Annotated in this window: 53 protein-coding genes (2 of these 53 only partly in view); 27 read left to right on the forward strand and 26 right to left on the reverse strand. The window is 68.2% G+C overall.

The features are described from left to right. The 3 genes in view from BM060_RS22685 to BM060_RS22695 are tightly spaced (at most 18 nt apart) and all read right to left on the reverse strand, a layout consistent with a single transcriptional unit that may run on beyond the window. Positions 1 to 284: the 5' portion of a YdbL family probable chaperone protein gene (locus BM060_RS22685; RefSeq protein WP_074983213.1), read on the reverse strand. 61 nt of this gene lie to the left of the window's left edge; 284 of the gene's 345 nt are visible here — the first part of the coding sequence; it begins with the start codon at positions 282 to 284; its stop codon lies beyond the left edge, outside the window. 11 nt (positions 285 to 295) lie between these two features. Next, positions 296 to 487, reverse strand: a complete 192-nt coding sequence (locus BM060_RS22690) for a YnbE family lipoprotein (RefSeq protein WP_009614103.1) — start codon at positions 485 to 487, stop codon at positions 296 to 298. Positions 488 to 505: 18 nt separating this feature from the next. Next, a complete protein-coding gene (locus tag BM060_RS22695) occupies positions 506 to 3064 on the reverse strand; it encodes an intermembrane phospholipid transport YdbH family protein (RefSeq protein ID WP_074983215.1) in 2559 nt (852 codons plus the stop codon). A gap of 163 nt (positions 3065 to 3227) precedes the next feature. Here BM060_RS22695 and dadR point away from each other — a divergent pair, with 163 nt between their 5' ends. The 3 genes from dadR to BM060_RS22710 all read left to right on the forward strand — a co-directional run bounded on the left by dadR (position 3228) and on the right by BM060_RS22710 (position 6740). Then, positions 3228 to 3716 (forward strand): transcriptional regulator DadR, encoded by a 489-nt coding sequence (dadR, locus tag BM060_RS22700; protein ID WP_009614106.1) that lies wholly within the window; start codon positions 3228 to 3230, stop codon positions 3714 to 3716. A gap of 105 nt (positions 3717 to 3821) precedes the next feature. Beyond that, complete coding sequence (locus BM060_RS22705; protein ID WP_074983217.1) at positions 3822 to 5141, forward strand: NAD(P)/FAD-dependent oxidoreductase; 1320 nt, start codon at positions 3822 to 3824, stop codon at positions 5139 to 5141. 45 nt (positions 5142 to 5186) lie between these two features. After that, entirely contained in the window at positions 5187 to 6740 is a 1554-nt protein-coding gene (locus BM060_RS22710) for a phospholipase D family protein (protein WP_074983220.1), read from the forward strand. 686 nt (positions 6741 to 7426) lie between these two features. Here the strand turns inward: BM060_RS22710 and BM060_RS22715 are convergent. After that, entirely contained in the window at positions 7427 to 8596 is a 1170-nt protein-coding gene (locus tag BM060_RS22715) for an MFS transporter (protein ID WP_074983223.1), read from the reverse strand. Positions 8597 to 8895: 299 nt separating this feature from the next. After that, the gene (locus BM060_RS22720; RefSeq protein ID WP_074983226.1) at positions 8896 to 10389 is read right to left on the reverse strand and encodes an aldehyde dehydrogenase; all 1494 of its coding nucleotides are present in this window, start codon (positions 10387 to 10389) and stop codon (positions 8896 to 8898) included. Between the two features lie 270 nt (positions 10390 to 10659). On the opposite strand from BM060_RS22720, the gene BM060_RS22725 reads away from it, so the two are divergent. After that, complete coding sequence (locus tag BM060_RS22725; protein ID WP_074983228.1) at positions 10660 to 11022, forward strand: cupin domain-containing protein; 363 nt, start codon at positions 10660 to 10662, stop codon at positions 11020 to 11022. 895 nt (positions 11023 to 11917) lie between these two features. Here the strand turns inward: BM060_RS22725 and rpmG are convergent. Further along, positions 11918 to 12073 (reverse strand): 50S ribosomal protein L33, encoded by a 156-nt coding sequence (gene rpmG / locus BM060_RS22730; RefSeq protein ID WP_009614117.1) that lies wholly within the window; start codon positions 12071 to 12073, stop codon positions 11918 to 11920. Between the two features lie 12 nt (positions 12074 to 12085). Then, positions 12086 to 12322, reverse strand: coding sequence for a 50S ribosomal protein L28 (rpmB, locus tag BM060_RS22735; RefSeq protein WP_009614118.1), 237 nt, complete (start codon positions 12320 to 12322; stop codon positions 12086 to 12088). Between the two features lie 366 nt (positions 12323 to 12688). On the opposite strand from rpmB, the gene BM060_RS22740 reads away from it, so the two are divergent. Further along, positions 12689 to 14260: an ABC transporter substrate-binding protein gene (locus BM060_RS22740; protein ID WP_074983230.1), complete on the forward strand. Its 1572-nt coding sequence runs from the start codon at positions 12689 to 12691 to the stop codon at positions 14258 to 14260. Positions 14261 to 14308: 48 nt separating this feature from the next. On the opposite strand, the gene radC is transcribed toward BM060_RS22740, so the two are convergent. Then, positions 14309 to 14983, reverse strand: coding sequence for a RadC family protein (gene radC / locus BM060_RS22745; RefSeq protein ID WP_074983232.1), 675 nt, complete (start codon positions 14981 to 14983; stop codon positions 14309 to 14311). Positions 14984 to 15123: 140 nt separating this feature from the next. Here radC and coaBC point away from each other — a divergent pair, with 140 nt between their 5' ends. The 5 genes from coaBC to BM060_RS22770 are packed head-to-tail and all read left to right on the forward strand — an operon-like array spanning position 15124 to position 20874. Continuing rightward, positions 15124 to 16332 carry a bifunctional phosphopantothenoylcysteine decarboxylase/phosphopantothenate--cysteine ligase CoaBC gene (coaBC, locus tag BM060_RS22750; RefSeq protein ID WP_074983234.1) on the forward strand — a complete coding sequence of 403 codons (1209 nt, stop codon included), beginning with the start codon at positions 15124 to 15126 and terminating at the stop codon, positions 16330 to 16332. A 7-nt stretch (positions 16333 to 16339) separates the two neighbouring features. Continuing rightward, positions 16340 to 16795 (forward strand): dUTP diphosphatase, encoded by a 456-nt coding sequence (gene dut / locus BM060_RS22755; protein WP_009614122.1) that lies wholly within the window; start codon positions 16340 to 16342, stop codon positions 16793 to 16795. Positions 16796 to 16832: 37 nt separating this feature from the next. Continuing rightward, positions 16833 to 19439 carry a phosphomannomutase/phosphoglucomutase gene (locus tag BM060_RS22760; protein ID WP_074983236.1) on the forward strand — a complete coding sequence of 869 codons (2607 nt, stop codon included), beginning with the start codon at positions 16833 to 16835 and terminating at the stop codon, positions 19437 to 19439. Positions 19440 to 19464: 25 nt separating this feature from the next. Next, complete coding sequence (gene argB, locus BM060_RS22765; protein ID WP_043315009.1) at positions 19465 to 20373, forward strand: acetylglutamate kinase; 909 nt, start codon at positions 19465 to 19467, stop codon at positions 20371 to 20373. 57 nt (positions 20374 to 20430) lie between these two features. Then, a complete protein-coding gene (locus BM060_RS22770) occupies positions 20431 to 20874 on the forward strand; it encodes an acyl-CoA thioesterase (RefSeq protein ID WP_074983239.1) in 444 nt (147 codons plus the stop codon). Positions 20875 to 20878: 4 nt separating this feature from the next. On the opposite strand, the gene BM060_RS22775 is transcribed toward BM060_RS22770, so the two are convergent. Both BM060_RS22775 and pyrE read right to left on the reverse strand, forming a co-directional pair. Next, the gene (locus tag BM060_RS22775; protein ID WP_135499849.1) at positions 20879 to 21517 is read right to left on the reverse strand and encodes a DUF4124 domain-containing protein; all 639 of its coding nucleotides are present in this window, start codon (positions 21515 to 21517) and stop codon (positions 20879 to 20881) included. A gap of 19 nt (positions 21518 to 21536) precedes the next feature. Beyond that, the gene (pyrE, locus tag BM060_RS22780; RefSeq protein WP_074983242.1) at positions 21537 to 22178 is read right to left on the reverse strand and encodes an orotate phosphoribosyltransferase; all 642 of its coding nucleotides are present in this window, start codon (positions 22176 to 22178) and stop codon (positions 21537 to 21539) included. An 82-nt stretch (positions 22179 to 22260) separates the two neighbouring features. Here pyrE and crc point away from each other — a divergent pair, with 82 nt between their 5' ends. Beyond that, positions 22261 to 23040 carry a catabolite repression control protein Crc gene (gene crc / locus BM060_RS22785; RefSeq protein WP_009614136.1) on the forward strand — a complete coding sequence of 260 codons (780 nt, stop codon included), beginning with the start codon at positions 22261 to 22263 and terminating at the stop codon, positions 23038 to 23040. A 324-nt stretch (positions 23041 to 23364) separates the two neighbouring features. Here the strand turns inward: crc and BM060_RS22790 are convergent, their stop codons facing one another. After that, positions 23365 to 23727: a DUF4870 domain-containing protein gene (locus BM060_RS22790; RefSeq protein ID WP_043268113.1), complete on the reverse strand. Its 363-nt coding sequence runs from the start codon at positions 23725 to 23727 to the stop codon at positions 23365 to 23367. Positions 23728 to 23743: 16 nt separating this feature from the next. Continuing rightward, entirely contained in the window at positions 23744 to 24463 is a 720-nt protein-coding gene (gene rph / locus BM060_RS22795) for a ribonuclease PH (RefSeq protein ID WP_009614139.1), read from the reverse strand. A 164-nt stretch (positions 24464 to 24627) separates the two neighbouring features. Here rph and BM060_RS22800 point away from each other — a divergent pair, with 164 nt between their 5' ends. The 6 genes from BM060_RS22800 to BM060_RS22825 all read left to right on the forward strand — a co-directional run bounded on the left by BM060_RS22800 (position 24628) and on the right by BM060_RS22825 (position 29884). Continuing rightward, entirely contained in the window at positions 24628 to 25491 is an 864-nt protein-coding gene (locus BM060_RS22800) for a YicC/YloC family endoribonuclease (RefSeq protein WP_043315007.1), read from the forward strand. Positions 25492 to 25532: 41 nt separating this feature from the next. After that, positions 25533 to 26153: a guanylate kinase gene (gene gmk / locus BM060_RS22805; RefSeq protein WP_074983244.1), complete on the forward strand. Its 621-nt coding sequence runs from the start codon at positions 25533 to 25535 to the stop codon at positions 26151 to 26153. Positions 26154 to 26243: 90 nt separating this feature from the next. Further along, positions 26244 to 26510 (forward strand): DNA-directed RNA polymerase subunit omega, encoded by a 267-nt coding sequence (rpoZ, locus tag BM060_RS22810; protein WP_009614145.1) that lies wholly within the window; start codon positions 26244 to 26246, stop codon positions 26508 to 26510. 54 nt (positions 26511 to 26564) lie between these two features. Beyond that, positions 26565 to 28676 carry a bifunctional GTP diphosphokinase/guanosine-3',5'-bis pyrophosphate 3'-pyrophosphohydrolase gene (gene spoT / locus BM060_RS22815; protein ID WP_043268111.1) on the forward strand — a complete coding sequence of 704 codons (2112 nt, stop codon included), beginning with the start codon at positions 26565 to 26567 and terminating at the stop codon, positions 28674 to 28676. A gap of 24 nt (positions 28677 to 28700) precedes the next feature. Then, entirely contained in the window at positions 28701 to 29081 is a 381-nt protein-coding gene (gene ridA / locus BM060_RS22820; RefSeq protein ID WP_009614149.1) for a RidA family protein, read from the forward strand. A gap of 71 nt (positions 29082 to 29152) precedes the next feature. Next, on the forward strand, positions 29153 to 29884 hold the full coding sequence (locus BM060_RS22825; RefSeq protein WP_074983246.1) for a hypothetical protein: 732 nt from the start codon (positions 29153 to 29155) through the stop codon (positions 29882 to 29884). A 28-nt stretch (positions 29885 to 29912) separates the two neighbouring features. Here BM060_RS22825 and BM060_RS22830 read toward each other — a convergent pair whose 3' ends face one another. From BM060_RS22830 to BM060_RS22840, 3 genes are all read right to left on the reverse strand, one after another. Then, positions 29913 to 30536 (reverse strand): LysE family translocator, encoded by a 624-nt coding sequence (locus tag BM060_RS22830; RefSeq protein ID WP_074983248.1) that lies wholly within the window; start codon positions 30534 to 30536, stop codon positions 29913 to 29915. 67 nt (positions 30537 to 30603) lie between these two features. Next, positions 30604 to 31404 carry a helix-turn-helix transcriptional regulator gene (locus BM060_RS22835; protein WP_074983251.1) on the reverse strand — a complete coding sequence of 267 codons (801 nt, stop codon included), beginning with the start codon at positions 31402 to 31404 and terminating at the stop codon, positions 30604 to 30606. Position 31405: 1 nt separating this feature from the next. After that, entirely contained in the window at positions 31406 to 32263 is an 858-nt protein-coding gene (locus tag BM060_RS22840) for an NAD-dependent epimerase/dehydratase family protein (protein WP_074983253.1), read from the reverse strand. Positions 32264 to 32357: 94 nt separating this feature from the next. On the opposite strand from BM060_RS22840, the gene BM060_RS22845 reads away from it, so the two are divergent. The 3 genes from BM060_RS22845 (at position 32358) to BM060_RS22855 (ending at position 36856) form a co-directional block, all read left to right on the forward strand. Then, on the forward strand, positions 32358 to 33290 hold the full coding sequence (locus tag BM060_RS22845; protein WP_074983255.1) for a hydrogen peroxide-inducible genes activator: 933 nt from the start codon (positions 32358 to 32360) through the stop codon (positions 33288 to 33290). Then, the gene (gene recG, locus BM060_RS22850; RefSeq protein ID WP_074983258.1) at positions 33287 to 35362 is read left to right on the forward strand and encodes an ATP-dependent DNA helicase RecG; all 2076 of its coding nucleotides are present in this window, start codon (positions 33287 to 33289) and stop codon (positions 35360 to 35362) included. Before BM060_RS22845 ends, recG begins: the two co-directional genes overlap by 4 nt. A gap of 93 nt (positions 35363 to 35455) precedes the next feature. Beyond that, a complete protein-coding gene (locus tag BM060_RS22855; RefSeq protein WP_058072114.1) occupies positions 35456 to 36856 on the forward strand; it encodes an aminoacyl-tRNA deacylase and HDOD domain-containing protein in 1401 nt (466 codons plus the stop codon). A 585-nt stretch (positions 36857 to 37441) separates the two neighbouring features. Here BM060_RS22855 and BM060_RS22860 read toward each other — a convergent pair. From BM060_RS22860 to glcD, 10 genes are all read right to left on the reverse strand, one after another. Then, positions 37442 to 37846 carry a helicase gene (locus BM060_RS22860; RefSeq protein ID WP_074983260.1) on the reverse strand — a complete coding sequence of 135 codons (405 nt, stop codon included), beginning with the start codon at positions 37844 to 37846 and terminating at the stop codon, positions 37442 to 37444. 136 nt (positions 37847 to 37982) lie between these two features. Then, the gene (locus BM060_RS22865; RefSeq protein ID WP_009614168.1) at positions 37983 to 38255 is read right to left on the reverse strand and encodes an HU family DNA-binding protein; all 273 of its coding nucleotides are present in this window, start codon (positions 38253 to 38255) and stop codon (positions 37983 to 37985) included. A 197-nt stretch (positions 38256 to 38452) separates the two neighbouring features. Further along, positions 38453 to 39607, reverse strand: coding sequence for an NAD(P)/FAD-dependent oxidoreductase (locus BM060_RS22870; RefSeq protein WP_074983262.1), 1155 nt, complete (start codon positions 39605 to 39607; stop codon positions 38453 to 38455). 71 nt (positions 39608 to 39678) lie between these two features. Further along, positions 39679 to 39846, reverse strand: coding sequence for a rubredoxin (locus BM060_RS22875; RefSeq protein ID WP_009614171.1), 168 nt, complete (start codon positions 39844 to 39846; stop codon positions 39679 to 39681). A gap of 174 nt (positions 39847 to 40020) precedes the next feature. Further along, complete coding sequence (locus BM060_RS22880) at positions 40021 to 40188, reverse strand: rubredoxin (protein ID WP_009614173.1); 168 nt, start codon at positions 40186 to 40188, stop codon at positions 40021 to 40023. 459 nt (positions 40189 to 40647) lie between these two features. Next, a complete protein-coding gene (locus tag BM060_RS22885; protein WP_074983264.1) occupies positions 40648 to 42825 on the reverse strand; it encodes a malate synthase G in 2178 nt (725 codons plus the stop codon). A 30-nt stretch (positions 42826 to 42855) separates the two neighbouring features. Continuing rightward, complete coding sequence (locus tag BM060_RS22890; protein WP_009614175.1) at positions 42856 to 43257, reverse strand: heme-binding protein; 402 nt, start codon at positions 43255 to 43257, stop codon at positions 42856 to 42858. Positions 43258 to 43261: 4 nt separating this feature from the next. Beyond that, positions 43262 to 44488 (reverse strand): glycolate oxidase subunit GlcF, encoded by a 1227-nt coding sequence (glcF, locus tag BM060_RS22895; RefSeq protein WP_074983266.1) that lies wholly within the window; start codon positions 44486 to 44488, stop codon positions 43262 to 43264. A gap of 13 nt (positions 44489 to 44501) precedes the next feature. After that, a complete protein-coding gene (gene glcE, locus BM060_RS22900) occupies positions 44502 to 45581 on the reverse strand; it encodes a glycolate oxidase subunit GlcE (protein WP_074983268.1) in 1080 nt (359 codons plus the stop codon). Beyond that, on the reverse strand, positions 45581 to 47080 hold the full coding sequence (gene glcD / locus BM060_RS22905) for a glycolate oxidase subunit GlcD (protein ID WP_074983271.1): 1500 nt from the start codon (positions 47078 to 47080) through the stop codon (positions 45581 to 45583). The genes glcE and glcD overlap by 1 nt, the downstream gene beginning before the upstream one ends. Before the next feature lie 251 nt (positions 47081 to 47331). On the opposite strand from glcD, the gene glcC reads away from it, so the two are divergent. From glcC to ubiA, 3 genes are all read left to right on the forward strand, one after another. Next, entirely contained in the window at positions 47332 to 48105 is a 774-nt protein-coding gene (gene glcC, locus BM060_RS22910) for a transcriptional regulator GlcC (RefSeq protein ID WP_074983273.1), read from the forward strand. Positions 48106 to 48217: 112 nt separating this feature from the next. Beyond that, a complete protein-coding gene (locus BM060_RS22915; RefSeq protein WP_083426820.1) occupies positions 48218 to 48748 on the forward strand; it encodes a chorismate lyase in 531 nt (176 codons plus the stop codon). A 28-nt stretch (positions 48749 to 48776) separates the two neighbouring features. After that, positions 48777 to 49667 carry a 4-hydroxybenzoate octaprenyltransferase gene (gene ubiA / locus BM060_RS22920; RefSeq protein ID WP_074983279.1) on the forward strand — a complete coding sequence of 297 codons (891 nt, stop codon included), beginning with the start codon at positions 48777 to 48779 and terminating at the stop codon, positions 49665 to 49667. Positions 49668 to 49871: 204 nt separating this feature from the next. Here the strand turns inward: ubiA and BM060_RS22925 are convergent, their stop codons facing one another. Then, on the reverse strand, positions 49872 to 50237 hold the full coding sequence (locus BM060_RS22925; RefSeq protein ID WP_074983281.1) for a COG4315 family predicted lipoprotein: 366 nt from the start codon (positions 50235 to 50237) through the stop codon (positions 49872 to 49874). 246 nt (positions 50238 to 50483) lie between these two features. Here BM060_RS22925 and phoB point away from each other — a divergent pair, with 246 nt between their 5' ends. From phoB to BM060_RS22945, 4 genes are all read left to right on the forward strand, one after another. Further along, on the forward strand, positions 50484 to 51173 hold the full coding sequence (phoB, locus tag BM060_RS22930; RefSeq protein ID WP_009614187.1) for a phosphate regulon transcriptional regulator PhoB: 690 nt from the start codon (positions 50484 to 50486) through the stop codon (positions 51171 to 51173). Between the two features lie 39 nt (positions 51174 to 51212). Then, positions 51213 to 52505: a phosphate regulon sensor histidine kinase PhoR gene (gene phoR, locus BM060_RS22935; RefSeq protein WP_074983284.1), complete on the forward strand. Its 1293-nt coding sequence runs from the start codon at positions 51213 to 51215 to the stop codon at positions 52503 to 52505. 70 nt (positions 52506 to 52575) lie between these two features. After that, a complete protein-coding gene (locus tag BM060_RS22940) occupies positions 52576 to 53916 on the forward strand; it encodes a hemolysin family protein (RefSeq protein WP_074983286.1) in 1341 nt (446 codons plus the stop codon). A gap of 599 nt (positions 53917 to 54515) precedes the next feature. Further along, positions 54516 to 55084, forward strand: partial view of a C4-dicarboxylate transporter DctA gene (locus BM060_RS22945; protein ID WP_074983289.1) — the 5' end (the start) only. 745 nt of this gene lie beyond the right edge of the window; 569 of the gene's 1314 nt are visible here — the first part of the coding sequence; its start codon is at positions 54516 to 54518; the stop codon falls past the right edge of the window.

A 55084-nucleotide genomic window follows, 5' to 3' on the forward strand; every position in this document is an offset into this window, starting at 1 on the left:
GCCTTCTTGCCGGCCAGGGCTTCCACGTCGCCGAGCTTGGCGCCGCTCTGGCCGGCCACCTTCTGGTACTCGGCGCGGCGCGCGGCGTTGATCTGGGCGGCGATGTCCGCCGCTTGGCCGCTGTTGCTGACCACCCCGAGGTAGCCGTCGGGCTGCTCGCCGACCAGGCCCTGGGCCTTGGCCCCGCCCAGGGCCGACATGGCCTGCTCCAGGCTCATGGCCAGGACCGGCAGGCTGACGCAAAGGGCCAGCAGGGCGACGCCGAGTTTGCTGCGCAGTGTCATGTAGAAGCTCCTCAGAACAGACCGCTGTTCTCATTGATGATGCCATCCAGGGCCTTGTCGACCTTGATGTAGATCTCGTGCTCGATCTTCACGTTGAGGTTGATGTTGATCGGCTCCTTGGGCGCCGCCAGCTGTACCGTTGGCGTACAGCCCTGGCTGAGCCCGAGCAGGGCCAGGACGGCGATGAGTGCGCATGGGCGCATGCGGTGTTCTCCTTGCGATCAGGGCGCGGCGGGTGACTGGTTGCGCAGGCGTTCCTGCACGCGCTTGCGGATGGTGTCGCTGACCCGGTCGCTCAGCTGCAGGCTGGTCAGCAGGTCAGGAATGTTCTCCTCCAGGTTGACGTTGAGGTTCACCGGCCGCCCCTGCTCCAGCGCCGGGTTATGGCCGCTGATGGCCAGGGCCAGGAGCAGGCGGCCGCCTTCAGCATAATCCACGCGGCTGGCCAGGCGCTCGTAGCGGAAGTCGTCGAGCATGGTCGCCACCAGTTGCATGGCCGGGTTGCTCTGGCCGAGGGCGCGGATCTTCTCCGAGCGGAACTGCAGGGTGCCCGGCTGCCGCGCGGCGACCTGGCCGCCCTGGATGCGCAGCCCGCCCGGGCCGAGCAGCAGCGGCAGCTCGCCGTCGAGGATGCCGTTGCCGGCCAGGCCCTCGGCGGGATAGGCCTTGAGGATTTCCTCCAGCAGCACGCCTTGCAGATGCAGGCTCTGCGCGGGGTTTTCGCGGGCCAGTTGCAGCGTGCCGCCGTCCAGCCAGGCGCGGCCGCCGAACAGCTTCAGCTCGGCCTGGCGCCAGTCCAGGCGGCCGGCCAGCGGCTTGTCCAGGCTGGCGCTGTAGCCGCCCTGGAACTGCAGGGGCCCGAGCAGCACGCCGGGGTTGAGCTGTTCCACGCGCAGGCCGGGCAACTGCAGCGTCAGCTGCGAGCCGCGCAGTTGCAGCTTCGCCTCGCCGTCCAGGCCGTGGATCTCGCTGCGGTCGTAGACGCCTTCCAGGCCCCGGCCGTTCAACGTCAGGTCCAGCTGCTGGGCGCCCTGCCCCGGCGGCAGGCGCCACTGCGCGCGTGCCTGCAGGCGGCCGTTGTTCAGGCTAAGCAGCGCCGGCCAGTCGGCCAGGCTGGCCGCCAGCGGGTTGCCGCCGCGCAGGAAGAATTCCGGCAGTTGCGCCGTCAGCTCCAGGCTGCCATCGGCCTGGTGGCGCAGTTCGACGTCGGCGGCCAGGCCCCCGCTGTTCTGCAGCCGGCCCTTGAGCTGTTGCTGCGCCAGGCCAGCGCCGAGCTGGCCCTGGTAGCTCCAGGCGAGCGGCTTGAGGTGCGCCTGGCGCAGCTCGCCAGCCGACAGTTGCACCGCGCCGTCGAAGCCCAGGCTGAAGGGCTGGCCGGCGGCGTAGCCCAGCGCCAGGCTGGCCTTGTCCGTCGTCGCGCCGAGCTTGGCGGCCTTCAGCCCCTGGGGCCCGGTCAGGCTGCCCAGGCTCAGCTTGGCGCCCTTGCCCAGGCGCAGGCTGGCCGCGGCCTGGCCAATCTCGCCGTCCAGCGGCAGGTCGAGCGCCGCCTTGCCCAGGCGCAGGCCGGGCAGTTGCAGGTCCGGCACCTGGGCCTGCAGGCGGGCCTGGCTCAGGGCCAGGGACAAGGCTTCGCCCTCCACCAGCGCCAGCACGCCTTGCAGGCGCAGGTCGCTGGCGCCCTTGCCGCGCAGGTCCAGGCGTACCGCGCCGGGGGTACTGTCGTCGGGTTGCAGGCCCAGGCGCAGGCTGGCCGGGCGCAGGCCCACCGGCAGCGCCTGCAGCCAGTCGCCGTAGAGGTCGGCCAGGTAGAGGTCGCCGTCCAGCACCCGCGGCCGCCATTGCCCCGGCGCGGTCGCGGCCGCCTGCAGCTGCAGGTCGCCCTGCAAGGTGCCCAGGCCCGGCAGCGGCCAGGGCTGCGGCAATTGCATGGCCAGTTCCAGTTCGCCCTGGCTGTCGCGCAGTGCGGGCCAGTCCGGCCAGGGGCCATCGCCGCCCAGGGCGCTGTCCCAGCTCAGGCGCAGGCGCCCGGCCTCGGGCAGGGAAACCGGCAGGGTCGGCGTCGGCAACCAGGGCGCCAGCCAGGCGCGCACGGCGTCCAGCGGCGGCACTCCGGGGCTGGCCAGGCTGCCGCGCCAATGGCGCTCGGTCGGCGCCCAGTTGGCGTCGAGGTCGGCCAGGCGTTCGCCATCCAGATCGGCCTTCAGTGCCAGCCGCCAGGCGTCCTGTTCCGGGTGCAGGGTGCCGTCGACGGCCAGGCGCTGAGCGCCCTGCTGCAGTTCGGCGGCCAGGGATGCGGCATTGCCGGGCAACTGCTGCCAGTGCAGGCTGCCAACCAGGGCGCAGCGCTGCTGCCCGGCGCAAGGCAGTTCGAACTCGGCGCGCTGCAGGACGGCCCGCTGCGGCAGCAGGCCGAGCCACAGGCCCACCTGGTCGGGCGTCGGCCATTCCCCCGCCTCTTCCGTCGCCGCGGCAGCGGGCCAGGAACCCACATGCAACCGCTGCAGCTCCAGGCCACCCAGGCGCCAGCGTCCATCGATGCGCCGCGGCCAGCCCAGGCGCAGCTGATCGGCCTGGATTTCCAGGCGCGAAGCGGATTTTTCCCGCGTTACGGCCAGCCGTTGCAGCGTCAGACCGTCCAATGAAATGCCCGGCCCCTGCCAGTCCAGGCCGGTGATGCCCTGCTCCGCGAGCAGCCGCTGCCAGGCCTGCCCCGCCCAGACGGCGAGCAGCGCGATGAGCAGCGCCAGCAACAGCAGGATTCGGGTACGGGTCGAGCGCATGCCAGGCTCCGGCGGCGAAGTGGAAGGCCCGCGCATCCGGCGCGGACCTGGGAACAGGCTGGCGGCGTGCCCGCAGAAGATCAAGGGGCAGTGATATCCACTGGCTTAACGTCTATATTTGGCGACAATCACCAACCATAAGCACTACCCCCGAGCAGCCTCCATGAGAACCCAGCACCAAAGCCGCCGCGAACTGGACAAGATCGACCGCAACATCCTGCGCATCCTCCAGGAAGAAGGGCGCATTTCCTTCACCGAGCTGGGCGAGCGCGTCGGCCTCTCCACCACCCCCTGCACCGAGCGGGTGCGGCGCCTGGAGCGCGAAGGGATCATCATGGGCTACAACGCCCGGCTGAACCCGCAGTACCTCAAGGCCAGCCTGCTGGTGTTCGTCGAGATCAGCCTGGACTACAAGTCCGGCGACACCTTCGAGGACTTCCGCCGCGCCGTGCTCAAGCTGCCCCACGTGCTGGAATGCCACCTGGTGTCCGGCCACTTCGACTACCTGGTGAAGGCGCGCATCTCGGAGATGGCCTCCTACCGCAAGCTGCTCGGCGACATCCTGCTGAAGCTGCCCCACGTGCGCGAGTCGAAGAGCTACATCGTGATGGAAGAGGTCAAGGAGAGCCTGACCCTGCCGATTCCCGACTGATCGCAACAGCTTGTCGAGTTTTTACGGCTTCCCCCCTTGGCGTGGCGGGAAGCCGGCGTTTATCCTGCGTAAAATTTTAACAACACAATAATCAGGATATCGCACATGAACGCCCGCGTTCGCCTCCCGGTGCACACCGACCAGCACGCCCCTTCCTACTACGCCGCGACCCTCAACCGTCGCATCCAGTGCCCTCCCCTGGCCGGCGAGGAAGTGGCCGACGTGTGCATCATCGGCGGCGGCTTCTCCGGGCTGAACACCGCCATCGAGCTGGCCGAGCGCGGCTTCTCGGTGGTCCTGCTGGAGGCCCGCAAGATCGGCTGGGGCGCCAGCGGGCGCAACGGCGGCCAACTGATCCGCGGCGTCGGCCATGGCGTCGAGCAGTTCGAGCCGGTGGTCGGCAAGGACGGCGTGCGCCAGCTCAAGCTGATGGGCCTTGAGGCGGTGCAGATCGTGCGCCAGCGCGTGGAGAAGTACGGCATCGACTGCGACCTGACCTGGGGCTACTGCGACCTGGCCAACAAGGCCGCGGACCTCGAGGGCTTCCGTGAGGACTACGAAGAGCTCAAGAGCCTGGGCTACACCCACGAGCTGCGCCTGATCCCGCAGGAGGAAATGCGCAGCATCGTCGGTGCCGACTGCTACGTCGGCGGCATGGTGGACATGGGTTCCGGCCACCTGCACCCGCTCAACCTGGCCCTGGGCGAGGCGGCCGCCGCGCAGTCCCTGGGCGTGCGCCTGTTCGAGGACTCGCAGGTCACCCACATCGACTACGGAGCCGAAGTGCGGGTGAGCACCGCCAAGGGCAGCGTGCGCGCCAAGACCCTGGTGATCGGCTGCAACGCCTACCAGAACGGCCTGAACAACTACCTCGACGGCAAGGTGCTGCCCGCCGGCAGCTACGTCATCGCCACCGAACCGTTGCCGGCGGACCTCGCCCACGAGCTGCTGCCGCAGAACATGGCGGTGTGCGACCAGCGCGTGGCCCTGGACTACTACCGCCTTTCCGCCGACAACCGCCTGCTGTTCGGCGGCGCCTGCCACTATTCCGGGCGCGACCCGGCGGACATCGCCGCCTACATGCAGCCGAAGATGCTCAAGGTGTTCCCGCACCTGGCCGACGTGCGCATCGACTACCAGTGGGGCGGCATGATCGGCATCGGCGCCAACCGCCTGCCGCAGATCGGCCGCCTGCCCGGCCAGCCCAACGTGTACTTCGCCCAGGCCTATTCCGGCCACGGGGTGAATGCCACCCACCTGGCCGGCAAGCTGCTCGCCGAGGCCATCGCCGGGCAGCAGGGCGGCGGTTTCGAGCTGTTCGCCAAGGTCCCGCACATCACCTTCCCCGGCGGCAAGCTGCTGCGTTCGCCGCTACTGGCGCTGGGCATGGCCTGGTATCGCTTCAAGGAGGCGCTGAGCGGCTAGAATCTCCGGCAGTTCCGCTGCGGCGGACGGCCTGGAGACTCCCGCTTGCTACAACGCTTCCTGTTGCTGGCGCTGCTGCTGCTCGGCGGCTGCGCCAGCGTTCCCCTGCCCACGCCCTCGCACGCCCTGTCGCCGGGCGGCACGGCCCTCGGCGACGCCGTGCAGCAACGCGCGGCGGCGCACCCCGGCGCCTCCGGCTTCCGCCTGCTGGCCTCCAGCAGCGACGCCTTCCTCGCCCGCGCCGAGCTGATCCGCGCCGCCCAGCGCAGCCTGGACATCCAGTACTACATCGTCCACGACGGCCTCACCACCCGCGCGCTCATCCACGAGCTGCTCAAGGCCGCCGACCGCGGCGTGCGCGTGCGCGTGCTGATCGACGACACCAGCAGCGACGGCTGGGATTACGAGATCGGCGTGCTGGCCGCCCACCCGAACATCCAGGTGCGCCTGTTCAACCCGCTGCACCTGGGCCGCAGCACCGGCATCACGCGCAACCTCGGGCGCCTGTTCAACCTCGCCGAGCAGCACCGGCGCATGCACAACAAGCTGTGGCTGGCCGACAACAGCGTGGCCATCGTCGGCGGGCGCAACCTGGGCGACGAGTACTTCGGCGCCAAGGCGGAGATGAACTTCAGCGACCTCGACCTGCTCGGCGTCGGTCCGGTGGCCACGGAACTGGGGCAGAGCTTCGACCAGTACTGGAACAGCGCCATCAGCCGCCCCATCGAGGACTACCTGTGGGGCCGGCCAGAGCGCGCCGACCTCGAACGCGCCCGGCGGCGCCTGGACAGCTACCTGGAAAAGAGCCGGGTGCGCCACTCCGCCTACCTGCAGCGCCTGCACCTGCGCGAGGCCTCATCGAACCTGGACACCTGGCTCGACGACCTGGTCTGGGCCCCGGGCCGCGCCATCTGGGACGACCCGCTGAAGGTCCTGGACCGCGGCCAGAGCCGCCCGCTGCAGCAGCTGAGCACTCAGCTCGAACCGCTGTTCCGCCAGGTGTCGAAGGAACTGATCCTGGTCTCGGCCTACTTCGTGCCCACCGACAGCGGCGTCACCTACCTCACCGGCCGCGCCGACAACGGCGTCAGCGTGCGCCTGCTGACCAATTCCCTGGAGGCCACCGACGTGCCCGCCGTGCACGCCGGCTACGCGCCCTACCGCATGGCCCTGCTGGAGCACGGCGTGCAGCTCCACGAACTGCGCGCCCAGCCGGACCAGCGCCTGGCCGGCGCGCCCTGGACGGTGCGCGGTTCCAGCAGCGCCAGCTTGCACAGCAAAGCCATCGTCTTCGACCGGCGCCAGGTGTTCATCGGCTCCTTCAACTTCGACCCGCGCTCGATCATCTGGAACACCGAGGTCGGCGTCATCGTCGACAGCCCGGAGCTGGCGGAGCAGACGCGCAAGCTGGCGCTGGCCGGGATGTCGCCCAGTGTCAGCTATCAGGTGCGCATCGACCGCAGCGGCAGCCGACCGAGGCTGACCTGGGTCGACGAGCGCGGCGGCCATCCGCACGTGCTGCACCACGAGCCGGGCAGCCTGTGGCGCCGCTTCAACGCCTGGATTGCCGGGGCCATCGGGCTGGAAAGAATGCTGTAGCAGCGCGCCCTGCGAGCGAAATCTCGGGCAGGGTCCGCTGCCCAGCTTTTCGTAGGAGCGAGCTTGCTCGCGAACCTTTATTCTGCGCGCCGGTCCTCCCCCCCCGTCATTCCCGCGAACGCGGGAACCCAGTTGCCTCAGCTTGGGTGTTTCTGCGCCGCACCGAGTCTGCCCGACCGTCTTGTTTCGCCCCCTCGGGCGAGTCCCTTTTGTCAAACGCCACAAAAGGAACCAAAAAGGCTTGCCCCAACATACGGGCCCGATAAAGCCGGGCTACCCTCACGAACTCCCCCGCCACGGAGGCCCGCCCCGAGGGTACGTCCCTGTAGCCCACGAGGCTCTCGCGACATCCATGTCGCATGACCTCCTGAGCGCGGGTTTCGCTCGGCCTTCTGAAGGGGCGTTTCGGTGCGCTCGGATGTTTCCCTGGAAATCCTGCTTTTCGTAGGAGCGAGCTTGCTCGCGAACCCTGGGTTCCCGCGTTCGCGGGAATGACGAGGTGGGGTTAGGCGTTTCAGGATGACTCAGGATTCTCCCTTCGCTCAGGACAGCCCCCTCTCCCTTCAGGGCGGGGCGCGCAGCCGAGGGTTGGGGAGAGGGCGCTCTTAAACCCAGCACCTAAAGCTCCATTCGCGAGCAAGAACCAGGCATCCCCCCGCTCCTCCGAAGAGCAATGAGCCCTGAACCTAACGCCCGCTAGCCTCCGGCAGTTCATCACCCTGCAACTCCGCCGGCGGCAAGCCCTTGCGCCATACCAGCACGACGAAACCAAAGGCACCCAAGGCCATCATCAGCGGCAGCGCATGGCCGCTCACCCACTGGCTCACCGCGCCGGTGGTCAGCGGCCCGATCAGGCAGCCGATGCCCCACAGCTGGGCGATGTGCGCGTTGGCGCGGACCAGCGCATCGTCGCGGTAGCGCTCGCCGATGAGGATCAGCGACAGGGTGAACAACCCGCCGGCGCTCGCGCCGAACAGCACCAGCACCGGCCAGATCGCCGGCCCGTGCAGCAGCAGCGGGATGCCCAGGCTGCTCAGCAGCAGGACGATGCCGCAGCCCTTGAACAGCGTCTGCCGCGACACCCGGTCGGCCAGCCAGCCGATGGGAAGCTGCAGCAGCGCGTCGCCCACCACCACCACCGTGACCATGGTCAGCGCCACCGCCTGGGTGAAGCCCTGGCGCACGCCGTAGACCGGCAGCAGGGTGAGGATCATCGCCTCGAAACCGGCGAACAGCACCACCGCCCAGGCGATGGCCGGCAGCTTGGCGCAGAAGGCGAACAGGCCGCGCCCCGAGGCGCTGTGCGGGTCCACCCTGGGCGCGCCACCGCGACCGACGAGCAGCAGCGAACCGCACACCAGCAGGCCGACGCCCAGCCAGAAGCCGCGGTCGTCGGCGGTGCCGATGAAGGTCAGCAGCACCGGGCCGGACAGCTGGCTCAGCGCATAGCCGGTGCCGTACAGGGCCACCAGGCGGCCGCGCCATTTCTCCACGGCCAGTTGGTTGATCCAGCTTTCGCCGAGGATGAACACCACGGTCAGTTGCACGCCGATCAGCAGGCGCAGCACCAGCCACACCGGGTAGTTCTGCAGCAGCGCCAGCAGGCCGACGGAAAAGGCTCCGCTGAGCAGGCACCAGCGCATCAGCCGAGGCGTGCCGAGGCGGGCGGCCAGGCGCCCGGAGATCAGCGCGCCGAGCAGCACGCCGGCGGCCGGTGTGGCAGCCATCACGCCGATGGCGAAGCTGCCGTAGCCCCAGCCTTCCAGGCGCAAGGACACCAGCGGCATGGTCAGGCCGAGGGCCAGGCCGATGCTGATGACCGACAGGCAGACAGCAGAATAGGCACCCCAACGCATTGTCGTTCTCCCGTTCCATCCGGAGCGCACTCCGGGCCAGAGGCCGAGCCCGGCGCGCAATGCAAAGCGGCCGGGCTCCCCAAGGGAAACCCGGCCGCGGGTATGGCTCTTTGTCAGAGCCGGCCCCGGCGAGGGGGCCGACCTTGTAAGCCTTTTGACTCTGGACTTCGCCACGGAGGGCGCGAGCTAGAGCCAGGCAAGGCGTGATCGGATTCGGACGCGCAGTTTACTCCAGTAAATGAGCAGGCCGAATCCGATCACAACGCAGCATGGCCGACGCGCAGCCCCTCCGAACGTTACTACAGCTTGATCCAGGTAGCCTTCAGTTCAGTGTACTTGTCGAAGGCGTGCAGCGACTTGTCACGGCCGTTGCCCGACTGCTTGAAGCCACCGAACGGAGCGGTCATGTCGCCGCCGTCGTACTGGTTGATCCACACGCTGCCGGCGCGCAGGGCCCTGCCGATCAGGTGGGCCTTGGACAGGTTGCTGGTCCAGACCGCGGCGGCCAGGCCGTACGGGGTGTCGTTGGCGATGCGCACGGCTTCCTCGGCGTTCTCGAACTCGATCACCGACAGCACCGGCCCGAAGATTTCCTCGCGGGCGATGCGCATGGCGTTGGTCACACCGTCGAAGATGGTCGGCTCGACGTAGGTGCCGCCGGTCTCTTCCAGGGTGCGCTTGCCGCCGGCCACCAGCTTGGCGCCGTCGTCGTGGCCGGCCTGGATGTAGCTCAGCACGTTGTTCATCTGGGTGGTGTCGACCAGCGCGCCGACGTTGGTTTCCGGGTCCAGCGGGTTGCCCGGCTTCCAGGCCTTCAGCGCTTCGACCACCAGCGGCAGGAACTCGGCCTTGATGGATTTCTCCACCAGCAGGCGGGAACCGGCGGTGCACACTTCGCCCTGGTTGAAGGCGATGGCGCTGGCGGCGGACTCGGCGGCGGCCTTCAGGTCAGGCGCGTCGGCGAAGACGATGTTCGGGCTCTTGCCGCCGGCTTCCAGCCATACGCGCTTCATATTCGACTCGCCGGCGTAGACCATCAGTTGCTTGGCGATCTTGGTCGAGCCGGTGAACACCAGGGTGTCGACGTCCATGTGCAGGGCCAGGGCCTTGCCCACGGTGTGGCCGAAGCCCGGCAGGATGTTCAGCACGCCTTTCGGGATGCCGGCCTCGACGGCCAGCTGGGCGACGCGGATGGCGGTCAGCGGCGACTTCTCGGACGGCTTGAGGATCACCGAGTTGCCGGTGGCCAGGGCCGGGCCGAGCTTCCAGCAGGACATCAGCAGGGGGAAGTTCCACGGCACGATGGCGGCGACCACGCCCACGGCTTCGCGGGTGACCAGGCCCAACTGGTCATGCGGGGTGGCGGCGACTTCGTCGTAGACCTTGTCGATGGCTTCGGCATTCCAGCGGATGCTGTTGGCGGCGCTGGCGACGTCGATGTTCAGCGCATCGCTGATCGGCTTGCCCATGTCCAGGGTTTCCAGCAGGGCCAGCTCTTCGGCGTGCTGCATCATCAGCTCGGCGAAGCGGATCATGACCTTCTTGCGCTTGGCCGGCGCCTGGCGCGACCACACGCCGGACTCGAAGGCGGCACGGGCAACCTGCACGGCGCGCTCGGCGTCGGCGGCGTCGCAGCTGGCGACCTTGGCCAGGAAGCGGCCATCCACCGGGCTGATGCAGTCGAAGGTGGCGCCATCGGCGGCATCGACGTACTGGCCGTCGACGAAGGCGCGGCCTTCGATCTTCAGGTTCTGGGCGCGAGCTTCCCAGTCGGCGCGAGTGAGGGTACTCATGACAACTTGTCCTCTTATTGAATTACTTATCGAAGTCCCGGCGCCCCGGGGATGGGCGCGCTGTCAGAAATTCTGCAAGGCGGCGCGAGGGCCACGCTGTCCGCCACCCTAAACCGGGATGGGCGAATTTTCAATATTTTTGACACTTTGGCGCCAAAACGCCTTGTCACGTTCGTTTTATTAAACATAGACTCGATTGATTACGCCTCCGTCCGGGCCCGCCCGCAGTGGCGGAGCACTCGTACAACCCACAATAAAACGAGAGTCAGCATGAACATCGAGCAGATCGTCGACTTCGCCCAGGCCGGCACCACCGCCGAGCACTACCGCCCGGCGCCGGAGAAGGTCCTCAAGGGCGATCCCGAGCAAAGCGTGCGCAACCACTACGCCAGCCCCTGTGGCCAGTTCAACGTCGGCATCTGGGAAGGCGCGGTCGGCCACTGGACCGTCAGCTACACCGAGCACGAATACTGCGAGATCCTCCAGGGCGTGTCGGTGATCCGCGATGCCGACGGCGGCGCCAAGACCGTGCGCACCGGCGATCGCTTCGTTATCCCGGCCGGCTTCAAGGGCACCTGGGAGGTGTTGGAGCCTTGCCGCAAGGTTTATGTGATCTTCGAGCAGAAGGCTTGATAGCTGTTTGACGAAAAAACGCCGCTTTTCCGGTGAGGGGAAGCGGCGTTTTTGTTTCTGCGTGGTGCCCGCATTTCGTAGGAGCGAGCTTGCTCGCGAACAGTGGTTACCGGTGACGTGGGTGTTGGGCTCAAGAGTGCCCTCTCCCCAACCCTCGGCTGCGCGCCCCGCCCTGAAGGGAGAGGGGGCTGTTCGGAGTGGGTGGGGAGTTTGGAGTCAGCCTGGAACACCTAATCCCACATCGTCATTCCCGCGAACGCGGGAACCCAGTGACTGCGGGGTTCGCGAGCAAGCTCGCTCCTACGAAAAGCAAAAGCAGCTCTGCTCTGGCTTTTGCTCTTGGACTTCCAGAGAAACCTCCGCGCACTCCGAAACGCCCCTTCAGAAGGCCGAGCGAAACCCCCGCTCAGGAGGTCATGCGACATGGATGTCGCGAGAGCCCCGCGGGCTACAGGGACGTACCCTCGGGGCGGGCCTCCGTGGCGGGGGAATTCGCGAGGGTAGCCCGACTCTGTCGGGCCCGTATGCGGGGCAAGCCTTTTTGGTTCCTTTTGTGGCGTTTGACAAAAGGGACTCGCCCGAGGGGGCGAAACGAGAAATCTCCGCAGACTCGGAGCGGCGCGCTACACCAAGCAAGAAGGCAGCTGGGTTCCCGCGTTCGCGGGAATGACGAGGGTGGGAGGATGGCGCCTGACCGACACGTCGCTCAGGACAGCCCCCTCTCCCTTCAGGGCGGGGCGCGCAGCCGAGGGTTGGGGAGAGGGCGCTCTTAACCCCAGCACCTACGCCACCCGCAAACTCCGTTCGCGAGCAAGCTCGCTCCTACAAAAGCCCCCGCCATCCAGACATGAAAAAACCCGCCAATTGGCGGGTTTCTTCGCAAGGGCCGGATCAATTACTTGATCTTGGCTTCCTTGTAGATCACGTGCTTGCGAACGACCGGATCGAACTTCTTGATCTCGATCTTCTCAGGCTTGGTGCGCTTGTTCTTGTCGGTGGTGTAGAAGTGGCCGGTACCGGCGCTGGACACCAGACGGATCAGTTCACGCATGATTGCAGCTCCTTAGAATTTTTCGCCGCGGGCGCGCAGGTCGTTCAGGACGGCCTCGATGCCACGCTTGTCGATGATACGCATGCCCTTGGCGGAAACGCGCAGGCGTACGAAGCGCTTCTCGGACTCAACCCAGAAACGGTGGTGCTGCAGGTTCGGCAGGAAACGGCGGCGGGTTTTGTTGTGTGCGTGGGAAATGTTGTTCCCGGTAACCGGACCCTTACCGGTCACTTGGCAAACTCTCGACATGGCTCAGCCCTCTATAAACCACATGCCAAACCCGGCATGGGTTGGCTGCTTGAACTCGTTGATACTCGGTTTCCACCCGGGTCTTACCTGTCCGACCGCCACCCGATTACGGGTCGACGGGGCAGGGCCCCAGAAAAGAGCGCAGCTTTATATCAGAAAGCCGCTTAGTGTCGCAAGGGAGCAAGCGGCTTATCCACATGCCGGCGCAGCGCGGCCGCGGCCCGGCGCCCTTGCCGTTCGTCGCCTTTCACCGTTGTCCCCGGCGGCGGCTTGGTCTAGGGTAGCCGGTTCAAGGCCGACAACGGCCTTGCATGACTGCGCCCAGCCCACGGGACGGGCATTTTCCCACCATTTCCGGAGTCCGTCATGCGTCTGCTTCCCCTCGCCCTGCTGCTCGCCCCCGCCCTGGCCGGCGCCAGCACCCTCAGTGTCTGCACCGAGGCCAGCCCCGACGGCTTCGACGTCGTGCAGTTCAATGCCCTGACCACCACCAACGCCTCGGCCGACGTGCTGATGAACCGTCTGGTGGAGTTCGATGCGGCGCAGGGCAAGGTGGTGCCGAGCCTGGCCGAGAGCTGGACGGTCTCCGCCGACGGCCTGACCTACGACTTCAAGCTGCGCGGCGGAGTGAAGTTCCACCACACCGACTACTTCAGTCCCAGCCGCGAACTGGGCGCCGACGACGTGCTGTTCAGCTTCCGGCGCATGCTCGACCCCGCCGCCCCCTGGCACAAAGTGGCGCAGAGCGGCTTCCCCCACGCCCAGTCGCTGCAGCTGCCGGCCCTGATAAAAGGCCTGGAGAAGGTCGACGAACACCAGGTGCGCTTCACCCTGAGCCACCCCGACGCCACCTTCCTGCCCATGCTCAGCATGGGCTTCGCCTCCATCTATTCCGCCGAGTACGCCGACCAGCTGATGAAGGCCGGCACCCCGGAGAAGCTCAACGCCCAGCCCATCGGCAGCGGCCCCTTCGTCTTCAAGCGCTTCCAGAAGGACGCGCAGATCCGCTACACCGCCAACCCGGACTACTTCGCCGGCAAGCCAGCGGTGGACAACCTGCTGTTCGCCATCACCCCCGACGCCAACGTGCGACTGCAGCGCCTGAAGCGCGGCGAATGCCAGATCGCCCTGTCGCCCAAGCCGCTGGACGTCGAGGCCGCGGCCAAGGACCCGGCCCTGCGCATCGAGCAGACGCCGGCGTTCATGACCGCCTTCGTCGCCCTGAACAGCCAGCACCCGCCGCTGGACAAGCCCGAGGTGCGCCAGGCGATCAACCTCGCCTTCGACCGCCAGACCTACCTGAAGTCGGTGTTCGAGGGCAGCGCCACTGCCGCCGAGGGTGTCTACCCGCCGAACACCTGGAGCTACGCCAAGGACATCCCCGGCTATCCCCACGACCCGGCCCAGGCCAAGGCACTGCTGGAAAAGGCCGGCCTGAAGGACGGCTTCAAGACCACCATCTGGACGCGCCCCAGCGGCAGCCTGCTCAACCCCAACCCGAGCCTGGGCGCGCAGCTGCTACAGGCCGACCTGGCCAAGGTCGGCATCCAGGCCGAGATCCTCGTGATCGAGTGGGGCGAACTGATCCGCCGCGCCAAGGCCGGCGAGCACGACCTGCTGTTCATGGGCTGGGCCGGCGACAACGGCGACCCGGACAACTTCCTCACCCCGCAGTTCTCCTGCGCCAGCGTGAAGTCCGGGCTGAACTTCGCGCGCTTCTGCGACCCGAAGCTGGACGGCCTTATCAGCCAGGGCAAGGCGCTGAGCGCACAGGACAAGCGCAGCGCGCTCTACCACGACGCCCAGCAGCTGATCCACGACCAGGCCCTGTGGCTGCCGCTGGCGCACCCCACGGCCTCGGTGCTGCTGCGCAAGGAGGTCAAGGGCTACGCCGTGAACCCGTTCGGCCGCCAGGACTTCTCCAAGGTCAGCCTCTGAAGCGCCGTTCAACGTGGGGCCGGCGCGATACCGGCCCCACGGCGAGCCTCACACCCAGCCCATCTCCGCCATCGACAGCGGCTCGCCGTCGCCGACGATGAAGTGGTCGAGCACGCGTACGTCCACCAGCGCCAGGGCATCCTTCAGGCGCTGCGTCAGCCTGCGGTCGGCCTGGCTCGGCTCGGTGATGCCCGAGGGATGGTTGTGACTGAGGATCAGCGCCGCGGCGTTGTGCGCCAGGGCGCGTTTGACCACCTGGCGCGGGTAGACGCTGGCGCTGTCGATGGAGCCGTGGAACAGCACCTCGAAGGCCAGGACGCGGTGGCGACCGTCGAGGAACAGGCAGGCGAACACCTCGTGGGCCTCGTGGCGCAGCCGCGCCTTGAGGAAGTCGCGCACCGCCTGCGGGCTCTCCAGGGCGGAATCGCGGCGCAGTTGCTCGGCCAGGTGGCGGCGGGCCATCTCCAGCACCGCCTGCAACTGGGCGTACTTGGCGCGGCCCAGGCCCAGGTGGCTGCTGAAGCTGGCCTGGTCCGCCTCCAGCAGCGCGCGCAGACTGCCGAACTCGTGGAGCAGGCGCCGCGCCAGTTCCACCGCGCTGCAACCGGCCACGCCGGTGCGCAGGAAGATGGCCAGCAGCTCGGCGTCGCTGAGGCTGGCCGCGCCGCGTTCGAGGAGTTTTTCCCGCGGGCGTTCCGCCGCGGGCCAGTGACGAATGCTCATGCAACCTCCCTGTCGAGCCGCCCGCTGTGCCGGGGCGGGCGCTGTGCTATCTTAGCCCGTCCCTTTCGCGCGACCGGAGGCCTGGGGAGGCGTCTCCGGCCCTGACGCGCGTCATCCAATTCCGAAGATAAGGCGGGCCTATGCAGCGGCTCTATCGAAAACGCATCGTCCTCGGCGTGGGCGGCGGTATTGCGGCCTACAAGAGCGCCGAACTGGTCCGCCGCCTGCGCGACCAGGGCGCGGAAGTCCGCGTGGTGATGACCCAGGGCGGCCGTGAGTTCATCACCCCGCTGACGCTCCAGGCGCTGTCCGGCCACCCGGTGCACCTGGACCTGCTCGACCCCGCCGCCGAAGCGGCCATGGGCCACATCGAGCTGGCCCGCTGGGCCGACCTGGTGCTGATCGCCCCGGCCACCGCGGACGTCATGGCGCGCCTGGCCCAGGGCGTGGCCAACGACCTGCTGACCACCCTGGTGCTGGCCACCGACGCCCAGGTCGCCCTGGCCCCGGCGATGAACCAGGCCATGTGGCGCGACCCGGCCACCCAGGCCAATGCCGAACTGCTGCGCGGCCGCGGCCTGCGCTTCTTCGGCCCGGCCGCCGGCAGCCAGGCCTGCGGCGACGTCGGCCCCGGGCGCATGCTCGAGGCCGAGGAGCTGGCCCAGTGCGCCGCCGACTGCTTCCAGTTCCTGTCGCTGACCGGCCAGCACGTGCTGATCACCGCCGGCCCGACCCAGGAAAACATCGACCCGGTGCGCTACATCACCAACCACAGCTCCGGGAAGATGGGCTTCGCCCTGGCCGAGGCCGCCGCCGAAGCCGGCGCGCGGGTGACCCTGGTGACCGGCCCGGTGCACCTGCCGACGCCCGACCGGGTGAGCCGCGTCGACGTGGTCAGCGCCCGCGACATGCTCGCCGCCTGCGAAGCGGCGATGCCGGCCGACCTGCTGATCGCCGCCGCCGCGGTGGCCGACTACCGCCCCGAGCTGGTCGCCACGCAGAAACTGAAGAAGGACCCGACCACGGGCGACGGCCTGCTGCTGCAGCTGGTGCGCAATCCGGATATCCTCGCCACCCTCGCCCAGCGCGCCGACCGGCCGTTCAGCGTGGGCTTCGCCGCGGAGACCGAGAACCTGCTGGAGTACGCCTCGCGCAAGCTCAAGGACAAGAACCTCGACCTGATCGTGGCCAACGACGTGGCCAATCCCTCGATCGGTTTCAACAGCGAAGAGAACGCGATCACCGTGATCGACCGCGAATTGCACGAAACTGCCTTCGCCCAGACCAGCAAGGGCAAGATCGCCCGCCAGCTGATCGCCTTCATCGCCGACCGCCTCAACCAGCACTGAGAACCCGATGCATTCCCTGCAAGCCAAGATCCTCGACCCGCGCCTGGGCGCCGAATTCCCCCTGCCGCAGTACGCCACCCCCGGCTCCGCCGGCCTGGACCTGCGCGCCATGCTCAAGCAGGACACCGTCCTCGAACCCGGCCAGACGCTGCTGATCCCCACCGGCCTGTCCATCTACATCGCCGACCCGGGCCTGGCCGCGCTGGTGCTGCCGCGCTCCGGCCTGGGCCACAAGCACGGCGTGGTGCTGGGCAACCTGGTCGGGCTGATCGACTCGGACTACCAGGGCGAGCTGATGGTCTCCTGCTGGAACCGCGGCAACACCCCCTTCACCATCGCCATCGGCGAGCGCATCGCCCAACTGGTGCTGGTGCCGGTGGTGCAGGCGCATTTCGAGCTGGTCGACAGCTTCGACGAAAGCCAGCGTGGCGCCGGCGGTTTCGGGCACTCGGGCAGCCACTGACACAATCCTCCAGGACGATTCGCCGAGGAGATGTTGCATGAAACTTTTCCAACGCACTGCCAAGGGAACGGCCGACCTGCCGGAAGTCGCCCCGCCGCCGAAGGCTTCGGCGGGCCCGGCGTCCCGGCCGGAACTCAAGTCGCTGCTGCCGGCCCTCGGCGTTGCGACCCTCGGCGTGGCCGCCGCCGGCGTCCTGCTGTGGCTGACGCTGTTCGGCAGCGCCGAGCAGATGCACCGCCAGCAGCTGGCCAGCGCCTGGGGCGAAAGCCAGTCCGGCGTCCTGCGCCAGGCCCTGCTCCAGCTCGCCGCCGACACCCGTAGCGCCGCCGCCAACCCCGCGCTGCTGCCGGCGCTGGCCGACGCCAACAACGCCCGCGCCCTGGAGGCCACCCTCGCCCACTGGCACCAGGACGGCCTGGTGGACGTCCACCTCAACGCCAGCGGCCAGGCCAGCCAGGACAACCAGCGCCCCGGCCCGCTGAACTACGCCGCCCTGGACATGCTGCGCCGCGCCGAGAGCGGGCAGAACGTCGCCCCCGAGGCCTACCGCGTCGGCCAGCGCTGGCTGCTCTACAGCGCCACCGCGCTGCGCGGCCCGGACAACGCCATCCAGGGCAGCCTGATGCTGGTCTTCGACCTGCAGCGCCTGCTCAAGGCCCTGCCGGACATGCCCGCCGACACCGGCCAGCTGCAGCTGGCCCAGCAGTTCGGCAGCTCGCCGGCGCAGGTCCTGCTGCAACGCGGCGAGGCCGGCAACGCCGCGCCGCTGAACCTGGCCAGCGGCAACCCGAACTGGAAACTCAGCTTCACCCCCGGCCCGGCCCTGACCGCCGCGCTGTATCCGCCGGCGCTGCTGGGCTGCGCCGCACTGCTGGCGCTGGCCGGCGCGCTGCTCGGCGTGTACCTCGCGCAGAGCGCCCTGCAACGGCGCCTGCGCCAGGACGCCCAGGCCATCGGTCAGTACTTGCAGGAACTCGGTGGCCAGCGCACTGCCAAAGCACCTGAAGTCGGCCTCGCCGCACTGCAACCGCTGGCCCAGGCGCTGGCGCGGCAGCCCAGGCGAAAGGCCGAGCCCCCGGCCCCCGCCAGCCCCGCACCGGCCCCCGAGCCCCGCCCAGTGGCGGCGAAGATCGACAAGCCGGCCAGCGCCGAGACGCAGCTGGTCGACCCACTGTTCCAGAACACCGACATTCTGGACATCGACATTCTTGATGAAGACCAGGACCTCCTGGGATTGGAGCAAACCCCCGCCATGAGCACGCCCAAAGCCCCGCAACTGCCCGCCAGCATCTTCCGCGCCTACGATATCCGCGGCGTGGTCGGCGACACCCTGACCGCCGAGACCGCCTACTGGGTGGGCCGCGCCATCGGTTCCGAGAGCCTGGCCCGCGGCGAGCCCTGCGTCAGCGTCGGCCGCGACGGCCGCCTGTCGGGCCCGGAGCTGGTCCAGCAACTGATCCAGGGCCTGCTCGACTGCGGCTGCCAGGTCACCGACATCGGCATGGTGCCGACCCCGGTGCTGTACTACGCGGCCAACGTCCTGGAAGGCAAGTCGGGCGTGATGCTCACCGGCAGCCACAACCCGCCGAACTACAACGGCTTCAAGATCGTCGTCGCTGGCGAGACCCTGGCCAACGAGCAGATCCAGGCCCTGCGCGAGCGCATCGAGAACAACGACCTCGCCAGCGGCGTGGGCAACGTGCAGCAGGTGGACATCCTGCCGCGCTACTTCCAGCAGATCCGCGACGACATCGCCCTGGCCAAGCCGCTGAAAGTGGTGGTGGACTGCGGCAACGGCGTCGCCGGCGTGATCGCCCCGCAACTGATCGAGGCCCTGGGCTGCACCGTCATCCCGCTGTACTGCGACGTCGACGGTACCTTCCCCAACCACCACCCGGACCCGGGCAAGCCGGAGAACCTCGAAGACCTGATCGCCAAGGTCAGGGAAACCGGCGCCGACCTCGGCCTGGCCTTCGACGGCGACGGCGACCGCGTGGGCGTGGTGACCAACGAAGGCACCATCATCTACCCCGACCGCCTGCTGATGCTGTTCGCCAAGGACGTGGTCTCGCGCAATCCCGGCGCCGACATCATCTTCGACGTCAAGTGCACCCGCCGCCTGATCTCCCTCATCAGCGGCTACGGCGGCCGCCCGGTGATGTGGAAGACCGGCCACTCGCTGATCAAGAAGAAGATGAAGGAAACCGGCGCGCTGCTGGCCGGCGAGATGAGCGGCCACATCTTCTTCAAGGAGCGCTGGTTCGGCTTCGACGACGGCATCTACAGCGCCGCCCGCCTGCTGGAGATCATCAGCCTCGACAAACGCGACAGCGAGCATGTGTTCTCGGCCTTCCCGCTGGACGTCTCAACACCGGAAATCAACATCACCGTCACCGACGAGAGCAAGTTCGCCCTGATCGAAGCGCTGCAGCGCGACGGCCAGTGGGGCGAGGCCAACCTCACCACCCTCGACGGCGTGCGTGTCGATTATCCCAAGGGCTGGGGCCTGGTACGCGCCTCCAACACCACGCCGGTGCTGGTGCTGCGCTTCGAGGCGGATTCCGAAGCCGAACTGGAACGCATCAAGGACGTGTTCCGCAACCAGCTCAAGGCGGTCGACCCCGCCCTGACCATCCCCTTCTGACCTGACCATGCCGGAGTCCAGCACCATGTCCCAGAGCCGCGATGACGCAGCCCAGGTAGCCCGCGTCCTTGCCGAAGCGCTTCCCTACATCCGCCGTTTCGTCGGCAAGACGCTGGTCATCAAGTACGGCGGCAACGCCATGGAGACCGACGAGCTGAAGAACAGCTTCGCCCGCGACGTGGTGCTGATGAAGGCGGTCGGCATCAACCCGGTGGTGGTGCACGGCGGCGGCCCGCAGATCGGCGACCTGCTCAACCGCCTGTCCATCGAGAGCCACTTCATCGACGGCATGCGCGTCACCGACGCGCAGACCATGGACGTGGTGGAGATGGTCCTCGGCGGCCAGGTGAACAAGGACATCGTCAACCTGATCAACCGCCACGGCGGCAGCGCCATCGGCCTGACCGGCAAGGACGCCGAGCTGATCCGCGCGAAGAAGCTCACCGTCACCCGCCAGACGCCGGAGATGACCAAGCCGGAAATCATCGACATCGGCCACGTCGGCGAAGTCACCGGGGTCAACACCGAGCTGCTGAACATGCTGGTCAGGGGCGACTTCATCCCGGTGATCGCGCCCATCGGCGTGGGCGCCAACGGCGAGTCGTACAACATCAACGCAGACCTGGTCGCGGGCAAGGTGGCCGAGGCGCTGAAGGCCGAGAAGCTGATGCTGCTGACCAACATCGCCGGCCTGATGGACAAGCAGGGCCAGGTGCTCACCGGCCTGACCACCGAGCAGGTCGACAGCCTGATCGCCGACGGCACCATCTACGGCGGCATGCTGCCGAAGATCCGCTGCGCCCTGGAAGCGGTGCAGGGCGGCGTGACCAGCGCGCACATCATCGATGGCCGCGTGCCCAACGCCGTGCTGCTGGAAATCTTCACCGACAGCGGCGTCGGCACCCTGATCAGCAACCGCAAGCCGCGCCACTGAGCACTACCCGCCACGGCGCCCGCCGTGGCGGTTCCCCTCTGCCTCCCGGAGGCCGCAATGCCTTCAGCCTTTCCCGAACGCCATGAATTCCGCTTCTTCCACGGCCTGCGCGTGCGCTGGTCGGAAGTCGACCCGCAGGGCATCGTCTTCAACGGCAACTACCTGACCTACGCGGACGTCGCCACCACCGAGTACTACCGCAACCTGGAGATCCGCTACCCGGCCGACCTGCTGCGCGGCGGCGGCGACCTGTTCGCGGTGAAGAGCAGCCTGGAGTACTTCGCCCCGGCGCGCTACGACGACTGGCTGGACATGGGCGTGCGCGTCGCCCGCCTTGGGCGCAGCAGCCTGACCTTCCAGGTGGCGATCTGGTGCGAGGAGCAGCCGCTGACCCTCGGCGAGCTGATCTACGCCTACGCCAACGACCAGCGACAGAGCCAGCCCCTGCCGGGCTGGCTGCGCGAGCGCATCACGAAATTCGAGCACTTGCCCGTCGACTGACGGACTAGCGGGAGGCGCCGAGCAATTGCGCGAGGCGCGCGCGGTCCGCCTCGAAGGCAGCCTTGGCCTGGGCGCGCAGCTGCTGGTAGTGGGCGATGTCGCGCAGCAGGCGCTGCTCCTCGTCCTTCAGGTTGGCCAACTGCTCGACCAACTGCTGTGGCACCTGGCGCCCGGCGCGCTCGGCGTCGGCGGCCTGGGCCTGCAGGTTGCCCTGCTGCGTCTTCAGCGACTGCAGGTTGCCCCGGGCCACGCTGCTCAGGCCATCCAGCTCGGACAGCTTGCGCTCGCGGGCGCGGTCGACGTCCTCGACGCTGGTGTACAGGCGCAGCAGCTGGGCATCGGAACTGGCCTGGGCGGCAGCGGCCTTGCGCTGCTGGATTTCCTCCGCGGTCGGCGCCGGCGGCACCACACGGATCACCCGCCCCTGCTCGTTGAGCACCTCGTAGCCCTTGCCGATGTACTGCGACGGCACGCCCAGGCGGTCGATGACGGTCACGCCCTTGTCGTTGACGTAGCGGTACATCTCGACGGCGCCGCCGGACGAGGGATTGCCGGCGGCATTCGCCGCCAGCGCCGGCCCGGCCAGCCCGAAGACCAGCCACCCCATCAATGCACCACGGCGAAAAGCACCCTGCTTGGCCATGCCGGACACCCTGTTCTGGTTAGATTCCGTACTGCGCGCGATAGGCCTCGACCGCCGGCAGGTGACGCTTGAGCTCGGCGTCGCCGGCCAGGTATTCGAGGACCTGCTCCAGGGACACGATGCTGACCACCGGCATGCCGAAGTCGCGCTCCACTTCCTGGATCGCCGACAGCTCGCCCTTGCCGCGCTCCTGGCGGTTCAGCGCGATCAGCGTGCCGGCGGCCTTGGCGCCCTGGGCCTCGATGATCTGCATGACCTCGCGGATCGCGGTGCCGGCGGTGATCACGTCGTCGACGATCAGCACCCGGCCGGCCAGCGGCGCGCCCACCAGGGTGCCGCCTTCGCCGTGGTCCTTGGCTTCCTTGCGGTTGAAGCACCAGGGCAGGTCGCGCCCGTGCTGCTCGGCCAGCGCCACCGCTGTAGCGGCCGCCAGCGGGATTCCTTTATAGGCCGGGCCGAACAGGACATCGAAATCGATGCCGCTGTCCACGACCGCGGCGGCGTAGAAGCGCCCCAGCCGGGCCAATGCCAGGCCACTGTTGAACAGGCCGGCATTGAAGAAGTAGGGACTGGTGCGCCCGGACTTGAGGGTGAATTCACCGAAGCGCAGTACGCCGCGCTCGATGGCGAAACGGATGAAATCGCGTTGATATGCCTGCATAGGATTAGAACCGGCCGGTATGAATTTAGCTAAACCGTTTGAGCTCGGGTATCATACACACACGTGATTTTGGGGGCCATTTATGCGGATCATCAGTGTGAACGTGAATGGTATTCAGGCTGCAGCCGAGCGGGGATTGCTCAGCTGGTTGCAAGCCCAGAATGCCGACGTGATCTGCTTGCAGGATACCCGCGCCTCCGCTTTCGATCTGGACGACCCGTCCTACCAGCTGGACGGCTACTTCCTGTACGCCTGCGACGCCGAAGTGCCCAGCCAGGGTGGCGTCGCAATCTATAGTCGTCTGCAACCCAAGGCCGTCATAAGCGGGCTGGGTTTCGAGATGGCCGATCGTTACGGGCGCTACCTGCAAGCCGATTTCGATAAGGTGAGTATTGCCAGCATTCTTCTGCCGAGCGGGCAGGAGGGTGACGAGAACCTGAACCAGAAGTTCAAGTTCATGGAAGACTTCGCCGCCTACCTGAACAAGCAGCGCCGCAAGCGCCGCGAGTACATCTATTGTGGGTCGCTGTACCTGGCCCACAACAAGCTGGACGTGAAGAACTGGCGCGAATGCCAGCAGATGCCCGGCTTCCTCGCGCCCGAGCGCGGCTGGATGGACGAGGTGTTCGGCAACATGGGCTACGTCGATGCCCTGCGCGAGGTCAATCGCGAAGGCGACCAGTACAGCTGGTGGCCGGACAGCGAGCAGGCCGAGATGCTGAACCTGGGCTGGCGCTTCGACTACCAGATCCTCACCCCGGGTCTGCGCCGCTTCGTGCGCAGCGCCAAGCTGCCACGGCAGCCGCGCTTCTCGCGCCACGCGCCGCTGATCATCGACTACGACTGGACGTTGAGCATCTGACGGCAGCCCGCGCCCTCCCGGCCGATCGCCGGCCTTGCCGGCGGGATCGCGGACAAAGTCCGCTCCTACGGGGATATGTCGTACCGCATGACCAAGGCGCCCGGCACGGCGGCGTATAACCGCGAACGGTTATACGCCCTACGGCCCTGGGTTCCCGCGTTCGCGGGAATGACGTCGGGAAACATACTCGCACCCGTCATTCCCGCGAACGCGGGAACCCAATAGACATGCTCCTACGCCACCCCACCCGCGCCATTCCCCTGTAGGAGCGCGCCCTGCGCGCGAATCGCGGGCAGGGCCCGCTCCTACAAAGAGCGCTTTCGCCTACTTCAACGGCCGCCAGGTGAACGGATAGCGGTAGTCGCGGCCCTCGTTGGCCTTGACTCCGGCGATCACGGTCAGCACCAGGGCGCCGGCGCAGACCAACGCCAGCAGCAGGAAGCCGATCACCAGCAGGCAGAGGAAGAAGCTGACCAGCATCGCCAGGCTGACGGTGATCTGGAAGTTCAGCGCTTCCTTGCCCTGGCTGTCGACGAAGGGATCGGACTCGCGCTTGATCTGCCAGACGATCAGCGGCCCCAGCAGGTTGCCGAAGGGAAAGACCAGCCCGAGGAAGGCGGAGAAGTGGCAGAACATCGCCCACTGCCGGGCTTCCTGGCTCGGCCGCGCTTGCAGTTCGTCGTTCATCCCCGTCCCTCCCGCGTCAGTCGGCCAGCGCGGCGCGCTGCAGTTCGAAGATTTCCTGCATGCCCTGCTGCGCCAGCTCCAGCATGGCGTTCAGCTCGGCCGGCTTGAACGGCTCGCCCTCGGCGGTGCCCTGCACCTCGATGAAGCCGCCGGCGTCGGTCATCACCACGTTCAAGTCGGTCTCGGCGGCGGAGTCTTCGAGGTAGTCCAGGTCGAGCACCGGCACGCCCTGGTAGATGCCCACGGAGACCGCGGCGACCATCTGCTTGAGCGGGTTGCCCTTGAGCGCGCCGCGCTTCTTCAGCACCGCCAGGGCGTCGATCAGCGCCACGGTGGCGCCGGTGATGGACGCGGTGCGGGTGCCGCCGTCGGCCTGGATCACGTCGCAGTCGATGTACAGGGTGTTCTCGCCCAGCTTGGTCAGGTCCAGCGCGGCGCGCAGCGAACGGCCGATCAGACGCTGGATTTCCAGGGTGCGGCCGCCCTGCTTGCCGCGGCTGGCCTCGCGCGCATTCCGCTCGCCGGTGGAGCGCGGCAGCATGCCGTACTCGGCGGTCAGCCAGCCCTGCCCCTGGCCCTTGAGGAAGCGCGGCACGCCGCTCTCGGCGCTCACGGTGCAGATCACCTTGGTGTCGCCGAACTCCACCAGAACCGAACCCTCGGCATGCTTGGTGTAGTGGCGGGTGATGCGGATCGGGCGCAACTGGTCGGCGGCGCGGCCACTGGGACGGTTCATCGAGACTTCCTATGCGAGATTGGATCGGATACTGGCCGCCATTATAGAGGCCCCGGCAGCCAGGCAACCACCGCCGGCGTGCGGCGGCCGGCCCCGCTGGGGTACAATTGCCGGTTCACGATGACATTTCATCGCTTTCAGCCGAATCACAGCGAGGTAGCCCCATGGTTCACAGCATGACCGCCTTCGCCCGCGTCGAACGGGCCGGGACCAATGGGACCCTGAGCTGGGAACTGCGCTCGGTGAACCACCGCTACCTGGAACCCAACCTGCGCCTGCCGGAAACCTTCCGCGACCTCGAAGGGCCGGTGCGCGAGGCGCTGCGCCAGGGCCTGTCGCGCGGCAAGGTGGAATGCACCCTGCGCTTCAACGAGGACACCGCCGGCAAACCGCTGCAGGTCGACCGCGAGCGCGCCGCGCAGCTGGTGGCCGCCGCCGAGGGCGTGGCCGCGCTGATCAAGCAGCCGGCGCCGATCGACCCGCTGGCCGTGCTGGCCTGGCCGGGCGTGCTGGTGGGCGACGCCGCCGACCCGCAGGCGCTCAACGCCGAAGCCATGACCGCCTTCAACCAGGCGCTGGACGAGCTCAAGGCCGGCCGTGCCCGCGAAGGCGCGGAGCTGGCGCGGATCATCGACGAACGCCTGGGCGCCATGCAGGAAGAAGTGGCCAACCTGCGCGAACTGGTGCCGCAGATGCTCGGCAACCAGCGGCAGAAGATCCTCGACCGCTTCGCTGAACTGAAGCTGGAAGCCGACCCGCAGCGCCTGGAGCAGGAAATGGTCCTGCTGGCGCAGAAGAGCGACGTCGCCGAGGAACTCGACCGCCTGAGCACCCACGTCGCCGAGGTGCGCCGCGTGCTCAAGGCCGGTGGCGCCGCCGGCCGCCGCCTGGACTTCCTCATGCAGGAACTCAACCGCGAGGCCAACACCCTCGGCTCCAAGGCCTTCGACCCGCGCTCGACCCAGGCCGCGGTGAACCTCAAGGTGCTCATCGAACAGATGCGCGAGCAGGTCCAGAATATCGAGTGAGCCGCACGCTCGCTTTCCACCCATAGCCCCAGGATTCAGTCATGTCCGGCACCCTCTACATCGTTTCCGCGCCTTCCGGCGCCGGCAAGACCAGCCTGGTGAAGTCGCTGCTCGAGGCCATGCCCAGCGTGCGCGTCTCGGTCTCCCACACCACCCGCGGCATGCGCCCGGGCGAGGTGGACGGGGTGAACTACCACTTCGTCGGCCGCGACACCTTCACCGCCATGCTCGAACGCGACGAATTCCTCGAGCACGCCGAAGTCTTCGGCAACCTCTACGGCACCTCGCAGCGCTGGGTGGAAAAGACCCTCGCCGAAGGCCTCGACCTGATCCTCGAGATCGACTGGCAGGGCGCCCAGCAGGTGCGCCGGCTGATGCCCCGCGCGCAGTCGATCTTCATCCTGCCGCCGAGCCAGCACGCCCTGCGCCAGCGCCTGACCAACCGCGGCCAGGACAGCGACGAGGTGATCGAGCGGCGCATGCGCGAGGCGGTCAACGAAATGAGTCACTACGTCGAATACGATCATCTGGTGATCAACGACGATTTCGCCCATGCTCTGGAAGACCTCAAGTCGATCTTCCGTGCCCGCCAGCTGCGCCAGGACGCCCAGCAGAAGCGCCACGAGCGGTTGCTAGAGGAGCTGTTGCAGCCGTCGGCATAACAAACGGCCCTTCCATAAAGATTGGCGATTTTTTAGACTATTCAGTCCGCCCGGAAACCCGGGCTCCATTTTTCCGCAACGAGGAACACCATGGCCCGCGTCACCGTCGAAGACTGCCTGGACAACGTCGATAACCGTTTCGAGCTGGTCATGCTCGCCACCAAGCGCGCGCGCCAGCTGGCCACCGGCGGCAAGGAGCCGAAGGTAGCCTGGGAAAACGACAAGCCCACCGTGGTCGCCCTGCGCGAGATCGCTTCCGGCCTGGTCGATGCTGAAGTCGTTCAGCAGGAGGACGTGGTTGAAGAAGAACCGCTGTTCGCCGCCTTCGAAGACGAGGCCAACAACGAGGCCCTGTAATTCGATGACCGGCCGACGACCACAGGCGCCGTCCACTCGGCAGGGGGTGATGCCTTGCCGAGCATAGACGCCTTCGCCGACCGGCTCTCGAGCTATCTCGGTCCGGACCAGGTCAACCTGGTCCGCCGTGCCTACTACTACGCCGAGCAGGCCCATGACGGGCAGCGCCGCCGCAGCGGCGAGGCCTACGTCACCCATCCGCTCGCCGTCGCCAACATCCTCGCCGACATGCACATGGACCATCAGAGCCTGATGGCGGCCATGCTGCACGACGTGATCGAGGACACCGGCATCGCCAAGGAAGCGCTCACCGCGCAGTTCGGCGAAACCGTCTCGGAACTGGTGGACGGGGTCAGCAAGCTGACCCAGATGAACTTCGAGTCCAAGGCCGAGGCCCAGGCCGAGAACTTCCAGAAGATGGCCATGGCCATGGCCCGCGACATCCGCGTGATCCTGGTCAAGCTGGCCGACCGCCTGCACAACATGCGCACCCTGGAAGTGCTGTCCGGCGAGAAGCGCCGGCGCATCGCCAAGGAAACCCTGGAAATCTACGCACCCATCGCCAACCGCCTGGGCATGCACAGCATGCGCGTGGAATTCGAGGACCTGGGCTTCAAGGCCATGCACCCGATGCGCTCCGAGCGCATCCGCCAGGCGGTGAAGAAGGCCCGCGGCAACCGTCGCGAGATCGTCGGCAAGATCCAGGAATCGCTGGTCAACTGCCTCGCCCGCGAGGGCATGGAAGGCCAGGTGCTGGGCCGCGAGAAGCACCTGTTCAGCATCTACAAGAAGATGCGCGGCAAGCGCAAGGCGTTCAACGAGATCATGGACGTCTACGCCTTCCGCATCATCGTCGACAAGGTCGACACCTGCTACCGCGTGCTCGGCGCCGTGCACAACCTGTACAAGCCGTTCCCCGGTCGCTTCAAGGACTACATCGCGATTCCCAAGGCCAACGGCTACCAGTCGCTGCACACCACCCTGTTCGGCATGCACGGCGTGCCCATCGAGATCCAGATCCGCACCCGCGAGATGGAAGAGATGGCCAACCACGGCATCGCCGCGCACTGGCTGTACAAGTCCAACGAGGACGAGGTGCAGAAAGGCACCCACGCCCGCGCCCGCCAGTGGGTCAAGGGCATCCTCGAACTGCAGCAGCGCGCCGGCAACTCGCTGGAATTCATCGAGAACGTGAAGATCGACCTGTTCCCGGACGAGGTCTACATCTTCACGCCCAAGGGCCGCATCATGGAGCTGCCCAAGGGCTCCACGGCAGTCGACTTCGCCTACGCGGTGCACACCGACGTGGGCAACAGCTGCATCGCCTGCCGCATCAACCGCCGCCTGGCGCCGCTGTCCGAACCGCTGCAGAGCGGCCAGACGGTGGAGATCGTCACCGCGCCGGGCACCCGGCCGAACCCGGCCTGGCTCAACTTCGTTGTCACCGGCAAGGCGCGCACGCACATCCGCCACGCCCTCAAGCAGCAGCGCCGCTCCGAGTCCATCAGCCTTGGCGAGCGCCTGCTGAACAAGACCCTCGCCGGCTTCGACAGCCACCTGGAGAAGATCCCCGCCGAACGCATCCAGGGCGTGCTCAACGAGTACCGCATGGAAGTCTTCGAGGACCTGCTCGAAGAAATCGGCCTGGGTAACCGCATGGCCTACGTGGTCGCCCGCCGCCTGCTCTCCAGCGAAGGCGACGCCGCCGCCACCAACGCCGAAGGGCCGCTGGCGATCCGCGGCACCGAGGGCCTGGTGCTGAGCTATGCCAAGTGCTGCACGCCGATCCCCGGCGACCCCATCGTCGGCCACCTGTCGGCCGGCAAGGGCATGGTGGTGCACCTGGAAAGCTGCAGGAACATCAGCGAAATCCGCAACAACCCGGAAAAATGCATCCAGCTCAGCTGGGCCAAGGATGTCACCGGCGAGTTCAACGTCGAGCTGCGCGTCGAGCTGGAACACCAGCGCGGCCTGATCGCCCTGCTGGCGACCAGCGTCAACGCCGCCGACGGCAACATCGAGAAGATCAGCATGGACGAGCGCGACGGTCGCGTCAGCGTGGTCCAATTGGTGGTCAGCGTGCACGACCGCGTGCACCTGGCCCGCGTCATCAAGAAGCTGCGCGCGCTCAAGGGGGTGGTCCGGATCACCCGCGTGCGCAGCTGATCCCACCCCTCGCAAGGAGTCGACATGACCAAGACCGTTATCCACACCGACAAGGCCCCCGCGGCCATCGGCACCTACTCCCAGGCGATCAAGGCCGGCAACACCGTCTACGTCTCCGGGCAGATCCCGCTGAACCCGCAGACCATGGAACTGGTCGAGGGCTTCGAGGAGCAGGTCGTCCAGGTGTTCGAGAACCTCAAGGCGGTGATCGAGGCTTCCGGCGGCTACCTGCACGACGTGGCCAAGCTGAACATCTTCCTCACCGACCTGTCGCACTTCGCCAAGGTCAACGAGATCATGGGCCGCTACTTCACCCAGCCCTACCCGGCGCGCGCCGCCATCGGCGTGGCCGCCCTGCCCAAGGGCGCCCAGGTCGAGATGGACGCCATCGTCGTCCTGGAGTAATCCTCCACTCCCGAACGGGGCCCTCGCGGCCCCGTTCGTTTTTCCCCCGTTCGTCCGCAAGGAGCACCCGCATGCGTCGCGCCCTCGTCCTGAGCGCCCTGCTTGGCCTGCTGACCGGCTGCGCCGGCACCCCCGACCCGTCCGGCACCTGGATCAACCAGGCCGCCATCGACGCCGCCAGCAAGAGCGGCAAGCTGCGCGAAGCGCTGCTGGCCTACGGTCCCAACCTGGAATGGCAGATCGACACCAAGCGCCAGCAAGCCACCTTCGGCAACGGTTTCGAACAGGGCGAAGGCCAGCTCAGCCAGGACCCGGCGGACAAGAAGCACTGGCAGGTGGCCTTCTACGGCAGCAAGCAGGAAGAGCTGGCGGTGGACGGCAAGCAACTGCTGCAGGTGGGCAGCGAGAACTGGCCGGAACAGCGCTTCGCCCGCGCCGAACAGCAGGGCCCGGCGCCCATCGGCGCCAGCTTCCAGCGCGCCCTGTACGGCAGCTTCCTCAAGGGCACCTGGGTGATCCAGGAAGGTGCGGGCCAGGGCAGCAAGGTAACCTTCCAGGCCGACGGCCGCGTGGAGGGCATGCCCGGCGCCGACCGCTACGCCCTGTGCCTGGCCGGCGACTGCGCGGCCATGAGCGGCGACAGCGACAGCATCTGGCTGCAGCAGGGCCGCCAGGGCCGCGAATACCTGTTCCAGCGCGAGGACGACAAGCTGGAACTCTTCGAAGCGGTGAACCGCGCCCAGGCCGACGAGATGCCCGAATACGCCCCGGGCAAGCGCGTCTGGCTGCTGGAACGCGACTGAGCCGCCGGCGCCGCCCCGCGCGGCGCCTTCAGCGCACGCCCAGCCAGAGCAACCAGCCGCCCAGCGCCAGCAGCAGGGCGCCGCAGGTGCGGTCCAGCGTGCGCACCCGGCGCTGCAGCCAGCCGCGCCAGCGCCGCCGATCCAGCAAGCGCACCAGGGCCAGGTCCCAGAGCAGCACCACCGCACCCATCCACAGCACGCAGGCGCCCAGTGCCCAGCCCGGCAGCTGGAAAGGCCCGAGCACGCCGAACAGCCCGGTGTAGAAGATCGGCAGCTTGGGATTCAGGCTGCTGGCCAGGAAGCCCTCGCGCAGGCCGTGGAAGAAACCTCCCGCGCGCTGCCCGGCGCTTTCCCCGGGAATCTCCAGTTCGCGCCGCGCCAGCACGGCCTGGGCGCCCAGCCAGACGAAGTAGGCCCCGCCCAGCAGCTGCACCACCCGCAGGCCATGGTTCGCCAGGTCGGGCAGTTGGCCGAGGACCAGCAGCACCAGCCCCATGCTCGCCAGGTTGGCCAGGGCGATGCCGCTGGCGCAGCCGTCGGCATGGCGGCGGCCACGCAGCAAGGCGGCGCGGATCAGCAGGAAGAAGTCCGGCCCCGGCGACAGCAGGGCGGCGAAATGGGTGCTGGCGACCAGCGCGAAGGCGGCGAACATGGCGTTCTCCCGGAAGTGGCGGGAGGCCAGTCTGGCCAGGTGGCGCAGCGGCGGTCTTGTAGGAAACTCAGGTGCGCGTGGCGCTGCGGAAACGCCCCGGGGTCACGCCGGTGAAGCGGCGGAAGGTGCCGGAGAAATGCGCCTGGTCGCAGAAGCCCAGCTCCAGCGCCGCCTCGATGGGCGTGGCGCCCTCCACCAGCAGGCGCTTGGCCTCGCGTACCCGGCGCTGCAGCAGGTAGGTGTGCGGCGGCACGCCATAGGCGCGGCGGAAACTCTCGATCAGGTGACGCGGGTGGCGCTGCACCAGGGCGGCTAGTTGCTCCAGGCTCACCGCCTCGCGGTAATGGCTTTCCAGGTAGTCGCGCAGCCGCGCGGTGACGCCGCCGTCGCGGCTCGCCGAAGCCGCCGGGCGCATGCCGCCGTGGCGCACGAAGACCAGTTCCAGCAGCGCCAGCAATTCGCTCTCCAGGCCCAGCGCATCGTTGCGCTCGAACTCGCCGGCCACCCGCGCCAGGGCTTGCGCGACCAAGCCATCGTCGCCCGGATTCAGTTCCTGGAAGCCACGCGGCAGTTGCTTGCGACCGAGCAACGGCAGCAGCCGCGACTCCTCGATGTAGAGCATGTGGTAGACCAGCCGCTCGCTCTCGGCGTTGCCGGTGTGCGGCTCCTCCGGGTTCATCAGCGACAGGGTGCCGGCCGGCAGCACGTGGCGCGCGCCCCGACACTGGTAGCCGCCGGCGCCATGGAGGATGGCGCCGATGGCGAAGGCGTCGTGGCTGTGGCGGCCGAACGGCTGGCCGGAGAAGTCCGCATGGAACAGCTCCACCCCGGGCAGCCAGGAGCGCGCCAGCAGCCGGTTGGCGTCCACCTCAGTCCTCGCGCCCGGCGAGGATGGCGGCGTAGCCCTCGCGGTAGCTGGGGTAGCGCGGCACCCAGCCCAGCGCCCTGGCGCGGGCGTTGCTGCAACGCTTGCTGCCGGTGCGGCGCACGCTCTGCTCGTCCGCCCAGTGGCTGACGCCCATGAGCTCGCGCAGGTAGCCCACCACCTCGGCCAGCGACGCCGGCGCATCGTCCACGCCGATGTAGCAGTCTTCCAGCGGCTTGCCCTCAGCATCGGCGCGCAGCAGGCAGGCCAGCAGCCCGGCGGCGTCCTCGGCGTGGATGCGATTGGCGTACAGCGGCGGCTCGACGGCCACCCGGTAGCCTTCGCGCACCTGCTTGAGCAGCCACTCGCGGCCGGGGCCGTAGATGCCGGTCAGGCGCACCACGCTCGCGGGAATGCCGCTGTCCAGGGCCACGCGCTCGGCGTCGAGCATGATCCGTCCGGAATACTGCTGGGCCTCGGCGGGCGAGGTCTCGTCGATCCACTCGCCGTCCGCCTGGGCGTAGACGCCGCTGCTGGAGACGAACAGCACACGCTTGGGCCGCTGCCCGCGCTGCTGCAGCCAGCCCAGGCAGTGGCGCAGGCCCTCGACGTAGGCGGCGCGGTAGCCGGCCTCGTCGTGCTGGGTCGCGGCGGCGGCGTACACCAGGTAGTCCAGTTCGCCCTCGGGCCAGGCCGACGGGCACTCGACGCTGCCCAGGTCGCCGGCCACCGGCAGGATGCCCGCGGGCAGCGCGGTGGTATCGCGGCGCAGCCCATACACGCGCCAGCCCTCGGCGGCCAACTGGCGGCCGAGGCGGCTGCCGACGTCGCCGCAACCGGCGATCAGAACATTCGCAGGCATCTTCGCCTCCTAAAGACAGGGCCCCGGAGTTTAGCGCGGTTGGTTCGCAACCGCGCAGCCGCTATGCTTGGCCCAACTCAACGGATTAGTCGCCATGACCCTCACCGAACTGCGCTACATCGTCACGCTCGCCCAGGAGCAGCATTTCGGCCGCGCCGCCGAGCGCTGCCACGTCAGCCAGCCGACCCTGTCGGTCGGCGTGAAGAAGCTGGAGGACGAGCTCGGCGTGCTGATCTTCGAGCGCAGCAAGAGCGCGGTGCGCCTCACCCCGGTGGGCGAAGGCATCGTGGCCCAGGCGCAGAAGGTGCTGGAGCAGGCCCAGGGCATCCGCGAGCTGGCCCAGGCCGGCAAGAACCAGCTGACCTCGCCGCTGAAAGTCGGCGCCATCTACACCATCGGCCCCTACCTGTTCCCGCACCTGATCCCGCAGCTGCACCGGGTGGCGCCGCAGATGCCGCTGTACATCGAGGAGAACTTCACCCACATCCTGCGCGACAAGCTGCGCACCGGCGAGCTGGACGCGATCATCATCGCCCTGCCGTTCCAGGAGGCCGACGTCCTCACCCTGCCGCTGTTCGACGAGCCCTTCTACGTGCTGATGCCGGCCGACCACCCCTGGACCGCCCGGCAGACCATCGACGCCGAGATGCTCAACGACAAGAGCCTGCTGCTGCTCGGCGAGGGCCACTGCTTCCGCGACCAGGTGCTGGAAGCCTGCCCGACCACCCGCAAGGGCGAGGAAAACCGCCACACCACCGTGGAATCCAGTTCGCTGGAGACCATCCGCCACATGGTCGCCTCCGGCCTGGGCGTGTCGGTGCTGCCGTTCTCGGCGGTGGACAGCCACCACTACGCCCCCGGGGTGATCGAGATCCGCCCGTTCACCCCGCCGGCGCCGCTGCGCACCGTGGCCATCGCCTGGCGCGCCAGCTTCCCGCGGCCGCGCGCCATCGAGGTGCTGGCCGACTCCATCCGCCTCTGCTCGGTGGCCCGGCCGACCGCCAAGGGCGACGCCCAACCGGCATGACCGAGCTGGCCAACGTCCCGGTCACGACGCTCAAGGGCGTCGGTGCCGCGCTGGAGGAAAAGCTGGCGCGGGTGGGCCTGGAAAATCTCCAGGACATCCTCTTCCACCTGCCGCTGCGCTACCAGGACCGCACCCGCGTCACCCCCATAGGCGCGCTGCGCCCGGGCCAGGACGCGGTGGTCGAGGGCGTGGTCTCCGGCGCCGACGTGGTCATGGGCAAGCGCCGCAGCCTGCTGGTGCGCCTGCAGGACGGCAGCGGCACCCTGAGCCTGCGCTTCTACCACTTCAGCCAGGCGCAGAAGGAAGGCCTCAAGCGCGGCACCCACCTGCGCTGCTACGGCGAGGCCCGCCCCGGCGCCTCGGGTCTTGAGATCTACCACCCCGAGTACCGCGCGCTGAACGACGCCGCGCCGGCCCCGGTGGAGCAGACCCTCACGCCCATCTACCCGACCACCGAAGGCCTCACCCAGCAGCGCCTGCGCACCCTCAGCCAGCAGGCCCTGGCGCGCCTGGGGCCGAACAGCCTGCCCGACTGGCTGCCCGAGGAACTGGCCCGCGACTACCGCCTGGCGCCCCTCGACGAAGCCATCCGCTATCTGCACCGGCCACCGCCGGACGCCAACCTCGAAGAGCTCGCCGAGGGCCGCCACTGGGCCCAGCACCGCCTGGCCTTCGAGGAACTGCTGACGCACCAGCTGTCGCTGCAGCGCCTGCGCGAGAGCCTGCGCGCCCAGCACGCGCCCGAGCTGCCGCCGGCGAAGAAACTGCCGCAGCGCTTCCTGGCCAACCTCGGCTTCGCCCCCACCGGCGCGCAGCAGCGCGTGGGCGCGGAGATCGCCTACGACCTGGCGCAGCCCGAACCCATGCTGCGCCTGGTGCAGGGCGACGTCGGCGCCGGCAAGACGGTGGTCGCCGCCCTGGCCGCGCTGCAGGCCCTGGAGGCCGGCTACCAGGTGGCGCTGATGGCGCCCACGGAAATCCTCGCCGAACAGCACTACCTCAACTTCAGCAAATGGATGCAGCCGCTGGGCATCGAAGTCGCCTGGCTGGCCGGCAAGCTCAAGGGCAAGGCACGCGCCGCCGCGCTGGAGCAGATCGCCGCCGGCGTGCCCATGGTGGTCGGCACCCACGCGCTGTTCCAGGACGAGGTGAAGTTCAAGCGCCTGGCCCTGGTGATCATCGACGAGCAGCACCGCTTTGGTGTGCAGCAGCGCCTGGCCCTGCGCCAGAAGGGCATCGACGGCCGGCTCTGCCCGCACCAGCTGATCATGACCGCCACGCCCATCCCGCGGACCCTGGCGATGAGCGCCTACGCCGACCTGGACACCTCGATCCTCGACGAGCTGCCGCCCGGGCGCACCCCGGTGAACACCGTGCTGGTCGCCGACAGCCGGCGCATCGAGGTGATCGAGCGCGTCCGCGCCGCCTGCCGCGAAGGCCGCCAGGCCTACTGGGTGTGCACGCTGATCGAAGAATCCGAAGAACTCACCTGCCAGGCCGCCGAGACCACCTACGAGGAACTCGCCGCGGCCCTGGGCGAATTGCGCGTGGGCCTGATCCACGGGCGCATGAAGCCGGCGGAAAAGGCCACGGTGATGGAGGCCTTCAAGGAAGGCCTGCTGCAACTGCTGGTGGCGACCACGGTGATCGAGGTCGGCGTGGACGTGCCCAACGCCAGCCTGATGATCATCGAGAACCCCGAACGCCTCGGCCTGGCCCAGTTGCACCAGTTGCGCGGGCGCGTCGGCCGCGGCAGCGCGGCGAGCCACTGCGTGCTGCTCTACCACCCGCCGCTGTCGCAGATCGGCCGCGAGCGCCTGGCGATCATGCGCGAGACCTGCGACGGCTTCGTCATCGCCGAGCGCGACCTGGAACTGCGCGGCCCCGGCGAGATGCTCGGGACGCGGCAGACCGGTCTGCTACAGTTCAAGGTCGCGGACCTGATGCGCGACGCCGACCTGCTGCCGGCGGTGCGCGACGCCGCCCAGGCTCTGCTGGCGCGCTGGCCGCAGCACGTCGGCCCGCTGCTGGAGCGTTGGCTCCGACATGGCCAGCAATACGGTCAAGTGTGACCTGCTTCAATTTCACCGGTCGGATGACTGGCCAGTCACGAATAGCCGCTGGGTATACTCCCGGCTGCAGTTGCTAACCGGATCACAAAGCCCATGAGCGAAGCCGCACTCGCCGAAGCCCTCCCCGCCCCATCGGTCATTCTCCAGCTGCTCGACCGCCTCGGCGTGCCCTGCCGCGAACTGCCCGACGACGACCAGCTGCCCAGCGCCCGCCGCGTGCAGGCGAGCCTGCTGGAAGACTCGGTGGGCACCCTGCTGGTGCTCTTCCCGCAGAACCAGCTGCTGGACCTCAACCGCCTGACCGAGCTGACCGGGCGCAAGCTGCTGGCGATCAAGCCGGAGCGCCTGGAGCGCATGCTCGGCAAGCACCAGCTCAGCCGCCTGCCGGCGCTGCCGCCGCTGACCAGCTCGCCCTGCCTGTACGACGAGCGCCTGCTGCAGGAGCCGCAGCTGCTGATCGAATCCGGCAACCCCGGCACCCTGCTGGAGATCGCCACCGGCGATTTCCGCCAGGTGCTGGAGAAGGCCAGCGCCGCGCGCTTCGGCGTGCCCCTGGAGCAGATCCGGCCGAACCTCGACCGCCCCAACGACGATCGCGCCGAGATCACCCAGGCGGTGCAGGCCTTCACCGCGCGGCGCATCCAGCAGCGCCTGGAAGAGACCATCGAGATCCCGCCGCTGCCCAAGACCGCGCAGAAGATCATCAAGCTGCGGGTGGACCCCAACGCCACCGTGGACGACATCACCGGCGTGGTCGAGACCGACCCGGCGCTGGCCGCCCAGGTGGTCAGCTGGGCCGCCTCGCCCTACTATGCCGCGCCCGGCAAGATCCGCTCGGTGGAAGACGCCATCGTCCGCGTGCTGGGCTTCGACCTGGTGATCAACCTGGCCCTCGGCCTGGCCCTGGGCAAGACCCTGAGCCTGCCCAAGGACCAGCCGCAGCACGCCACGCCCTACTGGCAGCAGGCGATCTACACCGCCGCGGTGATCGAGGGCCTGACCCGCGCAGTGCCCCGCGCCGAGCGCCCGGAAGCCGGCCTGACCTACCTCGGCGGGCTGCTGCACAGCATCGGCTACCTGGTCCTGGCGCATATCTTCCCGCCGCACTTCTCGCTGATCTGCCGCCACCTGGAGGTCAACCCGCACGTGCCGCACAACCTCGTCGAGCAGCACCTGCTGGGCATCACCCGTGAGCAGATCGGCGCCTGGCTGATGCGCGCCTGGGACATGCCCGAGGAGATCTACACCGCGCTGCGCTTCCAGCACGACCCGGACTACGCCGGCCCCAACGCCGCCTACGCCAACCTGGTGTGCCTGGCCACCCGCCTGCTGCGCCAGAACGGCATCGGCAGCGGCCCGCAACAGGGCGTGCCGCAAGCCCTGCTCGACCGCCTGGACATCCCCCGGGAAAGGGCCGAGGACGCGGTGCGCAAGGTACTGGACGCCGAAGCCGTGCTGCGCGAGCTGGCCTCGCAGATGAACAGCCCGCACTGATCTGGCTGCGGACAGACCTGTAGGAGCGCGCCCTGCGCGCGAAATCGCGGGCAGGGCCCACTCCTACAGGGGAATGCCGCGGGTGGCGCAGCGTAGGAGCGGATCTCATCCGCGAATCGCGCCGATATGTCCGGCTATCGCGGACAAGGTCCGCTCCTACAGGGGGAATGCCGCGCCTCGCGGTGAACCGTAGGAGTAGGAGCGAGCTTGCTCGCGAATAAACCCCGCTGCGGAATCCGTTCGCGAGCAAGCTCGCTCCTACGAAACCACACACTCCCCGTCTTAGATGACTCCGCCCGCGATTTCGCGCGCAGGGCGCGCTCCTACATGGGGACGGTGCGGGTGGCGCAGCGTAGGAGCGGATCTCATCCGCGAATCGCGCCGATATGTCCGGCTATCGCGGACAAGGTCCGCTCCTACAGGGGGAATGCCATGCATCCCAGCGAACTGTAGGAGCGGGCCCTGCCCGCGATTTCGCGCGCAGGGCGCGCTCCTACATGGGGACGGTGCGGGTGGCACAGCGTAGGAGCGGATCTCATCCGCGAATCGCGCCGATATGTCCGGCTATCGCGGACAAGGGCCGCCTCAGGCCGCTTCCTTCTCCACCGCCTTGGCCGCGGCCTTCTTCTTCGGCTTGAGGTACTTCACCAGGCCCTGGAACCAGATCACCAGCGCCGGGTTGCCCTGGATCTGGATGTCCTTGTTCTGGATGCCCTGCATGAAGGCCAGTTGCGGGTTCTTCGAGGTGAGGGTGGCGAAGCCGTAGGCGCTGTCGCGGAAGCCGATGGCGAAGGCCGGCTGCGGGTGCACGCCGCGGCGGGCGCTGACGCGTTGGTCATGGACGATGTAGTGGCGGGCGACCTTGCCGTCCAGGCTGTGCAGCTGGAACACCAGGTCCTTGCCTTCGAGCTGCTGGCGGAAGGCCGGGTTATCGCGCGAGGACTTGGCCATCATACGGCCGAGGAACCACAACAGAAGACGGAATTTCATGCACAGACCTCGGCGTTCGGGACAAATGACTGCGCATTGTAGCGATTCGCCGAAAGGACTACATCCGTACTTTCGAAGGGAAATGTAACGGCGGGGGTAGCCCGGAGCCGCTCTGGCTCCGGGGCTGGGAACAGCCTTAGTTGACGGCGTCCTTCAGGGCCTTGCCCGGCTTGAAGGCAACGGTGTTGCTGGCCTTGATCTTCACCGGCTGGCCGGTCTGCGGGTTCTTGCCGGTGCGGGCGCCACGGTGGCGCTGGATGAAGGTGCCGAAACCAACGAGGGTGACGCTGTCTTTGCGGTTCAGCGCGCCGGTGATCTCATCCAGCAGCGCGTTCAGCACCTTGTTGGCTTGTTCTTTGGTGAGGTCGGCCTTCTCGGCGATCGCGGCGGCGAGTTCTGGTTTACGCATAGATGCCTCTTTGACGGTTTGTTGTTTTTGTGTCCGTGCTGTCTTCCCAACAGCGCCTAAGGCACCGCGGCCCAGGCCCTACAGGCTCTAGGCTGCGGCAGACGGGGGGAGGATGGCACGCCGCAGGCTGGTACGCCAGTATCGTCTGACAATTTGCGGATACATTCCCACGACGAAAACGCCATAAAGGATGCCTTTCAGGCCAGAAGTGCCGGCAACTCCTTGTTCAGCGAGAGTTTTTCGCTGACCGCCGCGCCGGTCAGGGCGTATCCGAGCAAGCGACCGGCGGTATCCCGGCACAGCACCTTGAGGTCCGCGCCAGAGCCTTCCACGAGCCATTGGCCATCGCTGCCGCGGGGCGGCGGCGAGACCACCAGCGGGCACACCGGAGTCTTCACGGTGACCGGCATGGGGCCGTAGGACACCGCTGTCGGCTTGCCCGCCAGGGTCTGGGCCAGGGCGCGGGCGCAGCTCATCAGCGGCATCACGTAGAGCAGGTTGAGGCCGTCGACCTCGGCGCAGTCGCCCAGGGCGTAGATGTTGGCGTGGGAGGTGCGCAGCTCGCGGTTCACCACCACGCCGCGGTTGACCTCCAGGCCCGACTCGGTGGCCAGGTCGATGCGCGGGCGCAGGCCGACGGCCGAGACCACCAGGTCGCAGGGGATCACCTGGCCATCCGACAGGTGCGCTTCCAGGCTCTCGCCGGCGAGCTCCAGGCGGTTGAGCACCGGGCCCAGGTGGAAGCGCACGCCCAGGCCTTCCAGGCCGGCCTGCACGGCCGCCGCGGCGGCGGGGTGCAGCAGGCCGGGCATGACCTGCTCGCAGGGAGCGACCACGTCGATCCGGTAGCCGCCGGCGGACAGGTCGTTGGCGAACTCGCAACCGATCAGGCCGGCGCCCAGCAGCAGCACGCGGCGCTTGCCGGCGGCCGCGGCGCGGAAGCGCGCGTAGTCCTCCAGGTCGTTGATCGGGAAGATGGCGTCCAGGGCGTCGCCCTGTACCGGCACGCGGATCGTCTCGGCGCCCCAGGCCAGCACCAGGTCGCGGTACTCGACCTGCTCCTCGCCGATCCAGATGCGCTTATGCCCCGGGTCGATGCCGGTGACGCGGGTGTGGGTGAGGATGCGCGCCTTCAGTTGCTCGGCCATGGCGCCGGGCTCGGCCATGGCCAGGCCGTCGGCGTCCTTGTCCTTGGAGAAGCCGGTGGAGAGCATCGGCTTGGAATAGGAGCGGCCGTCGTCGGCGGTGATCAGCAGCAGCGGGGTCTGCGCGTCCAGCTTGCGCCATTCGCGCGCCAGGTTGTAGCCGGCCAGGCCGGTGCCGATGATCACCAGCGGTGCGTTCTCGCTCATTGGATTCTCCACATCGAACGGGACCGAGCGGCTTGGCCGGCTCGGTGGAATTCAGGGTTTCGCGGGGCCTGTCAGGCGATTTCGATCATTTCGAAGTCGATCTTGCCCACGCCGCAGTCGGGGCAGACCCAGTCGGCGGGAATGTCTTCCCAGCGGGTGCCGGGGGCGATGCCCTCCTCGGGCAGGCCGAGGGCCTCGTCGTAGATGAAGCCACAGACCACGCATTGCCACTTGCGCATCGTCGAACCTCCTGCGGGTTGCCAGGGCAACCTAGCGCACTTTTCCGCCCCCCGCCAAGGGCAGGGTTGCCGGCGCCCGGCGGCAGCCCGGCCAAGCGCGCGAAGCGCTCAAGCACGGGGCCGGACACGAAAACGGCGGCCATCGGCCGCCGCTCGCAGGGATGCCGGGACGGCTCAGCCGATTTCGATCATCTCGAAGTCCAGCTTGCCGACGCCGCAGTCCGGGCACAGCCAGTCCTCGGGCACGTCTTCCCAGCGGGTGCCCGCTGCGATGCCTTCTTCCGGCCAGCCTTGGGATTCGTCATAGATGAGTCCGCAGACTACGCATTGCCACTTTTTCATTGTCTACCCCTCGGGCGGGTTACCACGGTTGCGGCCGCACGCTAACGCAATTCCCGGCGTGCGCCAAGACGCCATCGGGCGGTTGGGCGGGCGTTGGGGGCCAACCAAAGATGGGTGGTGCGTGGGTGGGAGGTTGGCTTTTCGTAGGAGCGAGCTTGCTCGCGAACGGAGTTTTGCCGGCGGGGGTCGGTGCGCGTCCTGAAGAGCCCCTCTCCCCAGCCCTCGGCTGCGCGCCCCGCCCTGAAGGGAGAGGGGGCTTGTCCGTGCCGAGAGAAGGAAGGTTTCAAATGGAAGCCTTCGGTGTTGCCGGCTGACTCCAGAGCATCCAAGCACTCCGAACGGTCCCCTCTCCCTTCAGGGAGAGGGTTAGGGAGAGGGAGCGGAGTCACAGCAGGACACCGAAGCCTCAGGTGAGCACCGTTCGCGAGCAAGCTCGCTCCTACACCTACAGGGGCAGCCTCAGTGCTGCGCCTTGTACCGCAAGCGCCAGGCATGCAGCAGCGGCTCGGTATAGCCACTGGGCTGCTCGCGCCCCTTGAACACCAGGTCACTCGCCGCCTGGAAGGCCGCCGAGCCCTGGTAATCCGCAGCCATCGGGCGGTAGGCCGGATCACCCGCGTTCTGCTGGTCGACCACCTTGGCCATGCGCTCCAGGGTCTCGCGCACCTGGGCCTCGCCGACCACGCCGTGGTGCAGCCAGTTGGCGATGTGCTGGCTGGAAATACGCAGCGTTGCGCGGTCTTCCATCAGGCCGACGTCATGGATGTCCGGCACCTTGGAGCAACCCACGCCCTGTTCGACCCAGCGCACCACGTAGCCAAGGATGCCCTGGCAGTTGTTGTCCAGCTCTTCCTGGCGCGCTTCGGCGCTCCAGTCGGCGGACGCGGCCACTGGAATTGTCAGCAGGTCGTCGAGCAGTTCGTCGCGCACGCTGGCCAGGTCGACCTTCTGCAGCTCGCCCTGTACCGCCTGCACGTCCACCTGGTGGTAGTGCAGCGCGTGCAGGGTGGCGGCGGTGGGCGATGGCACCCAGGCGGTGGTGGCGCCGGATTTCGGGTGGCCGATCTTCTGTTCCAGCATGGCCGCCATCAGGTCCGGCATGGCCCACATGCCCTTGCCGATCTGCGCCCGGCCACGCAGGCCGCAGGCCAGTCCGACCAGCACGTTGTTGCGCTCGTAGGCGGCGATCCACTTCGTGCCCTTCATGTCGCCCTTGCGCAGCATCGGGCCGGCCTCCATGGCGCTGTGCATTTCGTCGCCGGTGCGGTCGAGGAAGCCGGTGTTGATGAACACCACCCGCGCCGCGGCGACGCCGATGCAGGCCTGGAGGTTGACGCTGGTGCGCCGCTCCTCGTCCATGATGCCCATCTTCAGGGTATTGCGCGGCAGGCCGAGGACGTCCTCGACGCGGCCGAACAGCTCGTCGGCGAAGGCCACTTCGGCCGGGCCGTGCATCTTCGGCTTGACGATGTAGACGCTGCCGGTGCGCGAGTTGCCCTTGCGCTGCAGGTCGTGGATCGCCACCAGGCCGGTCAGCACCGCGTCCATGATCCCTTCGGGGATTTCCGCGCCGCTTTCGTCGAGGATCGCCGGGGTGGTCATCAGGTGGCCGACGTTGCGGATGAACAGCAGCGAGCGGCCGTGCAGGGTCAGGCTGGAGCCGTCGGCGGCGGTGTACTGGCGGTCCGCGCTCATGCGCCGAACGAAGCTCTGGCCACCCTTCTCCACCGCTTCGCTGAGGTCGCCCTTCATCAGGCCGAGCAGGTTGCGGTAGACCAGGGTCTTGTCCTCGGCATCCACCGCAGCTACCGAATCCTCGCAGTCGAGGATGGTGCTCAGCGCGGCCTCGACCAGCACGTCCTTCACCCCGGCGGCGTCGGTCTGGCCGATGGGGCTGGTGGGGTCGATCTGGATCTCGAAGTGCAGGCCGTTGTTCTTCAGCAGCACGGCCTTGGGCGACAGCAGCTCACCCTGGTAGCCGACGAATTTCGCCGGCTCGGCCAGGCCGGTGACGCTGTCGTCCTCCAGGGTCACGCGCAGCTGGCCCTGCTCGATGCGGTAGGCGCTGGCGTCGGCGTGGCTGCCCTGGGCCAGCGGCGCGGCCTGGTCGAGGAAGGCGCGGGCGAAGGCGATGACCTTCTCGCCGCGGCGCGGGTTGTAGCCCTTGCCCTTCTCGGCGCCGTCGTCCTCGCTGATGGCGTCGGTGCCGTAGAGCGCGTCGTACAGCGAGCCCCAGCGGGCGTTGGCGGCATTCAGCGCGTAGCGGGCGTTCATCACCGGCACCACCAGCTGCGGACCGGCCTGCTGGGTGATTTCGCTGTCGACGTTGGCGGTCGTGGCTTGCACCGAGGCAGGCGCCGGCAGCAGGTAGCCGATGGATTCGAGGAAGGCGCGGTAGGCCGGCATGTCCTGGATCGGGCCCGGGTGGGCGCGGTGCCAGCTGTCCAGCTCAGTTTGCAGGCGGTCGCGCTCGGCGAGCAGCGCGCGGTTCTTCGGCGCCAGCTCGTGGACCAGGGCGTCGAAGCCCTTCCAGAAGGCGCCTGCCTGCACGCCGGTGCCCGGCAGGGCTTCTTCCTCGATGAAGCGTTGCAGCACGTCGGCGACCTGCAGGCGCTGGCGGGTGATTCGTTGGGTCATCGCAAGGTTCTCCTGTGTTTCGTCGAGTGCTTAGAGCGCGGCCACGCCGGCCTTGGCCACCTGGGCATCCTGCGCGGCCTGCACGCCGGAGACGCCCACCGCGCCGATCACCTGGCCGTCATGGATGACCGGCACGCCGCCTTCCAGGGTGCCCTGCAGCACGGGGGCGGAGAGGAAGGCAGTGCGGCCGTTGTTGATCATTTCTTCGTACAGGCGCGTTTCGCGGCGGCCCAGGGCGGCGCTGCGGGCCTTCTCGGTGGCGATGTAGGCGCCGACCGGCGCGCAGCCATCCAGGCGCTCCAGGGCCAGCGGGTGGCCGCCGTCGTCCACGACCACGATGGCCACCGCCCATTGGTTGGCCTGGGCCTCGGCGCGGGCGGCGGCGAGGATGCGGGTGACTTCTTGCTGGGTGAGTACGGCTTTGCTTTGCATGGCGTCAGTTTCCGGTGCTGAGGGCGTGGTCGACCAGTTCGATCCAGTGCCGGACGGGGGTGCGTCCGGCGCCGTCGAGGTGGGTCTGGCAGCCGATGTTGGCGGTAGCGATCAGGTCGGGCCGACCGCTTTCCAGGGCGTCCAGCTTGTTGTCGCGCAGCTTGTGCGAGAGCTCCGGCTGGGTCAGTGAATAGGTGCCGGCCGAGCCGCAGCAGAGGTGGCTGTCCAGTACCGCGGTGAGGTTGAAGCCCAGGCGCTTGAGCACCGCCTCGACGGCGCCGCCGAGCTTCTGCGCGTGCTGCAGGGTGCAGGGGCAGTGGAAGGCGAGGGTCTGGTCGCAGTTCAGGCCGAGGCTTTCCAGCGGTTCGGCGCGGATCACTTCCACCAGGTCCTTGGCCAGCTCGCTGATGCGCCTGGCCTTGGCCGCGTAGTGCGGGTCGTCGCGCAGCAGGTAGCCGTATTCCTTGACGAAGGCACCGCAGCCGCTGGCCGTCTGCACGATGGCCTCGGCGCCGTTCTCGATGGCCGGCCACCAGGCGTCGATGTTGCGCCGGGCGCGGTCGAGGCCGGTGTCCTGGGCGTTGAGGTGGTAGTCCACGGCGCCGCAGCAGCCGGCCTGGGCCGCCGAGGTAATGCTGATGCCGAGGCGGTCCAGCACCCGCGCGGTGGCCGAGTTGGTGTTGGGCGAAAGCGCCGGCTGCACGCAGCCTTCGAGCATCAGCACGCGGCGCTTGTGGCGCTCCGCCGGGCGCACGCCGGCCGGGGCGATGGCCCGCGGCAGGTGGCTGCGCAGGGCCACGGGAAGGATCGGCCGCAGCGCCTCGCCGGTGTTCACCAGCACCTTGAACAGCGCCGGGCGCGGCACGATGGCGCGCAGGCCACCGCGCAGCAGGCGCTCGCCCAGCGGCCGCGGCACGCGCACTTCGATGGCGGCGCGGCCGATGTCCAGCAGCTTGTGGTACTCCACGCCGGAGGGGCAGGTGGTTTCGCAGTTGCGGCAGGTCAGGCAGCGGTCCAGGTGTTCCTGGGTCTTCTCGCTGACCTGGTCCTGTTCGAGGAACTGCTTGATCAGGTAGATGCGCCCGCGCGGGCCGTCCAGTTCGTCGCCCAGCTCCTGGTAGGTCGGGCAGGTGGCGTTGCAGAAGCCGCAGTGCACGCAGCTGCGCAGGATGCGTTCGGCTTCCTCGGCGTGGGCCAGGCGTTTGGCCGCTTCGCTCAGGTTGGTCTGCATAGGTCTATCCGCGTCAGAAGTCGGCGTACATGCGCCCGGGGTTGAAGATGCCCTGCGGGTCGAGCTGGCGCTTCAGCGAGCGGTGCAGCTTGAGCAGGGGCGCCGGCAGCGGGTGCAGCGGCTCGTCGACCTGGCCCGGGGTGAAGCAGCTGGCGTGGCCGCCGACGGCGCTCACGGCCTGGCGGATTTCCGCGGCGGAAGCCTCGGACTTCAGCCAGCGCTGCGCGCCGCCCCAGTCCAGCAGTTGCTCGCCGGGCAGCGCCAGCGGCGCGCTCAGCGCCGGCAGCGACAGGCGCCAGAGCGGCCGCGGGTCGCGGAAGAAGTCCAGGCGCTGTTCGCGCAGGTCGTCCCACCAGGCGTCGTCCAGGGCGTCGCCGCCGATGCGGTCGCAGGCGGCGCGCACCGAGCCTTCGTTGCCCTCGAAGCGCAGGTACAGGTGCTCGCCGTCGTGGGCGGCGGCGCTCAGCGGCAGCGGCTGCTGGCCCCATTCGCCAAGACGCAGCAGGGCGCGCTCCAGGGGGATGGCCTGGCGCAGGCTGATGCGGCAGCGCGGCTTGGGCAGGACCTTGAACGAGGCCTCGGTGATGACGCCCAGGCAGCCGAAGCTGCCGGCCAGCAGGCGCGACAGGTCGTAGCCGGCGACGTTCTTCATCACCTCGCCGCCGAAGCGCAGATGGGTGCCCAGGCCGCTGATCAGCCGGGTGCCGAGGACGAAGTCGCGCACCGCGCCAGCCCAGGGCCGGCGCGGGCCGGACAGCCCGGCGGCGAGCATGCCGCCGACCGTGGCGTTTTCCGTGAAACAGGGCGCCTCGCAGGCGAGCATCTGCCCGGCGCTGTCCAGCGCGGCGTTCAGCTCGCGCAGCGGGGTGCCGGCGCGGGCGGTGATCACCAGTTCGGTGGGGTCGTAGGAGACGATGCCGGTGTGCCCGGCCACGTCCAGCGGGCGGGCCTCCACCCAGCGGCCGAGGAAGGCCTTGCTGGAGCCGCCGCGGATGGCCAGGGCGGTCTTTTCCGCCAGGGCCTGGCGCACCTGTTCGAGCAGCTCGGCGCTGCGGTCGTGGCCGGCCCGGGGGTCGAAGTGCTGTTTGTCCATCAGAAGCGCTCCAGTTCCGGGAACGGCAGCTGGCCGTGGTGGATGTGCATGGCGCCGAATTCGGCGCAGCGGTGCAGGGTCGGGATGTTCTTGCCCGGGTTGAGCAGGCCCTGCGGGTCGAAGGCGGCCTTCACCGCGTGGAACAGCGTCAGCTCGTCGCTGTTGAACTGGGCGCACATCTGGTTGATCTTCTCGCGGCCCACGCCGTGCTCGCCGGTGATGCTGCCGCCCACCGCCACGCAGAGTTCGAGGATCTTCCCGCCCAGGGCTTCGGCGCGTTCCAGCTCGCCGGGGACGTTGGCATCGAAGAGGATCAGCGGGTGCATGTTGCCGTCGCCGGCGTGGAACACGTTGGCCACCCGCAGGCCGTGCTCCTCGGACAGCTCGGCGATGCCGTTGAGCACCCGCGGCAGCTCGCGGCGCGGAATGGTGCCGTCCATGCAGTAGTAGTCCGGGGAGATGCGCCCCACCGCCGGGAAGGCGTTCTTGCGCCCGGCCCAGAACTTGGCGCGCTCCTCCTCGTCGCGGGCCAGGCGCACGTCGGTGGCGCCGGCCTTGCGCAGCACGGCGTCGACGCGCTCGCAGTCCTCGTGCACGTCGGATTCCACGCCATCCAGCTCGCACAGCAGGATGGCCGCGGCGTCCACCGGGTAGCCGGCGTGGATGAAGTCCTCGGCGGCGCGGATCGACAGGTTGTCCATCATCTCCAGGCCGCCGGGAATGATGCCCTCGGCGATGATGTCGCCCACCGCGCGGCCGGCCTTCTCGACGTCGTCGAAGCTGGCCATCAGCACCTTGGCCACCTGCGGCTTGGGCAGCAGCTTGACGGTCACCTCGACCACCACGCCGAGCATGCCTTCGGAGCCGGTGAACAGCGCCAGCAGGTCGAAGCCGGGGCTGTCGAGTGCGTCGGAGCCGAGGGTCAGGCGCTCGCCGTCGATGGTGATGATTTCCACCTTGAGCAGGTTATGAACCGTCAGCCCATACTTCAGGCAGTGCACGCCGCCGGCGTTCTCGGCGACGTTGCCGCCGATGGAACAGGCGATCTGCGACGACGGGTCCGGCGCGTAGTACAGGCCGTGGGGCGCGGCGGCCAGGGAGATGGCCAGGTTGCGCACGCCGGGCTGCACGCGGGCGTAGCGGCCTTCGGGGTTCACTTCGAGGATGCGCTTGAAGCGCGCCATCACCAGCAGCACGCCCTGCTCCAGCGGCAGCGCGCCGCCGGACAACCCGGTGCCGGCGCCGCGGGCGACCACCGGCACCTGCATGCGGTGGCACAGGCGCAGCAGTGTCTGCACCTGCTCGACGTGTTCGGGCAGCACCACCAGCATCGGCGTGCTGCGGTAGGCGGAGAGGCCGTCGCACTCGTAGGGGCGCAGGTCCTCGGCCTCGTGGAGGATCTCCAGGTCCGGCAGCGCGGCGCGCAGTTCGGCGAGCAGCGCGGCCTTGTCCACCTTCGGCAGTGCGCCGTCGAGGCGCTCATCGTAGAGGATGTTCATCGGGTCTCACACGGTGGTTTTTCTTATGGGTGGCGCCGCCCGGCGGGCCGGGCGGCTGCTGGACTGACGGGTCTCAGGTCGGCGCAGACTGGACCACCGGGCGGCCCTGCGTCCAGTTGCCGCAGAACTGGTCCTACCAGTTTAGTCCCTGGACTTTTGGTCAAGACGCCGCTCAGCGGCCTTATCAAAGCGCTCCGGGTGTTCTACAGTGGCGCCAGGCATTCGAACTGGTAGGACCAGTTGGAGGACGAATGGAAAGCGAAAGCACGGCCACCCGCGCGCGGGTAGCCGACCAGGTGGCCGAGCGCATCGAGCGGCTGATCGTCGACGGCGTGCTCAAGGTCGGCCAGGCGCTGCCCTCGGAGCGGCGCCTGGTGGACAAGCTCGGCTGCTCGCGCTCGGCGCTGCGCGAGGGCCTGCGCATCCTCCGCGGGCGCGGCATCATCGACACCGAGCAGGGCCGCGGCTCCTTCGTCGCCGACCTCAGCCGGGCCAACGACGCCACGCCGCTGATGCACCTGTTCGCCTCGCAGCCCCGTACCCTCTACGACCTGCTGGAGGTACGCGCCCTGCTGGAAGGCGAATCCGCGCGCCTGGCCGCGCTGCGCGCCACCGACGCCGACCTGATCCTGCTCAAGCGCCGCTACGAGGAAATGCTCCTGGCGCAGAGCGAGACGCCGCCGCTGGACCCGCGCGAACATGCCCGCCGCGACCACGCCTTCCACCGGGCCATCAGCGAGGCCTCGCACAACCCGGTGCTGGTGCACACCCTGCAGTCGCTCAGCGAACTGATGCTCAGCACCGTGTTCGCCTCGGTGAACAACCTCTACCACCGGCCGGTGCAGAAGCGGCAGATCGACCGTCAGCACACGCGCCTGTACAACGCCATCGTCGAGCGCCTGCCGGACCAGGCCCAGCGCGCCGCCCGCGAACATATCCACAGCATCCGCGACAACCTGCGCGAGATCGAGCAGGAGGAGCAGCGCCTGGTCCGCGCCACCATGCGCCTGCAGGGCTGGGAATGAGCCGCGGGCGGGGCTCGGGGCGATAGGTCGCAGGCTAACGATCGACGTTCCGTGGTACCCTGCGGCGGTCCTACGTCAGCGTTGAATTCCCGTGTCCGACCTTTCCGTACCTCTGCCGAACTGGCTCAACGAAGACCAGTTGCCGGCCAACGTCGAGCCCGCCGTACACGACTGGCTGTTCGACCAGGGCTCCCTGACCCGCCGCCTCACCGCCCTCGCCGAAGGCGCCTTCAGCGTCGAGCCGCTGCTGGAGGGCTGGCAGGTGCTGCGCGACGACGAATGCAAGGCGCTGGGCGTGCCCAGCCACAGCCAGGGCTGGGTGCGCGAGGTCTACCTGCGCGGCCACGGCCAGCCGTGGGTCTTCGCCCGCAGCGTGGCGGCCCGCTCGGCCCTGGAGGCCTCGGGCTTCGACCTGGCGCAGCTCGGCAGCCGTTCCCTGGGCGAGCTGCTGTTCAGCGACAGCGCCTTCCGCCGCGACGTCATCGAGGTGTGCCTGTACCCCGCGCCCTTCCTGCCCCTGGAGGTGCGCCGCGCGCTGCTCTGGGGCCGCCGCTCGTGCTTCCGCCGCGACCGCCTGGGCGTGCTGGTGGCCGAGGTGTTCCTGCCGCGCCTGTGGCGCGCAGCCGGAGTCGAGGCCGTATAATCCCTCCGGTCGACCGCCGGAGCCCGCCATGTTCGCCGCCCTGATCAAACCCCTCGCCCGCCTGCACCCCCGCGCCTGGGACTTCATCCAGCTGACGCGCATGGACAAGCCCATCGGCATCTACCTGCTGCTGTGGCCGACGCTGTGGGCGCTGTGGATGGCCAGCGGCGGCCTGCCCAGCCTGAAGAACCTGGTGATCTTCGTCCTCGGCACCGTGCTGATGCGCGCCGCCGGCTGCGTGATCAACGACTTCGCCGACCGCGACTTCGACGGCCACGTGGCGCGCACCAAGGCCCGTCCCCTGGCCACCGGCAAGATCAGCGTGAGCGAGGCCTGGATCGCCTTCTTCGCCCTGCTGGCCAGCAGCTTCGTGCTGGTGCTGTGCACCAACGAGCAGACCATCTGGCTGTCCTTCGGCGGCGCCGCCATCGCCGCGCTCTACCCCTTCATGAAGCGCTACACCTACTACCCGCAGGTGGTGCTGGGCGCGGCCTTCTCCTGGGGCATCCCCATGGCCTTCACCGCCGCCAGCGGCACGCTGCCGGCCGCGGCCTGGCTGCTGTTCTTCGCCAACGTGCTGTGGACGGTGGCCTACGACACCTACTACGCCATGACCGACCGCGAGGACGACCTGAAGATCGGGGTGAAATCCACCGCCATCCTCTTCGGCGACGCCGACCGGGTGATCAACCTGACGCTGCAGGGCCTGATGCTCCTGCTACTGGTGCTGGCCGCCGGCAAGCTGCACATGGGCCTGTGGTTCTACGCCGGCCTGGTGGTGGCCGCCGGCTGCTTCGCCTGGGAATTCCACTCCACCCGCGACCGCGACCCGCAGGCCTGCTTCAAGGCCTTCCTGCACAACCACTGGGCGGGCCTGGCGATCTTCGTCGGCACCGTGGTGGATTACGCGCTGCGCTGAGAAGCCATCCCCGTAGGATGTAGGGCGTATAACCGTTCGCGGTTATACGCCGTTTGACCTTCGCCATCGGCTCGCTCGATGGCAAGCCCGGGTTCGCTCTTGCCTTCTCCCGGGCTCGGCCAAGGCGTTGCCGGGAATAACGGTGTAGCGGCGTATAACCGCGAACGGTTATACGCCCTACGCCGGCCCGGCCAGGGTGTGCGGTTATGGTTTGGCGATATGCCAGGCGTTCATCTTGCCGTCGCCCTTCACTTCGCCCGCGGCCTTGTCCTGGACGAAGGTGTACAGCGGCTTGCCCTTGTAGGCCCATTGCTGGGTGCCGTCGTCGCGGGTGATCACGCTCCAGTCGCCGCTGGCCATGGCGCCGGTCTCGGCGGCCAGGGGCGGCCAGTTCTGCGCGCACTTGTCGTTGCACACCGACTTGCCGCCGCTGTCCTTGTCGAAGGTGTACAGCGTCATGCCCTTGGCATCGACCAGCATGCCGTCCTTGGTCATCGCCGGTTCCGCCGCCTGCGCGGCCAGGGCCGGCAGCGCCAGGCCCAGGGCCAGCGCCAGGTGTTTGCAGTTCATCGTGAATCTCCTCTTCTGAGGTAGGACTCGCAAGGAAGGCGCGGCGGGAACGGCGGCAGGTCGGGCAGGCCGTCACAACGGCCCCGGTGGCGCGCATGGGGCCGCCCGGAACAGGGCGGTCACGACAGCATAGTAGAGCGCCCCGTTCCCCGCCGGGCGCCTGCCTCGGCTAACATGCCCGCGTCACATCGCTGTAATAATTCCGTTATCTAATGCGGCGCAGTACAGAATTCCCGAGGCAAGACCATGGTTGGCAAGACAATCCTCATCGTTGACGACGAAGCGCCGATCCGCGAGATGATCGCCGTGGCCCTGGAGATGGCCGGCTACGAGTGCCTGGAAGCGGAAAACGCTCAGCAGGCCCACGCCACCATCGTCGACCGCAAGCCGGACCTGATCCTGCTCGACTGGATGCTGCCGGGCACCTCCGGCATCGAGCTGGCGCGGCGCCTGAAGCGCGACGAGATGACCCAGGGCATCCCGATCATCATGCTCACCGCCAAGGGCGAGGAGGACAACAAGATCCAGGGTCTTGAGGTCGGCGCCGACGACTACATCACCAAGCCCTTCTCGCCGCGCGAGCTGGTGGCCCGCCTGAAAGCCGTGCTGCGCCGCACCGGCGCCGGCGACAGCGAGACGCCGATCGAGGTCGGCGGCCTGCTGCTCGACCCCATCAGCCACCGCGTCACCATCGACGGCAAGCCGGCCGAGATGGGCCCCACCGAGTACCGCCTGCTGCAGTTCTTCATGACCCACCAGGAGCGCGCCTACACCCGCGGCCAGTTGCTGGACCAGGTGTGGGGCGGCAACGTCTACGTGGAGGAACGCACCGTCGACGTGCACATCCGCCGCCTGCGCAAGGCCCTGGGCGAGGTCTACGAGAACCTGGTGCAGACGGTCCGCGGAACCGGCTATCGTTTCTCCACCAAGAGCTGACCGCGCCCCCGCGCCTGATATTCACAAGGAAAGGACCTGGTGAACCAAGACTGGCGTGGCGCCCTGATCCGCCATCTGCTGCTGTTGATAGTCGCCGCCGCGCTGATCGGCGTGGTGAGCGGGCAATACGGTTGGGCCCTGGCAGGCTGCCTGGGCGTCTACCTCGGCTGGACCCTCTGGCAGGTGCTGCGCCTGCACAAATGGCTGAAGAACCACCGCGAGGACGAACCGCCGCCGGACGGCTACGGCCTGTGGGGCGAGGTGTTCGACAGCATCTACCACCTGCAGCGGCGCAACCAGCGCGCCCGCGGGCGCCTGCAGGCGGTGATCGACCGCATGCAGGAATCCACCGCGGCGCTGCGCGATGCCGTGGTCATGCTCGACGCCGACGGCAACCTGGAGTGGTGGAACCTCGCCGCCGAACGCCTGCTCGGCCTGAAGAGCCCGCAGGACGGCGGCCAGGCGGTGACCAACCTGATCCGCAACCCGCGCTTCAAGGAATACTTCGCCCGCGGCGACTACCAGGAGCCGCTGGACATGCCCTCGCCGGTGGACGACAAGCTGCTGCAGTTCCAGATCACCCTCTACGGCAACGGCGAGCACCTGATGCTGGTCCGCGACGTGACCCGGGTGCAGCGCCTGGAGCAGATGCGCAAGGACTTCGTCGCCAACGTCTCCCACGAGCTGCGCACGCCGCTGACGGTGATCGCCGGCTACCTGGAGACCTTCCTCGACAACGCCGAGAACATCAACCCGCGCTGGGCCCGCGCCCTGCAGCAGATGCAGCAGCAGGCCGCGCGCATGCAGGGCCTGCTCAACGACCTGCTGCTGCTGGCCAAGCTGGAAGCCACCGACTACCCGGCGGACAACAAGCCAGTGGCGGTGGACCTGATGCTGCTGGCCATCCGCAACGACGCCCAGGCGCTGTCCGGCGCCCGCGAGCACCGCATCAGCCTGGAGGCCGATCCCAGGGTGAAGCTCAAGGGCAGCGAGGCCGAGCTGCGCAGCGCCTTCTCCAACCTGGTGTTCAACGCAGTCAAGTACACCCCCGAGGGCGGCGAGATCCGCATCCGCTGGTGGGGCGACGAGCAGGGCGCGCACCTGTCGGTGCAGGACAGCGGCATCGGCATCGACCCCAAGCACCTGCCGCGCCTGACCGAGCGCTTCTACCGCGTGGACTCCAGCCGCAACGCCAGCACCGGCGGCACCGGCCTGGGCCTGGCCATCGTCAAGCACGTGCTGATCCGCCACCGCGCCACCCTGGACATCAGCAGCGTGCTGGGCAAGGGCAGCAGCTTCGTCTGCCACTTCCCGCGGCAGCAGGTCGCCTGAACCAACGTCGTCTTGCCACGGCCGCACGCTGCCGCCATGCTTACTCGCTCATTCATCAGCCAACAGAACCATGGACCCTTCCCCCAGTAGCGAATTGCTGACCTATTTCGCCGATTTCGGCCTCGTACTCTTCGCCCTTCTCCTCGTCCTGCTCAACGGCTTCTTCGTCGCCGCCGAGTTCGCCATGGTCAAGCTGCGCGCCACCCGCGTGGAGACCATCGCCAAGCAACACGGCTGGCGCGGCAGCATCCTGCGCAAGGTGCACAACCAGCTCGACGCCTACCTCTCCGCCTGCCAGTTGGGCATCACCCTGGCCTCCCTGGGCCTGGGCTGGGTCGGCGAGCCGGCCTTCGCCGAGCTGCTGGAGCCGCTGCTGGCCGCGGTGGGCGTGCACTCCGAGGAAGTCATCCGCGGCGTGTCCTTCTTCAGCGCCTTCTTCATCATCTCCTACCTGCACATCGTGGTCGGCGAGTTGGCGCCCAAGAGCTGGGCGATCCGCAAGCCGGAGCTGCTGTCGCTGTGGACGGCGGTGCCGCTGTACCTGTTCTACTGGGCGATGTACCCGGCCATCTGGCTGCTCAACGCCAGCGCCAACGCCATCCTCAAGATCGCCGGCCAGGGCGAGCCGGGCCCGCACCACGAGCACCACTACAGCCGCGAGGAGCTCAAGCTGATCCTGCACTCCAGCCGCGGCCAGGACCCCAGCGACCAGGGCATGCGCGTGCTGGCCTCGGCGGTGGAGCTGGGCGAGCTGGAAGTGGTGGACTGGGCCAACTCCCGCGAAGACCTGGTCTACCTGGAGCGCCACGCGCCGCTGGCCGACGTGCTGGCGACCATCCGCCGGCACAAGTACAGCCGCTACCCGGTGTTCGACGCCGAGAAGGGCGAGTTCACCGGCCTGCTGCACATCAAGGACCTGCTGCTGGAACTGGCGACCACCGACAGCCAGCCGGAAACCATCGACCTGGACGAGCTGGCCCACCCGCTGGAGCTGGTGACCAAGCACATGCCGCTGTCGCGCCTGCTGGAGCAGTTCCGCCAGGGCGGCGCGCACTTCGCCCTGGTGGAGGAAGCCGACCACAAGGTGATCGGCTACCTGACCATGGAAGACGTGCTGGAAGTGCTGGTCGGCGACATCCAGGACGAGCACCGCAAGACCGAGCGCGGCATCCTCGCCTACCAGCCGGGCAAGCTGCTGGTGCGCGGCGACACCCCGCTGTTCAAGGTGGAGCGCCTGCTGGGCATCGACCTCGACCACATCGAGGCGGACACCCTCGCCGGCCTGATCTACGAGACACTCAAGCGCGTGCCGGAAGAGGAAGAAGTGCTGGAAGCCGAAGGCCTGCGCATCATCGTGAAGAAGATGAAGGGTCCGAAGATCGTCCTGGCCAAGGTGGTCAAGCTGGACTGACGCGGCTGCAAGCTGCGCCGAGGCGCTTTTCGTAGGAGCGAGCTTGCTCGCGAACCACATGGCACCGCGTTTGTTCGCGAGCAAGCTCGCTCCTACACCGCCTCCCGGTCTGACCGGTCATGCAGGGCCCTGGAAAGCACGGTGTAGGAACAACCGTCTTGTCCACTGCACCGGGGCGCTTTTCGTAGGATGGGTTGAGCTTGCGAAACCCACGCGGTCATTGGTGATGGGTATCGCTTCGCTCAACCCATCCTACGGGTGTTGTGTTTGCCGGAAGGTGTAGGAGCGGACTCCGTCCGCGATTGGGATACCCAACGCACCGGCCTGACCAGTTGCGTTCCCCCCACAGGCCCTCTCCCATCGCCAACTAAAAAATCCCCACCCCTAGCACCTCGTTGGAAGCTCCGTCCTAGAGCTTCCACGTCCTGCTCAAAGGCCACTCCCCAAAACCACTCGTCGTCCCATCCCCGCATTCGCTCTTGCCAGCGGAGCCACATGGGCATAAGTTGCACTGGTCTGACCGGTAATACCAGAACAATAACTGCGCGCCTCAGCCCTCCCCCGTGGATGCGGACGGGCGCAGACAACGGAGACCCCCAATGCTCATCCACCGCTGTTCCCGCTCGATCTTCCTGCAAGTGGTGCTCGGCCTGGCCCTCGGCGTGCTGTTCGGTGTCGGCCTTCCGGAGCTTTCGTCCCAGCTCAAGCCCCTGGGCGACGGCTTCATCAAGCTGATCAAGATGCTCATCGCGCTCATCGTGTTCTGCGTGGTGGTCAACGGCATCTCCGGCGCCGGCGACCTGAAGAAGGTCGGGCGCATCGGCCTGAAGTCGGTGGTCTACTTCGAGATCCTCACCACCCTCGCCCTCCTCCTCGGCCTGCTGGTGGCCTACGGCAGCGGCCTGGGCAGCGGCGCCAACATCGACCTGAGCGGCCTCTCCGCCGGCGATGCCGCGACCTACACCGCGCACACCAAGGACATCCACGGGCCGGTGGACTTCATCATGGGCCTGATCCCCACCTCGGTGTTCAGCGCCTTCGCCAACAACGACATCCTCCAGGTGCTGGTGTTCGCCGTGCTGTTCGGCAGCGCCCTGAACCTGGTGGGCGAACAGGCCAGCGGCGTGGCGCGGCTGGTCAACGAGTTCAGCCACGTGGTCTTCCGCAT

It is taken from the genome of Pseudomonas citronellolis, from assembly GCF_900112375.1.
GTDB lineage: Bacteria > Pseudomonadota > Gammaproteobacteria > Pseudomonadales > Pseudomonadaceae > Pseudomonas > Pseudomonas citronellolis.

What these genes read in the sequence shown, in the direction of transcription:
- BM060_RS22690 (WP_009614103.1), bottom strand. Translation starts at nt 487, where the DNA reads ATGCGCCCATGCGCACTCATCGCCGTCCTGGCCCTGCTCGGGCTCAGC.
- BM060_RS22695 (WP_074983215.1), bottom strand. Translation starts at nt 3,064, where the DNA reads ATGCGCTCGACCCGTACCCGAATCCTGCTGTTGCTGGCGCTGCTCATC.
- dadR (WP_009614106.1), top strand. Translation starts at nt 3,228, where the DNA reads ATGAGAACCCAGCACCAAAGCCGCCGCGAACTGGACAAGATCGACCGC.
- BM060_RS22705 (WP_074983217.1), top strand. Translation starts at nt 3,822, where the DNA reads ATGAACGCCCGCGTTCGCCTCCCGGTGCACACCGACCAGCACGCCCCT.
- BM060_RS22715 (WP_074983223.1), bottom strand. Translation starts at nt 8,596, where the DNA reads ATGCGTTGGGGTGCCTATTCTGCTGTCTGCCTGTCGGTCATCAGCATC.
- BM060_RS22720 (WP_074983226.1), bottom strand. Translation starts at nt 10,389, where the DNA reads ATGAGTACCCTCACTCGCGCCGACTGGGAAGCTCGCGCCCAGAACCTG.
- BM060_RS22725 (WP_074983228.1), top strand. Translation starts at nt 10,660, where the DNA reads ATGAACATCGAGCAGATCGTCGACTTCGCCCAGGCCGGCACCACCGCC.
- rpmG (WP_009614117.1), bottom strand. Translation starts at nt 12,073, where the DNA reads ATGCGTGAACTGATCCGTCTGGTGTCCAGCGCCGGTACCGGCCACTTC.
- rpmB (WP_009614118.1), bottom strand. Translation starts at nt 12,322, where the DNA reads ATGTCGAGAGTTTGCCAAGTGACCGGTAAGGGTCCGGTTACCGGGAAC.
- BM060_RS22740 (WP_074983230.1), top strand. Translation starts at nt 12,689, where the DNA reads ATGCGTCTGCTTCCCCTCGCCCTGCTGCTCGCCCCCGCCCTGGCCGGC.
- radC (WP_074983232.1), bottom strand. Translation starts at nt 14,983, where the DNA reads ATGAGCATTCGTCACTGGCCCGCGGCGGAACGCCCGCGGGAAAAACTC.
- coaBC (WP_074983234.1), top strand. Translation starts at nt 15,124, where the DNA reads ATGCAGCGGCTCTATCGAAAACGCATCGTCCTCGGCGTGGGCGGCGGT.
- dut (WP_009614122.1), top strand. Translation starts at nt 16,340, where the DNA reads ATGCATTCCCTGCAAGCCAAGATCCTCGACCCGCGCCTGGGCGCCGAA.
- BM060_RS22760 (WP_074983236.1), top strand. Translation starts at nt 16,833, where the DNA reads ATGAAACTTTTCCAACGCACTGCCAAGGGAACGGCCGACCTGCCGGAA.
- argB (WP_043315009.1), top strand. Translation starts at nt 19,465, where the DNA reads ATGTCCCAGAGCCGCGATGACGCAGCCCAGGTAGCCCGCGTCCTTGCC.
- BM060_RS22770 (WP_074983239.1), top strand. Translation starts at nt 20,431, where the DNA reads ATGCCTTCAGCCTTTCCCGAACGCCATGAATTCCGCTTCTTCCACGGC.
- BM060_RS22775 (WP_135499849.1), bottom strand. Translation starts at nt 21,517, where the DNA reads ATGGCCAAGCAGGGTGCTTTTCGCCGTGGTGCATTGATGGGGTGGCTG.
- pyrE (WP_074983242.1), bottom strand. Translation starts at nt 22,178, where the DNA reads ATGCAGGCATATCAACGCGATTTCATCCGTTTCGCCATCGAGCGCGGC.
- crc (WP_009614136.1), top strand. Translation starts at nt 22,261, where the DNA reads ATGCGGATCATCAGTGTGAACGTGAATGGTATTCAGGCTGCAGCCGAG.
- BM060_RS22790 (WP_043268113.1), bottom strand. Translation starts at nt 23,727, where the DNA reads ATGAACGACGAACTGCAAGCGCGGCCGAGCCAGGAAGCCCGGCAGTGG.
- rph (WP_009614139.1), bottom strand. Translation starts at nt 24,463, where the DNA reads ATGAACCGTCCCAGTGGCCGCGCCGCCGACCAGTTGCGCCCGATCCGC.
- BM060_RS22800 (WP_043315007.1), top strand. Translation starts at nt 24,628, where the DNA reads ATGGTTCACAGCATGACCGCCTTCGCCCGCGTCGAACGGGCCGGGACC.
- gmk (WP_074983244.1), top strand. Translation starts at nt 25,533, where the DNA reads ATGTCCGGCACCCTCTACATCGTTTCCGCGCCTTCCGGCGCCGGCAAG.
- rpoZ (WP_009614145.1), top strand. Translation starts at nt 26,244, where the DNA reads ATGGCCCGCGTCACCGTCGAAGACTGCCTGGACAACGTCGATAACCGT.
- ridA (WP_009614149.1), top strand. Translation starts at nt 28,701, where the DNA reads ATGACCAAGACCGTTATCCACACCGACAAGGCCCCCGCGGCCATCGGC.
- BM060_RS22825 (WP_074983246.1), top strand. Translation starts at nt 29,153, where the DNA reads ATGCGTCGCGCCCTCGTCCTGAGCGCCCTGCTTGGCCTGCTGACCGGC.
- BM060_RS22830 (WP_074983248.1), bottom strand. Translation starts at nt 30,536, where the DNA reads ATGTTCGCCGCCTTCGCGCTGGTCGCCAGCACCCATTTCGCCGCCCTG.
- BM060_RS22840 (WP_074983253.1), bottom strand. Translation starts at nt 32,263, where the DNA reads ATGCCTGCGAATGTTCTGATCGCCGGTTGCGGCGACGTCGGCAGCCGC.
- BM060_RS22845 (WP_074983255.1), top strand. Translation starts at nt 32,358, where the DNA reads ATGACCCTCACCGAACTGCGCTACATCGTCACGCTCGCCCAGGAGCAG.
- recG (WP_074983258.1), top strand. Translation starts at nt 33,287, where the DNA reads ATGACCGAGCTGGCCAACGTCCCGGTCACGACGCTCAAGGGCGTCGGT.
- BM060_RS22855 (WP_058072114.1), top strand. Translation starts at nt 35,456, where the DNA reads ATGAGCGAAGCCGCACTCGCCGAAGCCCTCCCCGCCCCATCGGTCATT.
- BM060_RS22860 (WP_074983260.1), bottom strand. Translation starts at nt 37,846, where the DNA reads ATGAAATTCCGTCTTCTGTTGTGGTTCCTCGGCCGTATGATGGCCAAG.
- BM060_RS22865 (WP_009614168.1), bottom strand. Translation starts at nt 38,255, where the DNA reads ATGCGTAAACCAGAACTCGCCGCCGCGATCGCCGAGAAGGCCGACCTC.
- BM060_RS22870 (WP_074983262.1), bottom strand. Translation starts at nt 39,607, where the DNA reads ATGAGCGAGAACGCACCGCTGGTGATCATCGGCACCGGCCTGGCCGGC.
- BM060_RS22875 (WP_009614171.1), bottom strand. Translation starts at nt 39,846, where the DNA reads ATGCGCAAGTGGCAATGCGTGGTCTGTGGCTTCATCTACGACGAGGCC.
- BM060_RS22880 (WP_009614173.1), bottom strand. Translation starts at nt 40,188, where the DNA reads ATGAAAAAGTGGCAATGCGTAGTCTGCGGACTCATCTATGACGAATCC.
- BM060_RS22885 (WP_074983264.1), bottom strand. Translation starts at nt 42,825, where the DNA reads ATGACCCAACGAATCACCCGCCAGCGCCTGCAGGTCGCCGACGTGCTG.
- BM060_RS22890 (WP_009614175.1), bottom strand. Translation starts at nt 43,257, where the DNA reads ATGCAAAGCAAAGCCGTACTCACCCAGCAAGAAGTCACCCGCATCCTC.
- glcF (WP_074983266.1), bottom strand. Translation starts at nt 44,488, where the DNA reads ATGCAGACCAACCTGAGCGAAGCGGCCAAACGCCTGGCCCACGCCGAG.
- glcE (WP_074983268.1), bottom strand. Translation starts at nt 45,581, where the DNA reads ATGGACAAACAGCACTTCGACCCCCGGGCCGGCCACGACCGCAGCGCC.
- glcD (WP_074983271.1), bottom strand. Translation starts at nt 47,080, where the DNA reads ATGAACATCCTCTACGATGAGCGCCTCGACGGCGCACTGCCGAAGGTG.
- glcC (WP_074983273.1), top strand. Translation starts at nt 47,332, where the DNA reads ATGGAAAGCGAAAGCACGGCCACCCGCGCGCGGGTAGCCGACCAGGTG.
- ubiA (WP_074983279.1), top strand. Translation starts at nt 48,777, where the DNA reads ATGTTCGCCGCCCTGATCAAACCCCTCGCCCGCCTGCACCCCCGCGCC.
- BM060_RS22925 (WP_074983281.1), bottom strand. Translation starts at nt 50,237, where the DNA reads ATGAACTGCAAACACCTGGCGCTGGCCCTGGGCCTGGCGCTGCCGGCC.
- phoB (WP_009614187.1), top strand. Translation starts at nt 50,484, where the DNA reads ATGGTTGGCAAGACAATCCTCATCGTTGACGACGAAGCGCCGATCCGC.
- BM060_RS22940 (WP_074983286.1), top strand. Translation starts at nt 52,576, where the DNA reads ATGGACCCTTCCCCCAGTAGCGAATTGCTGACCTATTTCGCCGATTTC.